At 39.7% G+C, this 57,671-nt stretch carries 39 protein-coding genes (2 of these 39 only partly in view); 15 read left to right on the top strand and 24 right to left on the bottom strand.

Going from position 1 to position 57,671, the window contains the following annotated elements:
- On the top strand, positions 1–534 hold the 3' portion of the coding sequence (locus tag DS737_RS04000; RefSeq protein ID WP_113996820.1) for a DOMON-like domain-containing protein. Its footprint begins 3 nt before the window's first position; only the last 534 of its 537 coding nucleotides appear in the window; the start codon falls outside the window, past its left edge; it ends in the stop codon at positions 532–534.
- Positions 535–581: 47 nt separating this feature from the next.
- Here DS737_RS04000 and DS737_RS03995 read toward each other — a convergent pair whose 3' ends face one another.
- Complete coding sequence (locus DS737_RS03995; RefSeq protein ID WP_004640291.1) at positions 582–1,124, bottom strand: hypothetical protein; 543 nt, start codon at positions 1,122–1,124, stop codon at positions 582–584.
- A gap of 360 nt (positions 1,125–1,484) precedes the next feature.
- Between DS737_RS03995 and carA the strand changes: the two genes are divergently transcribed.
- From carA to DS737_RS03965, 6 genes are all read left to right on the top strand, one after another.
- The gene (gene carA / locus DS737_RS03990) at positions 1,485–2,624 is read left to right on the top strand and encodes a glutamine-hydrolyzing carbamoyl-phosphate synthase small subunit (protein ID WP_113996819.1); all 1,140 of its coding nucleotides are present in this window, start codon (positions 1,485–1,487) and stop codon (positions 2,622–2,624) included.
- Between the two features lie 14 nt (positions 2,625–2,638).
- Entirely contained in the window at positions 2,639–5,872 is a 3,234-nt protein-coding gene (carB, locus tag DS737_RS03985; RefSeq protein WP_005084359.1) for a carbamoyl-phosphate synthase large subunit, read from the top strand.
- Positions 5,873–5,964: 92 nt separating this feature from the next.
- Entirely contained in the window at positions 5,965–6,441 is a 477-nt protein-coding gene (gene greA, locus DS737_RS03980; RefSeq protein WP_004640296.1) for a transcription elongation factor GreA, read from the top strand.
- Between the two features lie 100 nt (positions 6,442–6,541).
- The gene (locus DS737_RS03975) at positions 6,542–6,757 is read left to right on the top strand and encodes a hypothetical protein (protein ID WP_004640299.1); all 216 of its coding nucleotides are present in this window, start codon (positions 6,542–6,544) and stop codon (positions 6,755–6,757) included.
- Between the two features lie 62 nt (positions 6,758–6,819).
- Positions 6,820–7,446, top strand: coding sequence for a CatB-related O-acetyltransferase (locus tag DS737_RS03970; RefSeq protein ID WP_113996818.1), 627 nt, complete (start codon positions 6,820–6,822; stop codon positions 7,444–7,446).
- Positions 7,447–7,671: 225 nt separating this feature from the next.
- Positions 7,672–8,109 carry a universal stress protein gene (locus DS737_RS03965; protein ID WP_004640302.1) on the top strand — a complete coding sequence of 146 codons (438 nt, stop codon included), beginning with the start codon at positions 7,672–7,674 and terminating at the stop codon, positions 8,107–8,109.
- 179 nt (positions 8,110–8,288) lie between these two features.
- On the opposite strand, the gene DS737_RS03960 is transcribed toward DS737_RS03965, so the two are convergent.
- Positions 8,289–8,603 (bottom strand): MGMT family protein, encoded by a 315-nt coding sequence (locus DS737_RS03960; RefSeq protein WP_017394873.1) that lies wholly within the window; start codon positions 8,601–8,603, stop codon positions 8,289–8,291.
- Between the two features lie 82 nt (positions 8,604–8,685).
- Here DS737_RS03960 and DS737_RS03955 point away from each other — a divergent pair, with 82 nt between their 5' ends.
- The gene (locus tag DS737_RS03955) at positions 8,686–9,423 is read left to right on the top strand and encodes a metalloprotease (protein WP_017394872.1); all 738 of its coding nucleotides are present in this window, start codon (positions 8,686–8,688) and stop codon (positions 9,421–9,423) included.
- 15 nt (positions 9,424–9,438) lie between these two features.
- On the opposite strand, the gene DS737_RS03950 is transcribed toward DS737_RS03955, so the two are convergent.
- From DS737_RS03950 to DS737_RS03900, 11 genes are all read right to left on the bottom strand, one after another.
- Positions 9,439–10,143, bottom strand: a complete 705-nt coding sequence (locus DS737_RS03950) for a zinc-dependent metalloprotease (protein ID WP_228206841.1) — start codon at positions 10,141–10,143, stop codon at positions 9,439–9,441.
- Positions 10,144–10,232: 89 nt separating this feature from the next.
- The gene (locus DS737_RS03945; RefSeq protein WP_113996817.1) at positions 10,233–11,798 is read right to left on the bottom strand and encodes a hypothetical protein; all 1,566 of its coding nucleotides are present in this window, start codon (positions 11,796–11,798) and stop codon (positions 10,233–10,235) included.
- A gap of 4 nt (positions 11,799–11,802) precedes the next feature.
- Positions 11,803–12,513: a glycosyltransferase family protein gene (locus DS737_RS03940; protein ID WP_113996816.1), complete on the bottom strand. Its 711-nt coding sequence runs from the start codon at positions 12,511–12,513 to the stop codon at positions 11,803–11,805.
- The gene (locus tag DS737_RS03935) at positions 12,510–12,890 is read right to left on the bottom strand and encodes an HAD hydrolase family protein (RefSeq protein ID WP_113996815.1); all 381 of its coding nucleotides are present in this window, start codon (positions 12,888–12,890) and stop codon (positions 12,510–12,512) included. Before DS737_RS03935 ends, DS737_RS03940 begins: the two co-directional genes overlap by 4 nt.
- Complete coding sequence (locus DS737_RS03930; RefSeq protein ID WP_113996814.1) at positions 12,871–14,664, bottom strand: WavE lipopolysaccharide synthesis family protein; 1,794 nt, start codon at positions 14,662–14,664, stop codon at positions 12,871–12,873. Before DS737_RS03930 ends, DS737_RS03935 begins: the two co-directional genes overlap by 20 nt.
- A gap of 37 nt (positions 14,665–14,701) precedes the next feature.
- Positions 14,702–17,887, bottom strand: a complete 3,186-nt coding sequence (locus DS737_RS03925) for a CapA family protein (protein ID WP_113996813.1) — start codon at positions 17,885–17,887, stop codon at positions 14,702–14,704.
- Positions 17,877–19,559: a glycoside hydrolase family protein gene (locus DS737_RS03920; RefSeq protein ID WP_171287575.1), complete on the bottom strand. Its 1,683-nt coding sequence runs from the start codon at positions 19,557–19,559 to the stop codon at positions 17,877–17,879. The genes DS737_RS03925 and DS737_RS03920 overlap by 11 nt, the downstream gene beginning before the upstream one ends.
- 133 nt (positions 19,560–19,692) lie before the next feature.
- Positions 19,693–32,088 (bottom strand): BapA/Bap/LapF family large adhesin, encoded by a 12,396-nt coding sequence (locus tag DS737_RS16205; RefSeq protein ID WP_113996811.1) that lies wholly within the window; start codon positions 32,086–32,088, stop codon positions 19,693–19,695.
- Positions 32,089–32,464: 376 nt separating this feature from the next.
- Entirely contained in the window at positions 32,465–33,964 is a 1,500-nt protein-coding gene (locus DS737_RS03910; RefSeq protein ID WP_113996810.1) for a cation:proton antiporter, read from the bottom strand.
- Positions 33,965–34,092: 128 nt separating this feature from the next.
- The gene (gene ypfJ / locus DS737_RS03905) at positions 34,093–34,983 is read right to left on the bottom strand and encodes a KPN_02809 family neutral zinc metallopeptidase (protein WP_004640318.1); all 891 of its coding nucleotides are present in this window, start codon (positions 34,981–34,983) and stop codon (positions 34,093–34,095) included.
- A 43-nt stretch (positions 34,984–35,026) separates the two neighbouring features.
- The gene (locus tag DS737_RS03900) at positions 35,027–35,944 is read right to left on the bottom strand and encodes a DUF808 domain-containing protein (protein ID WP_004640320.1); all 918 of its coding nucleotides are present in this window, start codon (positions 35,942–35,944) and stop codon (positions 35,027–35,029) included.
- A 168-nt stretch (positions 35,945–36,112) separates the two neighbouring features.
- Here DS737_RS03900 and trpS point away from each other — a divergent pair, with 168 nt between their 5' ends.
- The 3 genes from trpS (at position 36,113) to DS737_RS03885 (ending at position 39,932) form a co-directional block, all read left to right on the top strand.
- On the top strand, positions 36,113–37,126 hold the full coding sequence (gene trpS, locus DS737_RS03895) for a tryptophan--tRNA ligase (protein WP_004640323.1): 1,014 nt from the start codon (positions 36,113–36,115) through the stop codon (positions 37,124–37,126).
- Positions 37,127–37,540: 414 nt separating this feature from the next.
- The gene (locus DS737_RS03890; RefSeq protein ID WP_004640325.1) at positions 37,541–38,185 is read left to right on the top strand and encodes a YqiJ family protein; all 645 of its coding nucleotides are present in this window, start codon (positions 37,541–37,543) and stop codon (positions 38,183–38,185) included.
- A 34-nt stretch (positions 38,186–38,219) separates the two neighbouring features.
- The gene (locus tag DS737_RS03885; RefSeq protein ID WP_004640327.1) at positions 38,220–39,932 is read left to right on the top strand and encodes a flotillin family protein; all 1,713 of its coding nucleotides are present in this window, start codon (positions 38,220–38,222) and stop codon (positions 39,930–39,932) included.
- 66 nt (positions 39,933–39,998) lie between these two features.
- Here DS737_RS03885 and sucD read toward each other — a convergent pair whose 3' ends face one another.
- The 9 genes from sucD to sdhC all read right to left on the bottom strand — a co-directional run bounded on the left by sucD (position 39,999) and on the right by sdhC (position 51,830).
- Positions 39,999–40,889 carry a succinate--CoA ligase subunit alpha gene (gene sucD / locus DS737_RS03880; protein ID WP_004640347.1) on the bottom strand — a complete coding sequence of 297 codons (891 nt, stop codon included), beginning with the start codon at positions 40,887–40,889 and terminating at the stop codon, positions 39,999–40,001.
- A gap of 12 nt (positions 40,890–40,901) precedes the next feature.
- Positions 40,902–42,068, bottom strand: a complete 1,167-nt coding sequence (gene sucC, locus DS737_RS03875; protein WP_004640348.1) for an ADP-forming succinate--CoA ligase subunit beta — start codon at positions 42,066–42,068, stop codon at positions 40,902–40,904.
- 136 nt (positions 42,069–42,204) lie between these two features.
- On the bottom strand, positions 42,205–43,638 hold the full coding sequence (gene lpdA / locus DS737_RS03870; RefSeq protein WP_113996809.1) for a dihydrolipoyl dehydrogenase: 1,434 nt from the start codon (positions 43,636–43,638) through the stop codon (positions 42,205–42,207).
- 59 nt (positions 43,639–43,697) lie between these two features.
- Positions 43,698–44,885: a 2-oxoglutarate dehydrogenase complex dihydrolipoyllysine-residue succinyltransferase gene (gene odhB, locus DS737_RS03865; protein ID WP_113996808.1), complete on the bottom strand. Its 1,188-nt coding sequence runs from the start codon at positions 44,883–44,885 to the stop codon at positions 43,698–43,700.
- On the bottom strand, positions 44,885–47,725 hold the full coding sequence (locus DS737_RS03860) for a 2-oxoglutarate dehydrogenase E1 component (RefSeq protein WP_005082998.1): 2,841 nt from the start codon (positions 47,723–47,725) through the stop codon (positions 44,885–44,887). The genes odhB and DS737_RS03860 overlap by 1 nt, the downstream gene beginning before the upstream one ends.
- A gap of 708 nt (positions 47,726–48,433) precedes the next feature.
- Entirely contained in the window at positions 48,434–49,144 is a 711-nt protein-coding gene (locus tag DS737_RS03850; RefSeq protein ID WP_005083000.1) for a succinate dehydrogenase iron-sulfur subunit, read from the bottom strand.
- 14 nt (positions 49,145–49,158) lie between these two features.
- Positions 49,159–51,054 (bottom strand): succinate dehydrogenase flavoprotein subunit, encoded by a 1,896-nt coding sequence (gene sdhA / locus DS737_RS03845; protein WP_026056325.1) that lies wholly within the window; start codon positions 51,052–51,054, stop codon positions 49,159–49,161.
- A 9-nt stretch (positions 51,055–51,063) separates the two neighbouring features.
- Complete coding sequence (gene sdhD, locus DS737_RS03840) at positions 51,064–51,429, bottom strand: succinate dehydrogenase, hydrophobic membrane anchor protein (protein WP_005083003.1); 366 nt, start codon at positions 51,427–51,429, stop codon at positions 51,064–51,066.
- Positions 51,429–51,830, bottom strand: a complete 402-nt coding sequence (sdhC, locus tag DS737_RS03835) for a succinate dehydrogenase, cytochrome b556 subunit (RefSeq protein ID WP_004640364.1) — start codon at positions 51,828–51,830, stop codon at positions 51,429–51,431. Before sdhC ends, sdhD begins: the two co-directional genes overlap by 1 nt.
- 901 nt (positions 51,831–52,731) lie before the next feature.
- On the opposite strand from sdhC, the gene gltA reads away from it, so the two are divergent.
- Positions 52,732–54,006 (top strand): citrate synthase, encoded by a 1,275-nt coding sequence (gene gltA / locus DS737_RS03830; RefSeq protein ID WP_004640370.1) that lies wholly within the window; start codon positions 52,732–52,734, stop codon positions 54,004–54,006.
- Positions 54,007–54,071: 65 nt separating this feature from the next.
- On the opposite strand, the gene DS737_RS03825 is transcribed toward gltA, so the two are convergent.
- Entirely contained in the window at positions 54,072–54,560 is a 489-nt protein-coding gene (locus tag DS737_RS03825; protein ID WP_113996807.1) for a DUF1289 domain-containing protein, read from the bottom strand.
- A 110-nt stretch (positions 54,561–54,670) separates the two neighbouring features.
- On the opposite strand from DS737_RS03825, the gene trhO reads away from it, so the two are divergent.
- From trhO to tmpT, 3 genes are all read left to right on the top strand, one after another.
- Positions 54,671–55,603 (top strand): oxygen-dependent tRNA uridine(34) hydroxylase TrhO, encoded by a 933-nt coding sequence (gene trhO / locus DS737_RS03820; protein ID WP_075315025.1) that lies wholly within the window; start codon positions 54,671–54,673, stop codon positions 55,601–55,603.
- Positions 55,604–55,740: 137 nt separating this feature from the next.
- A complete protein-coding gene (locus tag DS737_RS03815) occupies positions 55,741–56,361 on the top strand; it encodes a DedA family protein (protein WP_075315023.1) in 621 nt (206 codons plus the stop codon).
- A 15-nt stretch (positions 56,362–56,376) separates the two neighbouring features.
- Positions 56,377–57,027 (top strand): thiopurine S-methyltransferase, encoded by a 651-nt coding sequence (tmpT, locus tag DS737_RS03810; RefSeq protein ID WP_113996806.1) that lies wholly within the window; start codon positions 56,377–56,379, stop codon positions 57,025–57,027.
- Positions 57,028–57,098: 71 nt separating this feature from the next.
- Here tmpT and DS737_RS03805 read toward each other — a convergent pair whose 3' ends face one another.
- A protein-coding gene (locus DS737_RS03805; RefSeq protein WP_113996805.1) for a LysR family transcriptional regulator crosses the window boundary here: on the bottom strand, positions 57,099–57,671 show its 3' portion. 303 nt of this gene lie beyond the right edge of the window; 573 of the gene's 876 nt are visible here — the last part of the coding sequence; the start codon falls outside the window, past its right edge; its stop codon occupies positions 57,099–57,101.

Genomic DNA, 57,671 nt, shown 5'->3' with positions numbered 1-57,671 from the left:
GCAAGTTATGAACTGTCAGCATTTGATCGCTTTAGTGCCATTACGGTGGTTGGAGCGATTGAGCAACAAACGCCAGCAACATTGAATGTTGGTTTTTGGGTTCGTGACCCAAATCAATTTTTAATTTACCCAGATCAAGTTACTGCGCACCCTCGCCATGACTTTTTGTGGGAAAAAACATGTTTTGAAATTTTTGTGGGTGTGAAAGATGAAGATTTCTATAGAGAAATTAATCTTTCCCCTTCTCAAGCTTGGCAAGTTTATCAATTTGAAGAATATCGCTTTCCAGAAGATATGCCACCTATCGCTGCCTATGATATTGAGCTAAATCATTTACAGCGCACACATTATGGTTTGAATGTCAGTCTAGATCTGTCTCAGTTTATGCGACAGCATAAACTCAAATGGTCTGATCTCTATATCGGTCTTACAGCGGTGCTCAATACCACTCAAGGTATGCATTATTTTGCAATGCAACATAGTAGCCCTAAAGCTGACTTTCATAACAAACGTGATTGGTTGCATCAATTTTAAATAAAAAAAGCGAGAAAAATTCTCGCTTTTTTTATCACTCTGCTCTATTAGCTAGCACGGACTTTATTCCAAGCTTCAACTGCTTGTTCTTTAGTGCGCTTCAAACTGCCCACTAGTGTTTCTTTATGTTTCACAGAAATCTGGCTAATGTCATCTTTCAATTCTTTACTTACTTTCGTTAAATCTTCAATTAAAGCATTTAACTCAGTTTTAAGCGCATTTTTCAACTCAAGTAAGTTACCTTGAGATGAGTTAAGTTGGGTTTTGATCACTTCAATGCGTTCTAGAAGATCTTGTTTAATTTGCGCAAGTTGGTTTTGAATATTTTGATTCAACTCTTTTGCTTCTGTCTCAATCTTTTCTTGAGTTTCTGCAATCACTTCTTTCACTTGCTCTTGAGTCTCTGCAATCACTTCTTTCGCTTGTTCCTGAGTTTCTGCAATCACTTCTTTCGCTTTGGTCGCTTTCACAGCAACAGCTTCTTTGACTTCTGCAGTTTTTTCAGTCACAGTTTCTTTTGCTTTAGCAGTTTTAGCAGCAACGGTTTCTTTAACTTCTTCAACAGTTGTCGCAGTTTGATTTTCAGCCATTTTGATTCCCCTCTATATTGATTGTTGATTTTTTGGCTAGATATAAGATAAATCGCTTTAAGTAAGAATCACCAAAAAATTGTTAGACAATTTGCATAATATCTCACCAGACCGTCATCAAAATGACAGATTTAGCAATAGACCTTTATCCGCTTACAACGTTATCGGAGAGCGAACATTTCTCTATTTAATAATTAAAACACATAGACTTCTGACTTACTCATGCGTATAATGCGCTGTTAAGTTACAAGCGAGCAGACTGGAAGGAGGGGCATGTTTTTGAAAGACAGCCTGCCTTTTTTTATGTCTACTCGCTTTTTTACAGCCCTATTTTTGTGGTCTTAGTTCAGGAGCTTTGGTTTGAGCACCCCCGCCATTTTAGCCCTCGCAGATGGAACGATCTTTAAAGGAACGTCTATCGGTGCATCGGGTAGTACGACTGGTGAAGTCGTTTTTAACACTGCCATGACTGGTTATCAAGAAATTTTGACTGACCCAAGTTACGCACAGCAGCTTGTGACGTTGACTTATCCTCATATTGGAAATACTGGCTGTAATAGTGAAGACGTTGAATCAGGTCGCATCCATAAAGTATGGGCGAATGGTCTGATTATCCGCGATCTTCCTTTATTGCATAGCAACTTCCGTTCTGAACAATCATTAAGTGAATATCTAGAGCAACACAATGTTGTTGCAATTGCAGATATTGACACACGTAAACTCACTCGAATTTTGCGTGACAAAGGCGCGCAAAATGGTTGTATCCTTGCTGGCGAAAATATTACAGAAGAAGAAGCTATTGCAAAAGCACGTGCATTCGGCGGTTTAAACGGTTTAGATCTTGCAAAAGAATGTTGTGATCCAGCAGGTTTTGAATGGACTGAAGGTTCTTGGACTCTAGGTCAAGGTTTCACCCAACCAGAACTTAAATATCATGTTGTTGCATACGATTATGGTGTCAAAACCAACATCTTACGTATGCTCGCAGACCGTGGTTGTAAACTCACTGTCGTTCCAGCACAAACACCAATTGAAAAAGTTTTGGCTTTAAATCCAGACGGCGTGTTCTTGTCAAATGGTCCTGGTGACCCAGCGGCTTGTGACTACGCAATTGAGGCTGTAAAAACACTTGTTGACACCACCAACTTACCAGTATTTGGTATTTGTTTAGGTCACCAAATTTTAGCGCTTGCTTCTGGCGCAAAGACGATGAAAATGAATCATGGTCATCATGGTGCCAACCATCCTGTACAAAATCTTGAGAATGGTACAGTGATGATTACTTCTCAAAACCATGGCTTTGCAGTTGATGAAAGCACCTTACCTTCAAACTTAAAAGTAACGCATCGTTCATTGTTTGATGGTACAAACCAAGGTATTCATCGTACTGACAAACCAGCATTCAGCTTCCAAGGTCACCCAGAAGCGAATCCTGGTCCACATGATTGCGCGCCATTGTTCGATCATTTTATCGAACTCATCGAAGCAGCTAAGAAGTAATTAAGGAGCGAATAATGCCTAAACGTACGGATATTAAAAGCATCTTAATTATTGGTGCTGGTCCTATTGTCATCGGTCAAGCCTGCGAGTTTGACTATTCAGGTGCACAAGCTTGTAAAGCATTACGCGAAGAAGGCTATCGCGTTATTTTGGTGAACTCTAACCCAGCAACCATTATGACTGATCCTTCAATGGCGGATGCAACCTATATTGAGCCAATTACTTGGCAAACTGTTGCACAAATCATTGAAAAAGAACGTCCAGATGCAGTTCTTCCAACGATGGGCGGACAAACTGCATTGAACTGTGCCCTTGCCTTAGATGAGCATGGCGTTCTTGAAAAATATAATGTTGAATTAATCGGTGCATCAAAAGAAGCAATTGAAAAAGCTGAAGACCGTAAACTGTTTGACATTGCAATGCGTAAAATCGGCTTAGAATGTCCACGTGCGGATGTTGCTGAAAGCATGGAACATGCATTAGAAATTCAGTCACGTTTTGGTTTCCCTGTCATCATTCGCCCATCGTTTACAATGGGTGGTTCTGGCGGCGGTATTGCGTATAACAAAGAAGAATTTATCGAAATCTGTGAGCGCGGTTTTGACCTTTCGCCGACCAAACAATTATTGATTGATGAATCATTAATTGGCTGGAAAGAATACGAAATGGAAGTTGTTCGTGACAAAAACGACAACTGTATTATCGTATGTGCAATTGAAAACTTTGATCCAATGGGCGTACATACAGGTGACTCAATCACTGTTGCTCCTGCTCAAACATTGACTGACAAAGAATATCAAATCATGCGTAATGCATCGGTTGCTGTTCTTCGTGAGATCGGTGTAGAAACAGGTGGTTCGAACGTTCAATTCGGTATTAACCCGAAAGACGGTCGTATGGTTGTGATCGAGATGAACCCTCGTGTTTCTCGTTCATCTGCACTTGCTTCTAAAGCAACAGGTTTCCCAATTGCAAAAATCGCTGCAAAACTTGCAGTGGGTTATACCCTTGATGAATTGAAAAATGACATCACGGGCGGTGTAACTCCAGCAAGCTTTGAGCCTGCAATTGACTATGTTGTTACTAAGATTCCACGTTTCAACTTCGAGAAATTCCCTCAAGCTGAGCCAGTATTAACCACTCAGATGAAATCTGTGGGTGAAGTCATGGCAATTGGCCGTAACTTCCAAGAATCAGTACAAAAAGCACTCCGTGGCCTAGAAGTAGGCGTAAGTGGTTTTGATGAGAAAGTCGAAGCAGGTACTGCCAACGCGAAAGACATCATCCTAAAAGAACTTAAAGTGCCTGGTCCAGAGCGTATCTGGTATGTTGCTGATGCATTCCGTCATGGGTTCTCACTTGATGAAGTTTTTGAAGCAACCAAGATCGATCGTTGGTTCTTGATCCAAATCGAAGACATCATCAAGACTGAAGCTCAAGTGAAAACTTTAGGCTTTGGTGATTTGAATGCTGACAATATCCGTTCATTCAAACGTAAAGGTTTATCTGACCTACGTATTGCCAACTTGATGGGTATTTCACAGAAACAATTCCGTAAACAACGTTGGAACTTGGGTGTTTATCCAGTTTACAAACGTGTTGATACCTGTGCTGCCGAATTCGAATCTGGCACAGCATACATGTATTCAACTTACGACGAAGAATGCGAAGCAAATCCATCAAATCGTGACAAAATCATGGTGATTGGTGGTGGTCCAAACCGTATCGGTCAAGGAATCGAGTTTGACTACTGTTGCGTTCACGCTGCCCTCGCAATGCGTGAAGACGGTTACGAAACCATCATGGTAAACTGTAACCCTGAAACAGTTTCTACAGATTATGATACATCTGACCGTTTATACTTCGAACCAGTAACACTTGAAGATGTACTGGAAATCGTTCGTACCGAAAAACCGAAAGGCGTAATCGTACAGTACGGTGGTCAAACTCCTTTGAAATTGGCACGTGCTTTAGAAGAAGCAGGTACGCCAATCATCGGTACATCTCCTGATGCGATTGACCGTGCAGAAGACCGTGAACGTTTCCAACAAATGATTCAACGTCTACAGCTTCGTCAACCAAACAACAGCATTGTAAAATCTGCTGAAGAAGGTATCTCAGAAGCTGCTAAAGTTGGTTATCCACTTGTTGTTCGTCCATCTTATGTATTAGGTGGTCGCGCGATGGAAATCGTATATAACGAAGAAGAATTAAAACGTTATCTTCGTGAAGCAGTACAAGCGTCTAATGAAGCGCCTGTTCTTCTTGACCGTTTCCTCGACGATGCAACTGAAGTTGATGTAGACTGCGTATCTGACGGTAAAGATGTTGTGATTGGCGGTATCATGCAACACATTGAACAAGCTGGTATTCACTCAGGTGACTCAGCATGTTCAATTCCTCCTTACTCTCTTTCACAAGAAGTTCAGGATGAAATGCGTCGTCAAACTGTTGCGATGGCGAAAGAACTTGGCGTTGTTGGTTTGATGAACGTTCAGTTTGCAGTGAAAGGTAACGACATTTATGTACTTGAAGTGAATCCACGTGCATCACGTACGGTTCCTTTCGTATCTAAGTGTATCGGTGAATCTTTAGCGAAAGTAGCTGCTCGTTGTATGGCTGGTCAATCTTTGGAATCTCAAGGATTCACTAAAGAGATCATCCCGACTCACTTTGCGGTAAAAGAAGCGGTATTCCCGTTTGCTAAATTCCAAGGTGTTGACCCAATGCTTGGACCTGAGATGAAATCTACAGGCGAAGTCATGGGTGTAGGTGAAACTTTTGGCGAAGCATTCTACAAAGCTGTGCTTGGTTCAAATGAACGCTTACCAGGTTTGCCAACTGAGGGCGAAGTGAAATATGCATTCTTATCTGTTCGTGAGTCAGATAAGAAATATATTGCGAACATCGCTCAGCAGCTAATTGCTTATGGTTTCAAGCTTGTAGCAACTAATGGTACCTACCAAGTTCTGCAAGAAGCTGGTTTGGAATGCGAAGCTGTGAACAAAGTCACAGAAGGTCGTCCACATATTGTTGACCGCTTGAAAAATGGTGAAATTCATCTTATTGTCAACACAACTGAAGGCAAACAAGCTCAATATGACTCTGCTATGATTCGTCGTGCTGCTCTCCAAGGCAAAGTGTATTACACCACGACCATCAACGGTGCAGAAGCAGTTTGCCAAGCATTTGCTGTGAAATTGCCAATGGATGTATACCGCTTGCAAGATTTACAAACTGTAGGTTAATTCTCTACCGATAAAGTCCCGTCACCTTATCGGTGGCGGGCTTTTTCTTTTTTTAATCCTGTATTTTCCCAACCAATTTAGAGGGGACCAGAATGCAACGTTATCCTATGACTCCCGAAGGCAAGGTTGCCTTAGAGAAAGAATTACAACAGCTAAAAACAGTCGATCGCCCACGTATTACGCAGGCTATTGCTGAGGCACGTGAGCATGGTGACCTCAAAGAAAATGCTGAATATCATGCAGCTCGTGAGCAACAAGGTTTTTGCGAAGGCCGTATTCAAGATATCGAAGGCAAACTCGGTGCTTGCCAAGTAATCGATGTTAAAGATCTTGAGAAAAATGGTCGTGTTGTATTCGGCGTCACGGTAACAATTGAAAATCTTGATACCGAAGAGCGTAAAACCTATAAAATCGTCGGTGATGACGAAGCAGATTTTAAAATCAATAAAATCTCAGTGAACTCACCAATCGCTCGCGGTTTATTAGGGAAAAGCGAAGGCGATGAAGCCAAAATTCAAACACCACAAGGTGAGGTTGAATATGAAATCGTGAGCGTGGAATATCTCTAATCCAGCGATAGATTCATTCACAAAAGAACTCTTCATTGGTTGAAGAGTTCTTTTGTTTCAGGCATCTTGTTTATAAATAGAATAAAAATGAGAGATAGCAATGCAAGATCGGCTGATAAGTGCATTGATCTACACCTTTGCAGGAGTTATTCTTGGTATTGGTGTTGCCATCACATGGGCATTTCATGTTAATCCCGCTACCAGTTCTATACTTATTATTGTAAATACAGCCTTGCTCTGTGCTGTTCTCGGTTTTGTATTTCCCAATCAAATTCAACGTCTGTTTAGTTGGCTATGGAAATTTTTCTCCAATTAGCATTCTCTCCTACTTTAAAAGCTATAATGATCCAAGCTTTCATTTAATATTTTATCTCAGTCATGGATCCATTAATCAACTCTCCTGTTAAACACTGGTGTGAGTTCGAGTTTATTTCTAAAACAGTGAAAAACCCCAATATCCATATCAAAGGCAACTACTCCTATTATTCTGCTTTTTGGGATCAGGGTTTTGAACGATGTGTGGTGCGTTATCTTCATGATAAAGCTTCAACAGCAGAGAAACCGATTGATCAACTTTATATTGGTAATTTTGTCTGCTTTGGTGCTGAGTGCGTGATCATGATGGGTGGTAATCAACTGCACCGTTCTGATTGGATATCGACTTTTCCCTTTGATACGCGTAGCTTTCTTCCAGCAGGAGATACAATCATTGGCGATGGTTGTTGGATCGGCAGTCGTGCCATGATTATGCAAGGTGTCACACTCGGTGAAGGTGCTATAGTTGCAACAGGTGCCATTGTCACTCAAAACGTCCCTCCCTACACCATTGTCGGTGGTGTTCCAGCCAAAGTAATCAAATCTCGTTTCACAGAAACTGAAATTGAAAAACTCCTTTCACTTAAACTCTATGAGCGAGATGAAAAACAAATTTTAAAAATGCGTGAGCAATTGCAAACCAATAATATTGATTCACTGTTAGATTTTTTTGAAAAAAAATCATTTTAACTTATGTAAGTCACTGATAAACAAAACTCTATTTTTTGAAGAAAATTCATTTATTTTTAGTCGTAAAGATTATTTTGCCTATAACTCGAAATAAACACTATCCCTATAAATTTACTAGGTTTTATTTCATAAAAAATAAGTTTAATATGGAAATAAGATAATATTTTAAACAAAATTTTTATAAGCCAATTCAATAGAACATCGTAAAAACAAGGAGTAACAAATATGAGCTATCAAAAAATCTTAGTCGCTATCGATGACTCAGAAACTGCGGATAAAGTCATTCGTGAAGCAGCTCAACTAGCAAAAGCTTTAGACAGTCAAATCACGGTAGTTGGGGTGGTCACTCTAGATCCTTACTTAGCTGATACTTATATCCGCTTTGGACAAAGCAATGAACTTATTGAGCGTGTGAAAGGCTATGTACAGGACAATCTAGACAAAGCAGAACAAAAGTTTGAAAATTTAGGTTTGAGTGTTGCATCTCAAACACTTGAGGGCCTTTCAGTACACCAAGAAATCATTAAAGCTGCACAAAATCTTGGAAGTGATTTAATTATTATGGGCTCTCATGGTCGTACAGGATTTAAACAATTTGTTCTAGGAAGCGTTGCACAGAAAGTTTTGGCAGAAAGCCAACTCCCCGTGCTTATAGTTCGTTAATTACTTTTTAAGTTTAGCGATTAATAATTAAAAAGCATGGTAGTTACCATGCTTTTTAATCCAATAAAACAACTTAATTCATTTGAAATCCAAAACTTATGCGTAACGTTATGTATAAGCATTGCAAATAAATAGTAAATTCCCTTCAATCTATTCAATATACATTGAGACTATTTTTATCAAATGGTCCAACCAAAAATTTTAAAATCAACCTTTCCATTCTCGAAGTAAACGCCCTCTGCTTCTAATAAACACTGCTGAATATTTTCCCCTTTATCATTGATTCTATTAACACTGATTCGTCCTTGTGCATTTATGACACGATACCAAGGCACTTTACTTTCTTGATCCAAATGTTTTAGCACAAATCCAACTAGCCGTGCATGTTTAGGTAAACCTGCTAATTTTGCAATCTGACCATAACTTGTCACTTTTCCATAAGGAATGAGATCAATAACCTCAAGGATTTGGCGATGTAACTCTTGTTCATTCAACGTGATAAAACCTCAAAAAATTGCTATTATGAGCAAAAAATCACACAAACCAATTCAATATTAAAATATTAGAGATCTGGAAATGGCATATAAGAAAATTACGACACTATTCATGATCAGCGTAGTCTGTGTAGCATGCAGTACTAAAGAAAAAAGTTATGTTGAGTTAGAAAAACATCCGATCAAATTACACAAAGAAGAAGAAAGTACCCTACCAGTCGTTTATGTAAGTTTTGTTTATACAACCAATACACCTAAAGCACGCGAGTACGACAACCGAAATCAAATGCTGAAAGAGATTAATATCCTAAACCAATACTTTGTGGATGAAAATAATCAAAAAATCTTTCGGTTCAAGCCTTACCGTTATTTTTCTTATGAAAACTTTAACAAACGTAACTGTGATTTAGCTTATCAGCTTAATCAACCTCGAAAAATAATTACTGAAAATATTCCTGCTGCTGTAAAACGTTGCTTTCCAGAGCGTAGATCGAAAGAAGTTTTCTTCATTATATACGACTCATATAGTGACAGATTAAAATTTAGGGATGTCACCAGTTGGGGATTCCGTAACACAGGCCAACCATTTATTTTAATTGACTGGCAGAGATTAAATTATAATATTCAAGCAGCAACGCCACATGAAATGGGTCATGCTTTTGGCTTAAAGCATGTCTGTGCACCAGGTGCAAAATTAAAAGATTCAACCAATATCATGACCAGCGCTGATTGTAAGCTCGGCAGTGGTGGACAACGTAATATCGGATTTAATCGTGAACAACTCTCCACAATAATGGATTATTATCATCGAGCGAAGTGAGTCTCAAATGATTTTTCAATAGCCATTTGAGGAAAGTTTAGCTTTTATTAATGGTACGTAATGCATAATTTGTTTTACTTGTGCCTCGTTAAAACCTATATCTCTTTTCCCTGTCGAGCCTCCAACACATGAAGATGACATAATATTTGTTGAAGAGTTAGGTGTAGCACCTAAAGAACATACGTGGCTTAAACCAAAAGCATGGCCCATTTCATGCTCTTCTGGAGCTTGTACATTATGATTTAGCCGCTCCCAATCTAAAAGCAAAAAAGGTCGATTTCCATTTCTTTTCCCATGTCCATCACGGTTTTTAAAACCTTGTTTTAGAGTAAAACTATCAAAAACATAAAAATTAATAGCTTTAGGATCCCTCACCTTAGGGTCATTACATTGATTAAAATGTTTTGCCCAAATCTCTGAATTATAGATTCGCTGGCCTTGATGTAAAGCAACAAATGTACAATGTGATTCTTTTATCTCTTCATAAAATGACGCACTTTTGAAATTAAATTTTATGATCGGAGATCGGTCTTCTTTGACAAAATAAGTATTTAAAATATCAACTTCTTTTTTTAATTGTTCTAATTTTACAGTAGAGTGAGCTAAAGGGTTTGGTGTAATGACTACAAAATGTATATCGAAAGTCTCATATTTTCTGTTAGTAGCTACACATGAAATATTAGCAATACTTAAGAGTAATATACAAAAGAATTTCATCATTAAAACCCCTAATTCGTTACTGATCCATGTATTTCGAATTTCCTAGACTAAGTTTACACGCTAATATTGTTAAAATTTTACCTGAAACATTAAACCATATATTCATAATACAACCTTAAGGCGTTATAAAACATTGCTTTTTGCCTATCTGGCCTATCAGAATGTAAAGGTAGCATTGATAAAAAAAGTAAAACTACTAGAGGCATTACCTCAGAAACTGTCATTCCCTTGAATTTAAAATCACTAACAAACTGCTTTGTTATTAACTCAGTACGTTCGTCTATATCAAATATGATTTGTATAGATCCATTTGCACTTTCCTCCAACTTATAATAACCAGAAATAATAAAATCATATAATCCAACTATAGAGTGTACTAATTTTGCAAAATCATATTTTATATCACCGTACAGTGTAAAATCATTATCAAAATTCAACCCTCTAGGATCAATAACTTTTATTCTATCACCACGGGAATCAAACAAAATATTGCTAAAACAAAGGTCACCATGCATAACACCATAAAATATATCTATATCTATCACACGTTTGATACAATCATCCAATAACAAAGAAAGCTTTGGTAACATCGTATCTTTATAAATTATCACTGAGTCTTCAGATATTTCTTTGCTATTTAGGTAATCACTAAATCTAGATTTTGATTTTTCAACATACAAATTGATCACATTTTTTTTAATGAGCTCTAAGTCAATGTTTTCATCTAAAACGAGTATTGAAACATTCATATAATCATGGATTTTTTTAATTATCATATTCCATTGTAACAATTCATTTTTCCCATGAACAAACAACTCATTTAATGGAATATATGGCAAATACTCTAAACAATAACAACTATTATTCTCCTCCTTTTTAAAATCAATAAGAACTGGCAGATACTTTTTTAATCTTACAGGTGCATTAAGATACCATAGGGCTTCAGCCTCGATTTTTATATTAGGTACACCACTCTTTTTCACAATACCATCAGAAATATCTAAATTATTAAATGCTCTCTCTGTAGTAATATTAGCTCTTGAATAAAAATAGGTATTAGCATGACCAAAATCGAACCAACTATCAACCTCCTGCTCTTTCAAATGATAGGTATCACTGTAAAATTTAACAGCATTAACAAAATCATTCTTTTGAAGAGTTAAAGACTTCAATAAATAACTTATCGATGAAAAAGAGAAAAAACCACACCAAACTAATGCATGTTGGCTTGTACTTCGAACAACCTCCCAATTATAGCTATCAAAAGATTTAGCAACTGCCAAAATATCAGGTTGATTTAACTTAATAAAGTCTGAAAAAAGTGTATCTCCATGCAATAAATATAGTACTTCATTTTTATTTATATATTCATGTGTATTTAAAACATACAAAATAGACTCTGTAAGTTTAAAATCATCTGGAATAAAAATTAAATTAACACCCAAGCTTTTAAAAACTTTAGATTCAGCATTAGATAACTTATAGCTTTCTGGTAAAGTTACGAAAACTTCCTCATCACCAAAAAAACTCTTTAGTTTTGAAATTTGTAATTCAATTAATTTTTTATTTCCAACAGGTAATAAACACGGTGGTATTCGTCCCAATTCAACCTGAAACTCAGAAGAAACATAGGCACCAGAAGCAATTAAAATCATATTCTTAAGCTCTAATTTTATTCAAAGTTATCAAATACTCTTGTGGAGTTCCACAAAATTCAATATCAGAACACTTAACAGTTTTATACAATATATTCATCCCATTTTTAATATAGTTATTATAGATAGGTGCTATATATAGTTCTTGATTTGATTCTTCAATAAAATTTATATTAAAATATTTTTCATAAATCTTGGATGACTTAAAATAGTATAAGCCATTACTACACAAATTTGATATTCTATGCTTTTCTGTAGTTTTCAATACTCTATTATTCTCTCCAGGTAAGACAAAAGACCAGTGCTCTCCTTCACCTTCAAAAACCTCTAGATAGCCATCTATTTGCGATGTATCTTTAATTTTTTCAAATTTATTCAATCTTGAGTCAATATTAAATATATACATTTCTTCATCTGAAGATTTATTCTTTATACCTTGATATACAGTATCAGCTTGACCTAGTGTTCTTTCAGGAAGAATAGTAATTTCATAATTTCTTATTCCCATTTTCTTAACACAATCTTCTACAAAATCAAAAGTACCAAATTGATCAAAAATAATAAAAAGAAAATCATCACTGTTATAGTAATCTTTAAAAGATGAAACAGACCATTCGAATACACTCTGACCACCTAAATCGAGCATATATTTTGGTACTGTATAGCCAGCATTAAAAAAACGAGAGCTAAGACCTGCCATAGGAATTACAATCATGAATTTCCCTCATTATTTGTTATCAGTTCACATATTTCCTCATATGAAAGATTTACAAACTCAGTAGGGCGAATAGCTTTATCATCTATATAAAAACCCTCAAAGCCACACCAAGGCTTTCCTGTAATTATTTCATCATAAGGAACCGAGTATTTATTTAACCATTCAATTATAATAGGTAAAGTGTGTGCATTAATTTTTCCAATATTGTTCTGAAATGTTCTAACGTTTCGGCTAGTATAAAAGCATATTTCAAAACCTTGCTTATGGTACTCTTTGATTTTATCAATCACTGGTAGATTAGGAGTCGCATTTTTATAATCACCATTCTTAGTATTACAAATAGTATCATCTATATCAAAGATTAGTCGTTTCATTTTCCATACTCATTTTCATGACTGAACACTTTTTCTTTGCAATCACCAACTCATCACCTTTCAAACCTTCAATAACATGTTGACTTAACTCTTTATTCATTAAGACAGCACAAAAAAGCTCTCTTAAACTCACATCTTTAACTGTTTTTTCAATTTGATCAGCGATAAATTTTATAACATCTTCCCCATCGATTGAGATAATATAGTCTATAGCCTCCTCACTCATAATTTTTGACAATACTATTACAACAATATCTTCAAACCTTTTTAATTCAATTTTACCTAAAAAATGCAATTTAACTAGGACCAAAACAATAGATATTGTAATATTAGTTATGTTATTATTCCCCAAGCGAGTATTCAAATAAAATAAAGAAATTCTCACCACCTCATTATAATTAATATCTTGGATAAAATTATTATATAACATATCAATTAAGATAAATATTGCACACTCATTACCAGTTCTAGCAATAGGTAATAACATTTTCTCTGAAGCTTGAAAAGTTACATCACTCTTATTTTTCCAAATTTTAAATAAATCACGTTCAATTAAATCTGTATAAGTTAATTTTTCCCACTCTTCATTACTTATAGAAAGACAATTTAAATCAACCTCACAATCAGCTTCAGAATAATGATTCAATTTTTTTATATTTAATGGATGTCGGTTAATTTTCTTTAGCCAGACCATGTTGCTCTCGCATTCAAAATTATTTCCATTATAAAAATCAACAACCTGCCTATATTCCTCATGATTCATTTCAAAGATGTCATCATCTTCATCGTTATGCATTGCACGTTCAACATAATCCATAAACTTATCATAAGATGGCGTTTTTAATAAATTACCAGTAATTGCCATCTTAATAAGATCTCTATCTAAAATGATAGTCCCTAGACTTTGGTATTTAAGACCTTTACTCTTACTGCTACTAAAGAAGTGATGGAAGCCTACCTCATTTCTGTTATTTTGATTTATTTTTTCTGGACTAATAATATAAAAATGTGTGTATAGGGTAAGTAAATAGACTGCATAAACTTTATAATATATTTCTGGAAAAACAGAATCCTCTTGTTTCTTGTCTACATAGTCTCTTAAGACAGGAACCATTTGCGTATATCGCGTAAAACGCAAATAGTCTCTTAAAACAGGAAATTCTTTAAGAAATGGATAAGCGAACCATTGGATATTTGCAACTACAGGTTTTTGAATATGAAGATCATAAAAATCAAAATTTATCAATTTATATAAATCTTTATTTTGACCAAGAAGTACAAAGTCTGTCATTTGAAATAAGCGAACCGTTCTCGGACGAAATACTATTATTTGATAATTCAAAAGTTTTGGAAAATTACCAAAAGTTTTAACTTTATGCTTATAATTAGAAAATATATCTTGTTTATCCATATAGTTAATATAGTTTAAACTTCGATCTGTTCTTAGACGCAATACAAAATCAGTTTTAGGTATAATATCAAGCGCACTTAGCAGCTGTCTTGCTTGTCTCCAATAATTCACTGAGTTGCTGGGTGTTGACTCTATCTCCTTTGTCATCGCTTCGCCCTCTAAAACATAGATTTTTAGAGATTTTAACTGCTCTCTCAAGCCATTATATTTATCTATTTCACCATTCCATGTTGAAAATACGATGTGATCAACTTTTAATTCACTCCGGAGTTTAACTATTCTAGTCAATGTAAGTTTAAACTCTAATTCATCCCGGATATTTCCACAGATTACAGCCCATAAACTATTTTTTTTCTTTTCCATTATTATTCTCCAATTATCTAATAAAATTAAATTTTGATTAGAATGAAATACTAAAAAAATAACCTAGCTTATCTTCTTCATCATTAGATACTTCAATTTCATTTTTCAGGATTTTTGCTTTTATTTCTAAAAATTGATCTTTATTTACCTGTTGAGGCTGCCAAAATGTTTTCAAATTATTAGTAAAAATTGGATAAAGCTTTAACATTTGTTCTTCCATATCCAATCGGACAATACAGCCATAAGGTAATGCTCCGTGTTTATCATATTCACCATTACTATTGAACACACCATTCCCGATACTATAAATAATCGGCTTACCATCTATATATTCGATAGGTTGAATAGTATGAGGGCCGTGCCCAATCACCATATCAGCACCACATGAAACAAGTATTTTTGCAATCCGTTTTTGTTCATCCTGAATTGGTTTAAAGTCCACACCCCAATGACTTATCACCATAATCTTATGGTGTGGATAATTTTTTTTATATGTTTTGACCTGCTCAAGAAGAATACCATTAGTACAAGCTACGCCATCACGATGTCCTAATGCATAGAAATCAAATTTGTTGTAAGCGGTATCCCTATGCCAATAACCATTAAAAATCGCAAGTTTGTTACCTTTCCAATCAATTTCAAAATACTCATGTGCTTGATTTTGATTACGACCAGCACCTATATACGCGATCGACTTCTTGTCAAATTGGTCTAAAGTAAACTCTAGACTTTCACTTCCATAATCTTTTAAATGATTATTTGCGAGTACGACATGATTGATGTTTCTATGTAAAAACTCATTTAAAGTTTTGTCTGCATCAGCACCCAAAATGAAAGGTTTAATTTTTTCTAAAGGCGACTGCTGACTATCATTAGCAATAAAAACAGCTTCAAAATTTGCAATATTGATATCATCCTTACCAAAGAAAGGTGCTATTTTCTCAAAAGAATGCGTATAGCCATATTTTTGTAATGCATCAATCACGCCTCTCCTCTTCCTAATTTTTGTATAAGATTCACCAAAATAAGTATCTCCTAAAATGTTTATATATTGGCTTTTAGCATGTATTTTTTTAGGGATTGGAAGCGCATTAAAAGTTTGATGATATGGCAAAACATGCTCAATCTTAGCGGCCTCACCATCGGTGTAATGAATACTTATTTTTTTCTTTTGTTGTTGACTAAAACCAATATAGACTCGCCGATTTCGATCGCCAACGAACAAAAAACCATCTAAACCGACATTAGATGCTACCGATGTAATCGGTCTTAAGATAGCGCCTTTAAAATAGGTAATATCAACAAAAAATTGCTTTCTAAAATAAGCAGGTAACTCAAATATTTTTTTACTCACTTTAAAAATTTCTAAAAAATTTTTTTCTTGAGTCTTATCTCTTACATTTCTACCTGTAATATTCAAAATCTGACTTTGATCTATACCAAGAAGTTCAGCTTCTTTCTTTATTTCTTTTAATGCTTCTGCAGTTGTCCGATATAGCAGTTCAGCTAGAGCTAAAATACAATCAGGCTTTTGAGTCAAAATTACGTATTGTAGAATCTGAGTGAAATAATAACTTTCCCCTAGGAATAAACCTAAAGCATTGTTCCTTTTTGCTTCTCGATCTACATTCTCAGTCACTCTATAAACAGTGTTTAACTGTACTTCTTCTAACGCATATTTTTTTAAAGCTAAATAAATTAGGATTAATGGGCCAATTCCATATTCAGTCTTCGTTTGCCATATCTGTTCATTGAAATTGACGTGAGATAAATGTGCAGTAACATATTTATCTATACTTTTGTCTATGTGACTATTCTCTGGTAAAGCGATCAAATTAGGGATCGTCGCAATCGTCGAATTTCGTCTCGATCCCTTAACCAGAACTACATCATCTTTATGTAGAATATTTCTGATTTTTAGAGCACATTGCTTTGCATCGGTAAAATGCCCCAAATTTCGATCACTTGGCAAAAGTTGATTTAAATAAATCGTATCTTTACCAAAAGTAGCGATCTGTTCAAATTCATTTTCAAGTATTGGGCTGAGTAAACTCTCATGAACCTCTCGGGACTTATCTGCTAAATTAATAATGTCTCCAACTATCAATATTTTTCTATTATCTTTATATTTACCTTGACAAAACTTAAATGCATTAATCATTGAAAGATATTCAGCATTATAAGTATCATCAATTAAAAAGACACCTTTATCTTCTACATAAGATACCGCTAATGTTGACTCTTTATTATTTATTTTGTTATATAGTTGAAATACATCTGTTAACTCAAGACCCAATGCATATAACGTAGCTAATGAAGCCGTCATATTACTTAACGTACCATCATCTACATAAGTATCTAAATGAATATGATGTTTTTCTTCTTTTAATTGAACAGTAAAACCATCTTCAACTCGTTCGAAACGAATATCAGCATCAAAATGTTGACCATAACTTAGAATATTCTTGCTATAACGATGAACATACTTAACTAAATGGGCATAGTTCTTTATATCTCGATTTATAATAACTAAACCGTTTTCACTTAAACCATCAGCAATTCGACTTTTAAAATCAGCAGTTTTATTTTCATCACAGCCTTGTTGTCCAACACCTACTTCTGTAATAATTGCAATATCTGGACGTGACAAACGACTAATACTACCTGTTTTTAACCATAATGCAGCCATAGCAGTTTCTATAATAAGATAGTCTGGATTAGACATGGCATTCGCAAGTGTAATCTTTACACCTGTTTTAGAATTATGATTTCTAACTGTTGCATAGGTTGAACCAAATTCTTTTAATAAAATATTTAAATAATCTTTGGTACTAGTCTTACCAACGGTCCCTGTAATTGCAATAATCTTACTATCAATATTACAGCGTGTGTATTCACTATACTTATTTATAAAATCAAATGGATTTTCTGAAATATATTGAGGAATGTGTTCTGGTAAATTTGGTATTGGTCTTTGAGCAATAATTCCATGAACTTTATCTGAGAAACTGTGTACAAGTTCATGTGTGTCCTCCCATTTTGAATAAATACCAGTATTCCCCGTACCTTTTAGCCAAGTCTCTTTATCCATTGCGATAAAGAGAGTTTCACCTTTTTTGCAGTTTAATTTATTTTCTGAAATGTGACTTACAAACCAATTCTCATCAGGCTCCCTATACCACGTCCCTAGGGTTGTTTTTTCTATTATATCTTTAGTTATCATCACACAACTCACCTTTTTCAAAGTAATTTACATAGGCGACATATCCAGATAAGTTATGCTCTTGGTCATCTATACGTGTTCTAAAACGGTCATGACGTACATAAAAAGCATTTAAGATTTTATCTGGTCTCGCCATATACATTGCAACTTCAGGATAGAAGAAACCACTTCTTTGAAACTCACTTCTGATTTCAATCAATTCTTTTAATTTGTCAAATTCAGCTTTGGCATAAAGATCATCATAACCTTGTTCTTTTAATCGATTTACCATTTTATATGCAGACATTAACATTTCTAAAAATGTTGCATATGCTGTCTTTCTATTTTTAATAAAGTTCATATGTTTTAAATAGTTGTTTAAGCCGAACTGAAAATATTGTTCTTCAGGACAAATTTTCGTGAGTTCATTGGTACAATAACTTAACCAATGATCATGATATTTTTCATATTTTTTCTCAATAAAATGCTCAAACATACGTTTTACTGTTATTAGGAGCTTTTCATCATGATTAATTTGATAAAGTCTTAGCAATGCTAATGCTGCTTCTCCATCATAGTACACGATGCGGAATTTTTCTTTGACGTCTAAACTAGGATAATGCAAGACATGTGTTGTTTCCCCCTTGTCATCAACCATTTCCATAATCCCATTTGCAATCGCTTCAGCATATTTTAAATAGCGGTCATCTTGGGTAAGTTCTTGATATTTTGTAAGCATGAGAATAGCCGCAGCGTTTGATCCTAGCTTAATTTCTGGGTCTTTTTCTCCATCGATCATAAATGCAATATTACTTTGTTTTTCTTTATAAAAAGTATCAATAGCATACTGTATTGCACTATAAACCTTTGGCCAATAGGCTTGTTTTTCTTTAACTTCAAAACTTTCGATTAATGCATATACCGATGTGCAATGGCGAACCGTATTGTAGCTTTTTAATTCACGGTCAAATGCTGGAAAATAACCATAAATGAATCGCCCATCTTCTTGGATTTGTTGCGCTAAAAACTCCGCATTTTTTTCAATCAAATGCTCTAAATGTTCTTTTTTATCGTCTATAAGTTTCCTAACACCATTTTGACAACCACCACTTTGCAATTCGATAAATTGATTACCTTCATATATTGCGCCATGTGTTTCGAAAGTCCATACAAACTGAAGCTGATCTAAAATTATATTTTTTTGAATATTAGGATATTTTTTCTTAATCGCATTATTTAAATTTTGCTCATCAAAAAAGTTAGGCTGATCATATCGCAAGCCTCTTATTATTGCTCGTCCATAAATTTCTTGCTCAAGAAATGCAATATTAAAATTTTCATCTAAACTAATACCTTTGCGGTAATGATTATTATGTTCTTGATTCATAACTTGATAAACAACACTTGGCCATGCCTGTTGTTCAATTTGATAAGCAATATCTATTTTTATAAAGTTAAGCTGAGTTTTATTTTTTTCAAAAATTTTATCAACAAAGCTAAATAACCTTTTCTTAATCAAATGTACATTTTTATCAGCATTATTCCATACATTGCATCTCTGATCTTTTGTTCCATAAGATAAAAAAATGCAAAACACGTTTTCATTTATTTTTTTTTCTTCAATTTCTTTATCTATCCAACTCTCTAATTTATTTTTAAAGTCTAATAATTCATTATAAATTTGAACGCCCATATCTTCCACTTTATTGATTATAAACATTATCCTGTCTCAAAATATAGCATAGAACTTTTGTTTGAATATATGAATTTACTTATTTAAATAAAAAAAAGAGAGCTCGAAAGCCCTCTTTTTTTATCAATCTAGATTAGAACAACAATTGGTTGTTTTGTAATAGCTCTTCTAAAGAAGTATCTACATTTTTCAGTGTAAGAAGTTCTGTAGAACTATGTACTCCAGCACCACCATCACGATCAATGCTAATAATTGTATCTGTACCATCAAAGTCTACGCTTACATAAGCACTCAGAGAAGCAGCACTACCATCTCCTGCGTAGCCAACTAACAGATCACTAATGTCGATCTTATCGGCTTCGCTATCTATAGCTGTATCTCCGACATGGAAGTTGAACCATGTGTCATGGCCATTTCCACCAGTACCATTTGCAGCATTTAACAGATCAAAGATTAGGGTATCTGAGCCACCATTTGCAGTATTGATCGTATCATTACCTGCACCAGCATAGATCAGATCATCTCCAGCACTGTCAGTAATAATATCATTACCTGTACTGCCTTGGATCGTGTAGCCGACATTGATATTCAAGGTCGCAGTTATAGTATCACCATTCAAATGAGTTACTGTATAAGTGAAGCTCTCACTACCGCCTCCAGTCGTCGATGACGGTGTATAACTGTAGTCACCATTTGCACTAATCACCAGATTACCATGTAGGCCTTGGATGATCGTGCCGTATGAGACATCAATTACATTACCATTTGCATCTGTTACTTGAAGTTGAGTGAATGTAGAGCCAGTTGCATCATTACCGAAGATATTACCTTCTGCTTCAATAGTATTCGATACCACATATTGATCAAGATAAGTAACATTTACATCTGTATTGATACCAACTAACGCCGCCAATCCACCTAATAATGGTTGTTGTAAGGTTGTTTGGATACGGTATGTTCCAGCCGCTAGATCTAAAGTAGATAGGTCTAGTGATGCCAATGTACCAAGCAACGAGATAATTCCTGAGTAACTATCATTCGCTACTGTTGTCCAAACCCCGCCTACATTCATTTGTAGATTTAAATTAAGGTTTACTGTTCCAGCTGTTGCCAAAGAGTTAACCGTAATCAATCCATAGGCATCCATATTGGAACCTAATGTGAATGTGCCTGAAGTGTAAGTTTGAGTCGTTGCTAAAATACCTAGCAATGACGCTGAGGCATTGAAGTAATCCTCATCCACCTCATTCACCATCACCAATGATGATGTATCAACATCATCTGTTGCGACAAATGTGAATGTTGCAGGCTCTGATGGATCAGCAGGATTCCATGTCATATCTACAACGCTACTGTCAAGATGGAAGTACAACGTCGCTGTAGCAGCATTTGGACCACCGATAGGATCAGACAAGGTATAAGTGAACTGATCCACTTGACCTAAACCTGTTACATCACTATATGGTGTGTATGTATAACTACCATTTGGATGAATTACTAAAGTACCATAGGTACCTTCTATGGTCGTTCCACCAGCAACAACTGCTTCGCCATTGACACTACTTACTGTTGTAAATATTGTCGCTGTATCCGCACTACCATCGATACCAGCATCAGTAATGACGTTACCAGACGCTGCTACAACCTCATAACCTCCAACTTGTGACAAGTCATAAAGATCCATGGTTGCAGATAAAGTGCCAACCAACCCAATACCGAATAAGCCGTCAAAGGCCATAAAGGCACGGTATTGTCCAGCTTCCAAACCATCTACAGTAATTGTGGTTCCACCGAACAATGACAAGCTTAATAGATCAGCTTGACCTGGACCCGAAATCGCTGTCCATTGTCCTGTTGCTTCATCAAATTTCTGAATGCACAGTACGTAGTCTGCTAATGCATCACCACTGATCAATGCACTGTAGTTAAATGTCATATCTCCAGTATGACCATCGTCGATATTGAAGTTGATACCTGCTGAACCTACTTGTAAATCTAGACCAGCTAGAGAAGTAAGTAACAAGTATGTATGACTACCAGCATCGAGATCATCACCAACAAGCAAGGCTTGTGGATTGATTTCTGCAACATTCAGATCATCTGTTGCAACAATATCTACTGTTGCAGGTTGAGATGGATCCGCTGGGTTCCATGTCATATCCACAGCACTACTGTCAAGATGGAAGTACAACGTCGCTGTAGCAGCATTTGGACCACCGATAGGATCAGACAAGGTATAAGTGAACTGATCCACTTGACCTAAACCTGTTACATCACTATATGGTGTGTATGTATAACTACCATTTGGATGAATTACTAAAGTACCATAGGTACCTTCTATGGTCGTTCCACCAGCAACAACTGCTTCGCCATTGACACTACTTACTGTTGTAAATATTGTCGCTGTATCCGCACTACCATCGATACCAGCATCAGTAATGACGTTACCAGACGCTGCTACAACCTCATAACCTCCAACTTGTGACAAGTCATAAAGATCCATGGTTGCAGATAAAGTGCCAACCAACCCAATACCGAATAAGCCGTCAAAGGCCATAAAGGCACGGTATTGTCCAGCTTCCAAACCATCTACAGTAATTGTGGTTCCACCGAACAATGACAAGCTTAATAGATCAGCTTGACCTGGACCCGAAATCGCTGTCCATTGTCCTGTTGCTTCATCAAATTTCTGAATGCACAGTACGTAGTCTGCTAATGCATCACCACTGATCAATGCACTGTAGTTAAATGTCATATCTCCAGTATGACCATCGTCGATATTGAAGTTGATACCTGCTGAACCTACTTGTAAATCTAGACCAGCTAGAGAAGTAAGTAACAAGTATGTATGACTACCAGCATCGAGATCATCACCAACAAGCAAGGCTTGTGGATTGATTTCTGCAACATTCAGATCATCTGTTGCAACAATATCTACTGTTGCAGGTTGAGATGGATCCGCTGGGTTCCATGTCATATCAACATCATAACTATCAATATGTAAATACAGGATCGCATTTGCTGTGTTGCCCGTTGCTGTATCAAGCAAGGTATACGCAAATTGATCTACTTGACCTAGACCTGCATCACCAGCGAATGGTGTGTAGGTGTAACTACCATCAGGATGGATCACCAAAGTACCATATGTACCCACTATAGTTGTTCCACCATCAACGACAGCCTCACCATTCACCATACTAACAACCGTAGTATCAGTGATAATGTCTGTTTCACCATTAATACCTTCATCGGTAATCACATTACCTTCAGCAGCTACGACTTCATATCCACCGATTTGTGAAGGATCATAAAGGTCCATACTGCCCGATAAGGTACCTAGCAATCCAGCGCCAAGTAATCCATCGAAGGCCATGAAGGCACGATATTGCCCTTCTTCAAGCCCATCCACAGTTATTGTAGTTCCACCAAATAGTGCCAAGCTCAACAAATCAGCTTGACCTGGGCCAGTAACTGCCGTCCATTGACCTGTTGCCTCATCAAATTTCTGAAGAACAAGTACATAGTCAGCCAAGGCATCTGCACTAATCAACGCACTGTAGTTGAATGTCATATCACCTGTATGACCTTCATCGATAGTGAAACCAATACCTGGTGATCCAAGTTGTAGGTTAAGACCGGCTAATGAAGCTAATAGCAAGTATGTATGACTACCAACATTAATATCATCACCCACTTGTAAAGGCAGAGCATTCACAAAAGCATCATCAACATTATCGAATGCAACAATCTGAGCTGATGTATCTATATTCAGATTTGCTTGCGCTGTACCTGTATTACCAGCTGCATCTGTTGCTGTGACGCTAATGGTGTAGTCGCCATCTGCTAAATCTGGCAACACGCCTGCTGGTAACGTCCAAGTACCATCACCATTGTTGACTGCTTCGTAATCCACACCATCAACTGTCACAGTTACTGTTGCTGAAGGATCATCGATCGTTCCAGTGAGCTCTGGTGATGCCACATTACTGTCTACATCATCTAAGCCAACAACTGGCGCTACCGTGTCAATGGTAATCGTTCCTGTCGTACTGCCAACGTTGCCTGCTGGGTCTGTTGCAGTGACCGTCACTTCGTGATCGCCATCTGCAAGTTCTGCCACAACATCATCCGCAAGTGTCCAAGTGCCATCGCCATTGTTGACCGCTTCGTAATCCTCACCATCAATGGTCACAACCACTGTCGCTTCTGGATCATCCACTGTACCTGTCAATGCCGGTGTATTGTCATTGGTCACCACTTCATCCAGTGTCACCACTGGTGCTGTGCCATCCACAATCGCTGTGGTTGGATCAGAGCTGTTGCCTGCTTCGTCTGTTGCAACCGCAGTTACTTCATCGCCATCTTCTAGGCCTGGGTTTGGAACGCTCCAGTTGCCATCTTCGTCAACAACCGCTTCTGCTGTGCTGCCGTCTGGGAAGGTCACTGTCACTGTCGTGCCTGGTTCTGCTGTACCGGTGATCGGATCAGTGCCATTCACTGGGTCAATCACTGGTGCATCTGGCGCTACCGTGTCAATGGTAATCGTTCCTGTCGTACTGCCAACGTTGCCTGCTGGGTCTGTTGCAGTGACCGTCACTTCGTGATCGCCATCTGCAAGTTCTGCCACAACATCATCCGCAAGTGTCCAAGTGCCATCGCCATTGTTGACCGCTTCGTAATCCTCACCATCAATGGTCACAACCACTGTCGCTTCTGGATCATCCACTGTACCTGTCAATGCCGGTGTATTGTCATTGGTCACCACTTCATCCAGTGTCACCACTGGTGCTGTGCCATCCACAATCGCTGTGGTTGGATCAGAGCTGTTGCCTGCTTCGTCTGTTGCAACCGCAGTTACTTCATCGCCATCTTCTAGGCCTGGGTTTGGAACGCTCCAGTTGCCATCTTCGTCAACAACCGCTTCTGCTGTGCTGCCGTCTGGGAAGGTCACTGTCACTGTTGTGCCTGGTTCTGCTGTACCGGTGATCGGATCAGTGCCATTCACTGGGTCAATCACTGGTGCGTCTGGCGCTACCGTGTCAATGGTAATCGTTCCTGTCGTACTGCCAACGTTGCCTGCTGGGTCTGTTGCAGTGACCGTCACTTCGTGATCGCCATCTGCAAGTTCTGCCACAACATCATCCGCAAGTGTCCAAGTGCCATCGCCATTGTTGACCGCTTCGTAATCCTCACCATCAATGGTCACAACCACTGTCGCTTCTGGATCATCCACTGTACCTGTCAATGCCGGTGTATTGTCATTGGTCACCACTTCATCCAGTGTCACCACTGGTGCTGTGCCATCCACAATCGCTGTGGTTGGATCAGAGCTGTTGCCTGCTTCGTCTGTTGCAACCGCAGTTACTTCATCGCCATCTTCTAGGCCTGGGTTTGGAACACTCCAGTTGCCATCTTCGTCAACAACCGCTTCTGCTGTGCTGCCGTCTGGGAAGGTCACTGTCACTGTCGTGCCTGGTTCTGCTGTACCGGTGATCGGATCAGTGCCATTCACTGGGTCAATCACTGGTGCATCTGGCGCTACCGTGTCAATGGTAATCGTTCCTGTCGTACTGCCAACGTTGCCTGCTGGGTCTGTTGCAGTGACCGTCACTTCGTGATCGCCATCTGCAAGTTCTGCCACAACATCATCTGCAAGTGTCCAAGTGCCATCGCCATTGTTGACCGCTTCGTAATCCTCACCATCAATGGTCACAACCACTGTCGCTTCTGGATCATCCACTGTACCTGTCAATGCCGGTGTATTGTCATTGGTCACCACTTCATCCAGTGTCACCACTGGTGCTGTGCCATCCACAATCGCTGTGGTTGGATCAGAGCTGTTGCCTGCTTCGTCTGTTGCAACCGCAGTTACTTCATCGCCATCTTCTAGGCCTGGGTTTGGAACGCTCCAGTTGCCATCTTCGTCAACAACCGCTTCTGCTGTGCTGCCGTCTGGGAAGGTCACTGTCACTGTCGTGCCTGGTTCTGCTGTACCGGTGATCGGATCAGTGCCATTCACTGGGTCAATCACTGGTGCATCTGGCGCTACCGTGTCAATGGTAATCGTTCCTGTCGTACTGCCAACGTTGCCTGCTGGGTCTGTTGCAGTGACCGTCACTTCGTGATCGCCATCTGCAAGTTCTGCCACAACATCATCCGCAAGTGTCCAAGTGCCATCGCCATTGTTGACCGCTTCGTAATCCTCACCATCAATGGTCACAACCACTGTCGCTTCTGGATCATCCACTGTACCTGTCAATGCCGGTGTATTGTCATTGGTCACCACTTCATCCAGTGTCACCACTGGTGCTGTGCCATCCACAATCGCTGTGGTTGGATCAGAGCTGTTGCCTGCTTCGTCTGTTGCAACCGCAGTTACTTCATCGCCATCTTCTAGGCCTGGGTTTGGAACGCTCCAGTTGCCATCTTCGTCAACAACCGCTTCTGCTGTGCTGCCGTCTGGGAAGGTCACTGTCACTGTTGTGCCTGGTTCTGCTGTACCGGTGATCGGATCAGTGCCATTCACTGGGTCAATCACTGGTGCGTCTGGCGCTACCGTGTCAATGGTAATCGTTCCTGTCGTACTGCCAACGTTGCCTGCTGGGTCTGTTGCAGTGACCGTCACTTCGTGATCGCCATCTGCAAGTTCTGCCACAACATCATCCGCAAGTGTCCAAGTGCCATCGCCATTGTTGACCGCTTCGTAATCCTCACCATCAATGGTCACAACCACTGTCGCTTCTGGATCATCCACTGTACCTGTCAATGCCGGTGTATTGTCATTGGTCACTACTTCATCCAGTGTCACCACTGGTGCTGTGCCATCCACAATCGCTGTGGTTGGATCAGAGCTGTTGCCTGCTTCGTCTGTTGCAACCGCAGTTACTTCATCGCCATCTTCTAGGCCTGGGTTTGGAACGCTCCAGTTGCCATCTTCGTCAACAACCGCTTCTGCTGTGCTGCCGTCTGGGAAGGTCACTGTCACTGTCGTGCCTGGTTCTGCTGTACCGGTGATCGGATCAGTGCCATTCACTGGGTCAATCACTGGTGCGTCTGGCGCTACCGTGTCAATGGTAATCGTTCCTGTCGTACTGCCAACGTTGCCTGCTGGGTCTGTTGCAGTGACCGTCACTTCGTGATCGCCATCTGCAAGTTCTGCCACAACATCATCCGCAAGTGTCCAAGTGCCATCGCCATTGTTGACCGCTTCGTAATCCTCACCATCAATGGTCACAACCACTGTCGCTTCTGGATCATCCACTGTACCTGTCAATGCCGGTGTATTGTCATTGGTCACCACTTCATCCAGTGTCACCACTGGTGCTGTGCCATCCACAATCGCTGTGGTTGGATCAGAGCTGTTGCCTGCTTCGTCTGTTGCAACCGCAGTTACTTCATCGCCATCTTCTAGGCCTGGGTTTGGAACGCTCCAGTTGCCATCTTCGTCAACAACCGCTTCTGCTGTGCTGCCGTCTGGGAAGGTCACTGTCACTGTTGTGCCTGGTTCTGCTGTACCGGTGATCGGATCAGTGCCATTCACTGGGTCAATCACTGGTGCGTCTGGCGCTACCGTGTCAATGGTAATCGTTCCTGTCGTACTGCCAACGTTGCCTGCTGGGTCTGTTGCAGTGACCGTCACTTCGTGATCGCCATCTGCAAGTTCTGCCACAACATCATCCGCAAGTGTCCAAGTGCCATCGCCATTGTTGACCGCTTCGTAATCCTCACCATCAATGGTCACAACCACTGTCGCTTCTGGATCATCCACTGTACCTGTCAATGCCGGTGTATTGTCATTGGTCACCACTTCATCCAGTGTCACCACTGGTGCTGTGCCATCCACAATCGCTGTGGTTGGATCAGAGCTGTTGCCTGCTTCGTCTGTTGCAACCGCAGTTACTTCATCGCCATCTTCTAGGCCTGGGTTTGGAACGCTCCAGTTGCCATCTTCGTCAACAACCGCTTCTGCTGTGCTGCCGTCTGGGAAGGTCACTGTCACTGTCGTGCCTGGTTCTGCTGTACCGGTGATCGGATCAGTGCCATTCACTGGGTCAATCACTGGTGCGTCTGGCGCTACCGTGTCAATGGTAATCGTTCCTGTCGTACTGCCAACGTTGCCTGCTGGGTCTGTTGCAGTGACCGTCACTTCGTGATCGCCATCTGCAAGTTCTGCCACAACATCATCCGCAAGTGTCCAAGTGCCATCGCCATTGTTGACCGCTTCGTAATCCTCACCATCAATGGTCACAACCACTGTCGCTTCTGGATCATCCACTGTACCTGTCAATGCCGGTGTATTGTCATTGGTCACTACTTCATCCAGTGTCACCACTGGTGCTGTGCCATCCACAATCGCTGTGGTTGGATCAGAGCTGTTGCCTGCTTCGTCTGTTGCAACCGCAGTTACTTCATCGCCATCTTCTAGGCCTGGGTTTGGAACGCTCCAGTTGCCATCTTCGTCAACAACCGCTTCTGCTGTGCTGCCGTCTGGGAAGGTCACTGTCACTGTCGTGCCTGGTTCTGCTGTACCGGTGATCGGATCAGTGCCATTCACTGGGTCAATCACTGGTGCGTCTGGCGCTACCGTGTCAATGGTAATCGTTCCTGTCGTACTGCCAACGTTGCCTGCTGGGTCTGTTGCAGTGACCGTCACTTCGTGATCGCCATCTGCAAGTTCTGCCACAACATCATCCGCAAGTGTCCAAGTGCCATCGCCATTGTTGACCGCTTCGTAATCCTCACCATCAATGGTCACAACCACTGTCGCTTCTGGATCATCCACTGTACCTGTCAATGCCGGTGTATTGTCATTGGTCACTACTTCATCCAGTGTCACCACTGGTGCTGTGCCATCCACAATCGCTGTGGTTGGATCAGAGCTGTTGCCTGCTTCGTCTGTTGCAACCGCAGTTACTTCATCGCCATCTTCTAGGCCTGGGTTTGGAACGCTCCAGTTGCCATCTTCGTCAACAACCGCTTCTGCTGTGCTGCCGTCTGGGAAGGTCACTGTCACTGTTGTGCCTGGTTCTGCTGTACCGGTGATCGGATCAGTGCCATTCACTGGGTCAATCACTGGTGCGTCTGGCGCTACCGTATCAATGGTAATCGTTCCTGTCGTACTGCCAACGTTGCCTGCTGGGTCTGTTGCAGTGACCGTCACTTCGTGATCGCCATCTGCAAGTTCTGCCACAACATCATCCGCAAGTGTCCAAGTGCCATCGCCATTGTTGACCGCTTCGTAATCCTCACCATCAATGGTCACAACCACTGTCGCTTCTGGATCATCCACTGTACCTGTCAATGCCGGTGTATTGTCATTGGTCACCACTTCATCCAGTGTCACCACTGGTGCTGTGCCATCCACAATCGCTGTGGTTGGATCAGAGCTGTTGCCTGCTTCGTCTGTTGCAACCGCAGTTACTTCATCGCCATCTTCTAGGCCTGGGTTTGGAACGCTCCAGTTGCCATCTTCGTCAGCAACCGCTTCTGCTTCGCTGCCATCTGGGAAGGTCACTGTCACTGTCGTGCCTGGTTCTGCTGTACCGGTGATCGGATCAGTGCCATTCACTGGGTCAATCACTGGTGCATCTGGCGCTACCGTGTCAACAGTTATACTAATATTAGCCGAATCAGTATCACCCCAAACATCTGATGCTTCCGCTGTAATATTTACTAAACCATCAACACCTGCAATTGTGGCAACGATATAACCATTATCGAGGTCAGCTTGTGTAACAACATAGTCACTACCATTTACGCTAACCACCAACCCTTCATAAGCACCGTCACCTAAACCTACATGAACAGTAAAGTTACCATCTATATCTAACTCATCAGCAGTAATGAAACCATTACCATCAACATCACCTATAACTTCAATCTCAGTAATCAAGTCTTGAGGTGCAATCGTAATAACAAGAGAGCTCGTATCCGTAACACCATCGTTATTAGTCGCTGTTGCTTCAATATTAATTACACCACTACCAGTTGTGGTAATTGTCGTAGCAATATAACCATTTGCAATATCATCAGCAGTGACGATATGAGTAGAAAGTTCTCCATCTACATTAAGCTCAACTTCCATTCCCTCATAAGCATCAGCACCAAGTCCAATATGAACTTCAAGGTCAGCACTACCATTTAACTCACTACCCGTGATGACGTTGTCACCATCAACGTCTGCAACAATCGTGATATCAACTAGTAAATTGACATCTGAGTCACTGTCTGAGTCAGAGTCGCTATCTGAATCCGAGTCACTGTCTGAATCTGAGTCACTATCGGAATCAGAGTCGCTATCAGAATCTGAATCACTGTCTGAATCGGAATCGCTGTCTGAGTCAGAGTCGCTGTCTGAGTCGGAATCACTGTCAGAATCCGAGTCACTGTCTGAATCCGAGTCACTATCAGAGTCAGAGTCGCTGTCAGAATCCGAATCACTGTCAGAATCGGAATCACTGTCTGAATCCGAATCGCTGTCTGAGTCAGAATCGCTATCGCTGTCTGAATCGCTATCTGAGTCACTGTCGCTGTCAGAATCGCTATCGCTGTCTGAATCCGAATCACTGTCTGAGTCAGAATCGCTATCGCTGTCTGAATCCGAGTCACTGTCTGAATCTGAGTCACTATCGGAGTCAGAGTCGCTATCAGAATCTGAATCACTGTCTGAATCGGAATCGCTATCTGAGTCAGAGTCGCTGTCTGAGTCAGAGTCGCTGTCTGAGTCGGAATCACTGTCTGAGTCGGAATCACTGTCTGAGTCGGAATCACTGTCTGAGTCGGAATCACTGTCAGAATCCGAGTCACTGTCTGAGTCAGAGTCACTATCAGAGTCAGAGTCGCTGTCGCTGTCAGAATCCGAGTCAGAGTCGCTGTCAGAATCCGAATCACTGTCTGAATCCGAGTCGCTGTCTGAGTCAGAGTCACTATCGCTGTCTGAGTCAGAGTCGGAATCGCTGTCTGAGTCACTATCGCTGTCTGAATCCGAATCGCTGTCTGAGTCAGAGTCACTATCGCTGTCTGAATCGGAGTCACTGTCTGAATCTGAGTCACTATCGGAGTCAGAGTCGCTATCAGAATCTGAATCACTGTCTGAATCGGAATCGCTGTCTGAGTCAGAGTCGCTGTCTGAGTCGGAATCACTGTCTGAGTCGGAATCACTGTCAGAATCCGAATCACTGTCTGAATCCGAGTCACTGTCAGAATCCGAATCACTGTCAGAATCTGAGTCACTGTCTGAGTCAGAATCGCTATCGCTATCTGAGTCTGAATCACTGTCTGAGTCAGAGTCGCTGTCTGAATCCGAATCACTGTCTGAGTCAGAGTCACTATCGCTGTCTGAATCCGAGTCGCTGTCTGAATCCGAATCACTGTCTGAATCCGAATCACTGTCTGAATCTGAGTCACTATCGGAGTCAGAGTCGCTGTCTGAATCCGAATCACTGTCTGAATCCGAATCACTGTCTGAATCTGAGTCACTATCGGAGTCAGAGTCGCTGTCAGAATCTGAATCGCTGTCTGAGTCAGAATCTGAATCACTGTCGGAATCAGAGTCGCTGTCGCTATCTGAGTCGGAATCACTGTCAGAATCCGAATCGCTGTCTGAGTCAGAGTCGCTGTCAGAATCCGAATCACTGTCTGAATCTGAGTCACTATCGGAGTCAGAGTCGCTGTCAGAATCTGAGTCACTATCGCTGTCTGAGTCTGAGTCACTGTCAGAATCCGAGTCACTGTCTGAGTCAGAATCCGAGTCAGAGTCGCTGTCTGAATCCGAATCGCTGTCTGAGTCTGAATCACTGTCAGAATCCGAGTCACTGTCAGAATCCGAGTCACTGTCAGAATCCGAATCACTGTCGCTGTCTGAATCTGAGTCACTATCTGAGTCAGAGTCGCTGTCGGAATCCGAATCGCTGTCTGAGTCAGAGTCGGAGTCGGAATCGCTATCAGCATCCGAGTCACTCTCATCATTACGGTTTTTACTACCACCGCCACTCGCAGCAGCAATAATTCCACCCGCTACAAGTGGAACACCCCATAACCAAGGGCTTATGCCACCATCGTGATATAATAATGGTGTTATAGAATCGATAGGTTGGAAAATGGCATCCGAAACAGGTGCCTGAACTACAGGAGGGATTGCAACAGGAGTTTCTTCTAAATAAACAGCTGCTTCCATATCGGGTTCAATGTCAGCATCGGCATCAGCATCTGAATCAGCGTCCGCATCTGAATCACTTTCAGAATCTTTAAATCTTGCCCAGATCAGCTTTCCGTCCTGTCCTTGGAAAACTAAACTATTGTCGAGGTTTTGGTTATTATCATTCGCAAAGAAGTTCTGAATGACAATTTGCTCTCCATTTTTTAGAAAAACAACCGCATTAGTTCCATCTCTTTTAACTTGTGCGACATCCTCAATAGGCACTTTTATGAGCACAACGGCTGGTTGAGAAGAGGATAATGCTGTAGTGCTATCCGTGGTATTTAAAAGCGTTTTATGGCTTTCCTTGGAAATTATTTGTATTTCAGACATGACCTTGTTCCTCAATTATAATTCGTTAGTTTTCAACTGTTTATTAATTAAAGTAGTAAGCTTTCGCGTATTATTTCTGTTTTGATTAGGTACAGTTATCAGCTCTACTCTAAACCAATTGAGATAAATGTTAAATAGCCCACAAAAAATTCTATTAATGCATGATAGAACAAAATAAATATAAATTTCCAAGCATTTATTTTTTAATATTTTTTTATTTTAGGGTTTATTTTTAGTTACATTTATGCATCAATCCATATTAAAAGTGTTTTAAATTTTATTTAATAATTTAACATTCAAGTGATTTTTTCATTCTTATTTTTAACAAGTGGTCAATAATATTTTTTGACCACTTGTTAAATAAAAACAAAATCTATTAAAAATTATCTGGGTTTTCTAAACGCCTTACCTCTTCTCTCTTGTTTGGATGATGCATTGTTGCTACACCATCATCCATTTTCTGATCTAATAAAACCTCTGGATTATAAATCGTTATTGTTTCACGCCCTAAACTATCTTCACCAACAATATATTTAAAACCTCTTCGATTCATTTTGTTGCATATACGCTGATACAAACCTTTTAGTCCATTTGTTGCTTCATTCGGATTATAATAAAAAGCATTCATGACCGCTGGTAATCCTAAACCACAAATCACACCAGATAATAAGACGCTGATAAAAGTATATCCAATCAATATACTGCTATAGGCACTCAATGCAGGTATATTGGCAACTGCTAAAATCAGTGCAAGCGAAATCCCACCTCTCACACCGCCCCAAGATAAGATTGTTAAACTACCGTTATAGCTTTTGTTTCTAAAAGAAGGGAAAAGTGAGAAAGCAAGAAAGTTCGCAGCAAAGCGAGATAAATGAAGAATAATGAAAGCAATAATGCCACCAATAATAAGATTAGCACTTAAATCTAAAATAAATAACTCTAAACCAATTAACGTAAATAAAAACGAGTTGATAATTCCCTCGACAGTATGCCAAAAATGATTTACTTCACGTATTTCACGCTGCTCACGAATCTCTTGCCATTTATTACCAACGATTAATCCACCGATAACGCAAGCGATTGGTGCTGACGCGTGTGCAAACAAAGCAACCAGATAGGAACCACTCGCCAGCAAAGCAGTCGTCAAAATTAAGGATTCCATCTCATGCTTGCCACGTAATAAACGTAATATTCCAAAACCAAACGCAAAGCCAATAATTACAGCAACAAAGATTTCATATAATAATGTTTCTAATGTTGATATTAATGAAAAATGCTCACCTTGAATTACACTAAGTAATGTCATAAATAATGCAATACACATTGCATCATTAAATAATGATTCACCTTCTAGTTTAACCATTAAATGATGTGGTGCACGAATAGAACTCAATACTGCTTTAATTCCAATTGGATCTGTAGCGCCAAGTGCGGCACCCAGTAATAACAATACTGTGATTGGAACAGGATATCCAACGACCCATTGAAATATATATAGCAATCCAGCATAGAAACCGGCACAAAGGACTAAAGCAATGGTTGCTAAAATGCCAATGGGTTTCCAATAGTTCTTTAAGTCTGAGATTTTAAATTTTAATGCAGACGAAGTCAGGATAAAGCAAATTACGCCATTAATTAGAAAATCATAAAAATCAATATCACGCACTGCCGATTCAATATTTTGAATATTAATCGTAATGAACTGATTACCATGCAGTAAGCTTGCTCCCCACTGCAAGATAAAGACTAAAACTGCAGATACTATTGGCACACCAATCGCTTGTGGGAAACCCAATATTCGCTTATTGAAAATCGTGGTTGCAATGGATAATGCAAAAATGACCGTTAATGCTTGTAAAAGAAAGTAGTTACCCATACAACCTCTTTATTTTTTGAGTATAAAAAACATAGTGCTTCAGCTAAAAAATGAAATATAAAAAAATATTGTGTTTCCTTTAAAATCCCTCACTCTATTTATTGGAATAATCAACCAACTATTTTAACCTATGCGAAGGTATTACATTGATTAATATCACCTGATTTTAATCCCACTTGAAACCAATGCATACGCTGTTCGCTGGTACCATGAGTAAAACTGTCTGGTACAACTTGCCCTGTTGCTCGACGCTGTAAATAATCATCACCGATTTTTTTAGCAGCATCCATGGCCTCTTCAATATCACCTTGTTCTAAAAATTGGGTACGTTGATGATTTTTATTCGCCCATATTCCCGCAAAGCAGTCAGCTTGCAACTCTAAACGAACAGAAAGTTGATTGCCCTGTGTTTGGCCAGCTTGCGCACGTGCTTGCTGCACTTGTCCAGAAATACCCAGTAAATTCTGTATATGATGCCCCACCTCATGTGCAATCACATAAGCTTGAGCAAAGTCGCCAGCTTGATCTTTGCGAGAAAGCTCAGTTTGATTTTGTTCACCAGAAATACCCATCTGCTGGCGCATATCTCTAAAGAAAGAAGTATCGATATATACTTTTTGATCTGCTGGGCAATAAAATGGTCCCATTGCAGCTTGAGCAGTTCCACAGCCAGATCTCACCACACCACTAAATAGCACCAGTCGTGGTGGCTGATATGTCATTCCAAGTTGCTGAAAAATAGGTGCCCACGTATCTTCTGTATCTGCGAGTATAGTTCCAACAAAATCACTCGCCTCTTTCTGATCCGCAGTTAAATTTTGTGGTGCTGAAGTCTGTTGAGAAGATTGTGAATTCGTTACAGCTTGAGTTGCTTGATAAGCTTGTTGAGGATCAACCCCAAAAAACTTCCACGCAACGAAAGCTACAATTAATCCCAATATACTAATGCCACCTGCCTTTGCTCCGCCACCACGACGATCCTCAAGATTGGTACTAACACGACGACCTTTCCAACGCATAACGACCTCACAATTTATAATGATGACGGCTTAAACTTCAGGCTTATGCTTTTGAACGTAATTTTTGAATAAGGTTTATAATGATCAATACAATAGCTCCGGCAAGCAAACCCACACCTAGATTAATTAAGGTTGGTGTTAAAGCCCCTATAATCGAACCAAAACTCGGTATAAGCTCCAAATGATCAACTGTTTCTTCAGTAAAATGATGTAATAGTGGTATTGTATGCGTGATAATACCGCCACCAACCAAAAACATCGCAACCGTCCCAACTATTGAAAGTGTTTTCATCAGAATGGGAGCAAAACCAAGCAAACCACGACCAATTTTATTTTTTAATTCGGAAGTTTGTTGAGTCAAATATAAACCAAGATCATCAATTTTAACGATCATTGCAACTAAGCCATACACGCCAACCGTCATAACAAGAGCAATCAGGCTTAATACTGTAACTTTAGTCATAAATGCCGCTGTTGCAACAGTACCTAACGAAATCACCACAATTTCAGCGGATAAAATAAAGTCTGTACGTATTGCCCCTTTTATTTTTTCTTTTTCAAACTTAACTAAATCCACCTCTATTTCTTTCAGATTTTCAGCTGCTGCTTCAGGTGTTTGAGCTTTTTTATGATGCAGCAAATGGACAACTTTTTCGACACCTTCATAACAAAGGAATAAACCACCCACCATGAGTAAAGGGTTAATTAACCAAGGTGCAATAACACTAATCAAAAGTGCTAATGGAACGAGAATTAATTTATTAACAAATGACCCTTTGGCAACACTCCAAACTACGGGCAACTCTCGCTCCGAACGTACACCACTGACTTGCTGCGCATTCAAAGCTAAATCATCGCCTAACACACCTGCCGTTTTTTTCGCTGCCATTTTACTCATTACTGCCACATCATCTAATACAGTAGCAATGTCATCGAGCAACATTAACAAACCACTTGCCATATTCTTGTCCTAATTTGTATTTATCTATCGTATTGTAGAATTGCTTTAATGATTCACAAGAATATTTTTGAGAAAAAAAGTTAAAGCAATCGCTGACGAAAATTTTTTATTTCCCGTACAATAATGCCAATCTTATATTGATGAAATCACTAAATCTTGGAACATAACATGAGTAATGCTGATCATCGCCCAATTATTTTGACAGGCGACCGCCCTACTGGCCAACTTCACCTCGGACATTTTGTCGGTTCATTGCGCTCTCGTGTAGGTTTACAAGACAGTCATCACCAACACCTTCTATTGGCTGATGCTCAAGCGCTTACAGATAATGCCGACAATCCAGACAAGGTTCGCAATAATATTTTGCAAGTCGCCCTAGACTATTTAGCAGTTGGGATCGACCCAACCAAAACCACTATTTGTGTACAATCATGCTTGCCAGCGCTCAATGAGCTGACCATGATCTATCTTAACTATGTCACAGTGGCACGTTTAGAGCGCAATCCAACTGTAAAAGCTGAAATCCAATTACGTAATTTTGAACGAGATATCCCAGCAGGTTTCTTGTGTTACCCAATCGCACAGGCTGCAGACATTACTGCATTTAAGGCAACTGTTGTTCCAGTTGGCGAAGATCAACTGCCGATGATTGAACAAACCAATGAGGTCGTACGCCGTATTAATCGTCAAATTGGTCATGACTTATTACCTGAGTGTAAAGCGCTCCTGTCAAACATGGCACGTTTACCAGGTTTTGATGGCAAAGCGAAAATGTCGAAATCATTGGGTAATACCATTGTATTAAATGCTTCCGATAAAGACATTAAGAAAGCTGTAAATGCAATGTATACGGATCCGAATCATTTACGTATTGAAGATCCAGGTCAAGTAGAAGGTAATATTGTATTTACCTACCTTGATGCTTTTGATCCAAATAAAGAAGAAGTTGAAGAATTAAAAGCACACTATCGTCGTGGTGGTTTAGGCGATGGAGCAGTGAAAAAACGCTTAGAAGGTATTTTACAAGAATTGATCGCGCCAATTCGTGAACGTCGTGCTGAACTTGAAAAAGATCCAGATTACATCATGGATATTCTTAAGCAAGGTACGGAAAAATGTCGTGATATCACTCAGCAAACTTTAGATGAAGTTAAATCTGGACTAGGATTATTCAAGTTTTGATTTAGTCTAAAATATATCGAGAAAGCCCATTTTTTGGGCTTTTTTATTGCAAATAATTGATTTAAGTCTAATTTAAGAACTTCAATAAAAAATTCAAAACTAGCAATTTTTGTCACTTATTAACATCTATTAACATCTATTAACACGAATATGCATGAACTAGATCAAAGTTTTAAATATTATAGCGATGTAGATTAGCAAACACTAATCTCATGACATTTCTCCTTTTCAACCGAAACTGTTTTATGCAGATTCGTTGTTCAACGCAATGATCACCCCAATCATTGCGTTTTTTTTGCTTATAATATTGTGATTAATATCAGTTGAAATTAGGCTGACTTAGATTTATCTTATAACTGTTTTATTTATATAAAAATCTATTAAATATTTCAAAAAGAAATAAGAGTAATTTCGATGATTTTAGATCTCCTAACACACCCTTCAAATTTTATTTTTACTATTGCACTACTACTATGTTTATTTATTGGTGTTCTTGAAATTTTCCTACTCTTGCTCGGCGGTAGCTCTAGTTTTTTCGAGCAATTTTTACCAGACAGCTTATCCGATGTAAATCAAGCAGATGTTTCGCTTGAACACTCAAACAATGTGTTTATTCAATTTCTTGAATGGCTCTATTTAGGCAAAGTTCCATTACTCATTTGGCTGATTATTTTCTTAGCGGCTTATGGATTAACAGGGTTAATCATTCAAGATATTTTCTACCACCTGACTGAACATTATTTTTCAGCATGGTTAATTGCACCAGCCAGCTTATTTTTGTGTATGCCAATCGTTCGATTTAGTGCAAAATTCATCGCAAGAATTATTCCTAAAGATGAAACTACAGCCATTCATAGTGATGATTTAATTGGCCTCACTGCACATATTGTTTTAGGTGATGCAAAACCTAATTCCCCTGCTCAAGCCAAAGTCAAAGATCAATTTGGTCAGACACATTATGTCTTAGTCGAACCAGAACTTGATACTATCTTTTATCAAGGCCAAGACGTTATTTTAACGCAAAAAACCAAAATCGGCTTTCAAGCCATTGCTACATAATCTTTATTAAAGTGTTTACATAGAGGGTTTTTAGATGCTTACTTCAGCATTGACTGAAATTTTAATTATTACCGGTATTATTTTCGCTGTACTGATCTTTATTGGGGTGGTGATTGCTCGATTATATACACGCTCTAGCAAAGAAGTCTCTTTTGTTCGTACAGGTTGGGGCGGAGAAAAAGTGATTTTAAATGGCGGTGCAATTGTACTTCCTGTTTTACACGAAATTATTCCAGTAAATATGAATACCTTACGCCTAGAAGTGAAACGTGCAGCAGATCAAGCACTTATTACCCGTGATCGTATGCGTGTTGATGTGATGGCTGAGTTCTATGTTCGTGTTAAGCCAATTGCTGAATCGATTGCGACTGCAGCACAGACTTTAGGTCGCAAAACCATGTCCCCACCTGAGCTGAAAGATTTGGTTGAGGGGAAATTTGTCGACTCACTTCGTGCTGTTGCGGCTGAAATGGCAATGGAAGAGTTACACGAGAAACGTGTCGATTTTGTACAAAAAGTCCAACAAGTGGTTTCTGAGGACCTATCGAAAAATGGTTTAGAGCTTGAAACCGTATCATTAACAGGTTTAGATCAAACTAGCTTTAAATTTTTCAACCCACAAAATGCCTTCGATGCTGAGGGTTTAACCAAACTTACAGAAACCATCGAAGATCGTCGTAAGAAGCGTAATGACATCGAACAAGATACTGATCTTGCCATTCGTGCGAAAGACTTAGAAGCTGAACGTAGAAGATTAGAAATTTCTCGCGAAGAAGAATACGCAAAACTGCAACAAGAACGTGAGATTTCGATTCGTAGAGCTGAACAACTTGCTGAGATCGCGTCACAAGAAGCTGGTAAAAAACGTGAAGCAGAAGAAGCTCGTATTGCTGCAGAACGTGAAGTTGAGTTGAAAAGAATTGCTGCTGCCCGTGATGTCGAGAATGAAAACATTCAAAAATCACAATTGATTGAAAAAGCACAAGTTGAACAAAAGAAAACCATTGAGCTTGCGGAACAAGATCGTGCTATTGCGATTGCAGAAAAGTCACGTGCTGAATCTGAAGCAAAAGCGCAAGCAGATAAAGCACGTGCTGAAGCAGTAAAAGCTGAAGAAGAAGTTGTGACTGTACGTGAAACCCAACGCGCGGAACGTCAAAAAGCTGTCGAGTTGGTTGCAGCAAAACAAACAGCAGAAAAAGATGCGATTGCGATTACGGTAGCGGCCGATGCGGGTAAAAAGGCAGCAGCAGATGAAGCTGAAGCTGTACGTATTGCTGCTGAAGCTGATGCTGAAAAGATTCGCTTAAAAGCTAAAGGTGAAGCCGATGCTAAAATATTGCTTGCTCAAGCTTTAGAGAAACAGTATCAAGTTGACGCGGAAGGTGCTCGTGCAGTCAATGAAGCTGCCAATACTCTTTCTGCTGAGCAAGTGGAAATGCAAGTGCGCTTAGCATTGCTCAAACATCTACCAGATATTATTCGTGAAAGTGTTAAACCAATGGAAAATATTGATGATATCAAGATTTTACAGGTTAATGGTTTAAATGGTTTTGCTGGTGGTTCTGCTGTGTCAGGTGATAATGCAGAACACGGCACAACAGCTTCATTATCCGATCAGGTGGTGAATAGTGCCCTACGCTATCGCTCACAAGCACCATTGATTGATAGCTTAATGAGTGAACTTGGCTTACAAGGTGGCGATATCAATGGTTTAACCCAAGGGTTGAAACCAAAAGCTGAGTAAGCATTTTGATCCATTAAAAAAACCCCAATGTCTCCATTGGGGTTTTCTCAGATTAAATCTAACGAATTACGCTAAACCTTTCTCTTTTAAAACTTGCATCATTGTTGAACCAAGCTCAGCTGGGCTACGAGTGTAAGCCATTCCCGCACGTTCAAATGCAGCGAATTTCTCTTCAGCAGTACCTTGACCACCAGAAATGATCGCACCAGCGTGACCCATACGCTTACCTTTAGGCGCAGTTACACCAGCGATGTAACCCACTACAGGCTTAGTCACGTTAGATTTGATGAATTCAGCAGCTTCTTCTTCCGCTGTACCACCGATCTCACCGATCATGATGATTGCATCAGTATCTGGATCGTCTTGGAACAATTGAAGCGCTTCGATCTGGTTCATACCTGGGATTGGGTCACCACCAATACCGATACAAGTAGATTGACCTAAACCAAGCTTAGTTGTTTGAGCAACAGCTTCATAAGTCAATGTACCTGAACGTGAGATGATACCAATACGACCTGGTTGGTGGATGTGACCCGGCATAATACCGATCTTACATTCACCTGGAGTGATCACGCCTGGGCAGTTAGGACCAACTAAACGAGTACCGTTACCGTTAGTTTCTAAGTAGCGTTTAGCTTTAAGCATGTCGATTGTTGGAACACCTTCAGTGATCACAACGATCAAGCCAACACCTGAATCAACCGCTTCAACGATTGAATCTAAAACGAATGGAGCTGGTACATAGATAACAGAAGCATCAGCTTGAGTTTCACGAACCGCTTCTTTCATTGTGTTGAATACAGGTAGGTCAAGGTGAGTTGTTCCACCTTTACCTGGAGTAACTCCACCAACAACTTTTGTACCGTAGTCTAAAGCTTGTGCAGAGTGGAAAGTACCGTTTTTACCAGTAAAACCTTGTACCAATACTTTAGTGTCTTTATTAATTAATACGCTCATGATTGATACTCCTTAGGCTTTAACTGCAGCTACAACTTTTTCTGCGGCATCAGATAAACCGTTCGCAGAAATTAATTTCAAACCAGATTCATCAAGTAATTTCGCACCTAACTCAGCGTTGTTACCTTCTAAACGAACAACAACTGGAACAGTTACGTTTACTTCTTGAACCGCTGCAATAATTGCTTCAGCAATCATGTCACAACGTACGATACCACCGAAGATGTTGATTAAAACACCTTGTACAGAAGTATCAGCAAGGATGATTTTGAACGCTTCGATTACGCGCTCTTTAGTTGCGCCGCCACCAACGTCAAGGAAGTTTGCAGGCTGACCACCATAAAGTTTAATGATGTCCATAGTTGCCATTGCAAGACCAGCACCGTTCACCATACAACCGATGTTACCTTCTAAAGCAACATAGTTAAGATCAAATTCAGATGCTTTTAATTCACGCTCATTCTCTTGAGATTTGTCACGTAAAGCAGCGACTTTAGGTAAACGGTAAAGCGCGTTAGAGTCGATACCTACTTTCGCGTCTACACATAAAATATCGCCATTTTCACGAACTGAAAGTGGGTTAATTTCAAATAATGCAAAGTCATTTTCTACAAATGCTTGGTAAGCTGCGCCCATAATTTTTACAAATTGGCTCACTTGTTTGTCTTTCAAACCTAAAGCAAACGCAACTTCACGCGCTTGGAATGGTTGTAAGCCAACTAATGGATCAACTTCAACTTTGATAATTTTTTCAGGAGTTTCTTCTGCAACTTTCTCGATTTCTACACCACCTTCGGTAGAAGCCATGAAAGTAATACGACGGCTAGAACGGTCTACAACCGCGCCTAAGTAAAGTTCACGCTCAACTGGGTAAACGTCTTCAGCAACGATAATGCTGTTAACAGGTTGACCATTTGCATCTGTTTGATACGTTACAAGACGAGTACCAATGATGTTGTTCGCGAATTCGATAACATCTTCTTTAGATTTTGCAACTTTAACGCCGCCAGCCTTACCACGACCGCCCGCATGAACTTGCGCTTTCATTACAGCGAATTTACCACCAAGCTGTTCAAATGCAGCAACTGCTTCGTCTGCATTGGTTGCCAAGATACCTTCTTGTACTGGCATTCCGTATTCTTTCAATAACGCTTTAGCTTGATACTCATGTAAGTTCATTTAGTTACCTACTATGTTGTTTGGTGTGATACAGCCCAGTTGTTTTTAGAGCTGGGCTGCTACATATTGAGTAAATGAAAGTCTAAATAAGACCATCATCATCATTTAAAAAAGTGTGGCAAGCCACACTTTTTGTTTATTTACGCTTGCGTTGAATTGCGTGGATTGCACGACCATCAACAGAAAGCGCCGCTTCATGTACAACTTCAGAGAATGTTGGGTGACCAAAAGTCATCAATTGCAAATCTTCAACTGAAGATACAAATTCGAGTGCGATCATACCTTGGTGTACGATGTCAGACGCATTTGGACCAACAACGTGCATACCTAATAGACGATCAGTTTTTGCATCAGCAACAAACTTAACAAAACCGGCAGTATCACCTGCAGCCAATGCACGTCCGTTCACCGCAAATGGGAATTGACCTGCTTTAACTTCGTGACCTTTTTCTTTTGCTTGTTCTTCGGTTAAACCAACCCAAGCTGCTTCTGGATGCGTATAAATAACGCTGATGATTGTGTCATAGTTCACTTGAGCAGCATGACCGTGAATACGCTCAACAGCCATTACTCCCTCTTCCATTGCTTTATGTGCAAGCATTGGACCACGAACTAAATCACCAATTGCATAAACACCTTCAACAGATGTTTGGCACTGATCATTCACATCAACTAAACCGCGTTCAGTGAGTTTAATGCCACAATCTTCTGCCAATAAACCTTCTGCATATGCTTTACGGCCTACACATACGATTAACTTGTCAAAAACTTGTTCTTTGTCTTCACCAGCTTGGTTATATTTAACCGTTACTTCGCGACCATTGGTTTCAGCACCAGAAACTTTTGCACCGATACGAATATCTAAACCTTGTTTTTTCAAGATTTTTTGATATTCCTTCGCCAATGCTTTATCAGCCATTGGTAAGAATGCATCTAATGCTTCAAACACAACAACTTCAGAACCAAGACGACGCCATACAGAACCAAGCTCAAGACCGATAACACCTGCACCGATGACACCAAGACGCTTAGGAACTTCTGGGAATTTCAATGCGCCAGTAGAATCAACAATTAAATCTTCATCTACAGGAGCAACAGGAATGTTTACAGGTACAGAACCCGTCGCAAGAATGACGTATTTCGGTTCTAAAACTTGTACATCACCTTCAAATGGTGTGAATTCTACTTTTTTACCTGCAAGTAATTTACCTGTACCTTGTAACCACTCGATACCATTACCTTTAAGTAACTGAGCAACACCACCAGTTAATTGTTCAACGACTTTGTCTTTACGCGCTAACAAAGTATCTAAATCAAATTTAACTTCACCAGTCGTAATACCGTGTTCAGCAAGTTCGTGAACAGTAGCTTCATAACGATGAGAAGAGTCAAGTAATGCTTTAGAAGGGATACAACCCACGTTTAAGCAGGTACCACCTAAAGATGGCTTACCGTTGTGAATACGTTTTTCAATACAAGCGACTTTGAAGCCAAGTTGAGCTGCACGAATCGCCGCTTCATAACCACCAGGTCCACCGCCAATAACAACAAGATCAAACTGTTGAGACATTTTTATCTCCAAAACCCCATATAAAGGATCACTTTATATGGGAGGCAATATTTGTAGTATTAAAGATCAAGAATGAGTTTAGCTGGCTCTTCTAACAATTCTTTGATTGTTACCAAGAAACCAACAGCTTCTTTACCATCGATTAAACGGTGGTCATAAGAAAGCGCTAAGTACATCATTGGCAAGATTTCAACTTGACCATTCACTGCCATTGGACGTTCTTGGATTTTATGCATACCCAAAATCGCAGTTTGTGGCTGGTTTAAAATCGGTGTTGAAAGCAATGAACCGAACGTACCACCATTAGTAATTGTGAACGTACCACCCGTCATTTCTTCAATCGATAATTTACCTTCACGTGCTTTGCCAGCATAAGCAGCGATACCGCTTTCAACTTCAGCATAGTTCATGCGATCAGTATCACGAAGGATAGGTACAACTAGACCACGGTCACTTGATACTGCAACACCGATGTCATAGAAACCGTGATAAACGATATCATCACCATCAATAGATGCATTTACAGCTGGGTAACGCTTTAACGCTTCAGTTGCTGCTTTAACAAAGAAAGACATAAAGCCTAAACGAGCACCATGACGTTTTTCGAAAGCATCTTTGTATTGCTTACGCATTTCCATGATTGGCTTCATGTTAACTTCGTTGAACGTGGTTAACATTGCAGTTTGTTGTGTAGCAGCCAATAAACGTTCAGCAACACGCTTACGTAAACGAGTCATTGGAACACGTTTCTCGATGCGCTCGCCTACAGCAACGCTTAATGGTTGAACTGATGCAGCTGGTTTGTGGTTTGCAACATCTTCTTTAGTGATGCGACCACCACGGCCAGTACCTTGTACATCAGCAGCATTGATACCTGTTTCAGATAACGCTTTACGAACTGCAGGCGCTTGGTTTTGATCAACTGCTTGAGTTGACGCAGCAGCAGGTGCAGATGCAGCAGGTGCCGCTTCTGCTGGTGCAGCAGCTTCAGGAGCAGCTGCAGAAACAGCACCAGCTTCGAATTGAGCGATAACTTCGTCAGAAAGAACGGTATCACCTTCATCTTTAACGATTGCAACTAAGCTACCATCAGCTGGAGCAACCACTTCTAAAACAACTTTATCGGTTTCAATGTCACAGATCACTTCATCACGTGATACAGGTTCACCTACTTTCTTGTGCCAAGTTGCGATCGTACCGTCAGCAACTGACTCTGGAAATACCGGTGCTTTAATTTCGGTTGCCATTATTTAGAATCTCCTGATTGTTCAACTTCAATCGCAAGTGCGTCGTTGATAAGCTGAGCTTGTTGTTTTGCATGCAGGTAAGGCGAGCCACAAGCAGGTGCGGCAGATGCTTCACGACCAGCATAGCTAATACGAATTTGTTTACCAGATTTAAGAACGTCTTCATACAAACGAGGAACGATGAATAACCAAGCGCCTTGGTTCTTCGGTTCTTCTTGTGCCCAAACAAGTTCTTCGATGTTTGGATACTGAGCCATCACTTCAGCTAAGCGCTGTTCTGGATAAGGATACAATTGCTCGATACGAACAAGCGCAATATGGTTTAAACCAAGCTCACGACGCTTTTCGAGTAAATCGTAATAAACCTTACCGCCACAAAGCACTAAACGAGTGACATCAGCTTTGTTGATTTGATCCACTTCATCGATCACAGTTTGGAATGAACCATTTGCTAATTCATCTAAAGATGAAACAGCAAGTTTGTGACGTAATAAAGATTTCGGTGACATCACGATCATCGGCTTACGGATTGGACGAACAGCCTGACGACGTAACGCATGGAAAATTTGTGCTGGCGTTGTTGGTGTAATCACTTGCATATTGTCTTCTGCACAAAGCTGCAAGAAACGCTCTAAACGTGCAGATGAATGCTCTGGACCTTGACCTTCATAACCATGTGGTAACAACATCGTTAAACCACATACACGCTCCCACTTGGTTTCACCAGAAGCGATGAATTGGTCAATTACAACTTGTGCACAGTTTGCGAAGTCACCAAATTGCGCTTCCCAAACAATTAAACTTTTTGGCAAAGTTGTGGCATAGCCATATTCAAAAGCAAGTACAGCTTCTTCTGACAATAAAGAGTCATAAACCGCAACACGTGGTTGATTTTCTTTAATGTGACACAGTGGAATATAAACAGATCCATCCACTTGGTTATGTAACTTAGCGTGACGGTGAGAGAATGTACCACGACCAACGTCTTCACCTGTAATACGAACCAAGAAACCATCATCAAGTAAAGTTGCATAAGCTAAAGTTTCAGCCGCACCCCAGTTGAGTGGCATTTCACCAGTTTGCATTTTAACGCGATCATCAATCACTTTCTGAACTTGACGCTGTAACACAAAGCCTTCAGGCAATGTATTCATCGTTTTACCAAGCTCTTTCAAACGATCAATGTTGAATGTTGTATCCCAAACATCGGTATATTCGTGACCCAAATAAGGTGTCCAATCAACAAACATATGTTTGTTTGGTTGGCGAACCAATGCATTTGCAACATGATTACCTGCTTCTAGATCAGAGCGATAATCTTCAATCATTTGATCCGCACTTGCGCGATCAAGAATTTTTTCTTGTACCAATTGGTCTGCGTATAAAGTACGTGTAGTCGCTTTTTTATTGATGACTTGATACATCAATGGCTGAGTCGCAGATGGCTCATCGGCTTCATTATGACCACGACGACGATAACAGAACAAATCTAAAATCACATCTTTGCGGAACTCATGACGGAAATCATGTGCAAGTTGAGTCGCGAAAATGACGGCTTCAGGATCATCACCATTCACGTGGAAAATCGGAGCCTGAATCATTTTAGCAACGTCAGTACAATACTCCGTCGAACGTGTATCACGTGGATCAGATGTCGTAAAACCAACTTGGTTGTTGATCACGATATGAACCGTACCACCGACTGTATAGCCACGTGTCTGTGACATTTGGAAGGTTTCTTGGTTAACACCTTGACCTGCGAATGCCGCATCACCGTGAACAATCACAGGAAGTACATCATCACCACCAATGTCTTTACGACGTACTTGACGCGCACGTACAGAACCTTCAACCACTGGACCAACGATTTCCAAGTGTGATGGGTTAAATGCAAGTGCTAAGTGAACTTCACCACCCGGTGTCATAACATTCGAAGAGAAACCTTGGTGATACTTCACATCACCAGAACCTTTTTTATGCAGGCTCTTCCCTTCAAACTCACCAAATAAGTCAGCCGGGTTTTTACCCATGATGTTAACAAGAAGGTTGAGACGACCACGGTGTGGCATACCAATCACAACTTCTTTACAACCAACACTACCCGCGCGTTGAATGATTTCGTTCATCATTGGAATAAAAGACTCACCGCCCTCTACGCCAAAACGCTTCGCACCAACGAATTTGTTACCAAGATACTTTTCTAGACCTTCCGCAGCAGTTAAACGCTCTAAGAAGCCTTTTTTCTGATCATTGGTAAAATTAAATTTACCGCGCACGCTTTCTAAACGTTGTTGAATCCAACGCTTTTCTTTCGTGTCAACGATATGCATATATTCTGCACCAATTGAACTGCAGTAAATCGCTTCCATTGCCTCAATCATTTCAGACAATGTTGCTTCTGCTTTGCCAATTGCGAGATTACCAGTATTGAATACTGTATCTAGGTCTGATTTGGTTAAACCGTGAGCTGATAAATCGAGGTCAGGAACATTTTCACGTTTCGCAAGACCTAATGGATCGAGTTTAGCTTTTTGATGACCACGGTTACGATACGCAGCGATGAGTTGTAAAACACCAATTTGACGACGCTCATGCTCAGTACTCACGGTACTTTGTACCATTGGTTGTACCCGATTCGCATTGCGTCCTAACAAAAGGAACTGTTCGCGTACATTACCGTGTGGTTGATCACCTTTAGGGTATTTGTCGAAGTATTCACGCCAGTCCTCAGAAACTAAGGTTGGCGATGATAGGTACAGCTCGTAAAGATCTTCAATATAAGCTGCACTATCAGCAGAAAGTTCAGTGTCAAGACGCAGCGCGTCAGCAACTTCTTGCATTTTTGGACCCATTTCCTATTGCAAAAAATAATTCGGGCTGCCTTTTAAGCATACCCATGATTCATAATGTCAAATTGGTAACAAGACACTACCGCCCAAGGTCTTTCGACCTCAGGTCATCATTACTACACATCAGGAGTAATCCTTTGATGTAATAAATGAGCTATGCACCTCTGAACGCAAGGCACATAACTCATTCTTATACTCGATAGAATCGAGCAATTTTTTGCAAATCATTTTAGAAAAATTAAATAATTTTTTAACTTTTCTAAAATAACTTTTCAGCTGCAAAATTTTAATATTTAAATGATGCAATTTCTCCTATAACAAGGATACGCTCATTTTGGGTTTTTAGCTGTGGCAGAAATGCTAACATGTTATCAAGCTCGGATTGATTTTTTTGACACATACCATCTATAAAGCAGCGAAATACATACAACAAATTATGCTCTAATATACCGCCCTTTTTATGAAAGTTGCGCTTTTATCGACCAAAGTTTAACAATCGCTACAATTCTTGCACAAACTTCACGCACAGCGATCAAAAATACAGCAACAACAAACTTATTCATTTAATCAATTTGATTTAACAGCAAAACCAATAATTGATATTTTCACTCTCAAACAACAATAGCTCTTACCAAAAGTGTCTTTAAATAGAAAAAGGAGGCCAATACAAAGCCTCCTTTTTTTTGTTGGAAAAACGAATTATCCCGCTTGATCCAACAACATATTACGAATGTGACCAATTGCCTTTGTCGGGTTCAGACCTTTAGGACATACAGATACACAGTTCATGATTCCCTTACAACGGAACAAAGAGAATGGATCATCTAAACGAGCCAAACGTTCTTGCGTTGCTGTATCACGAGAATCAATAATAAAGCGATATGCATTTAACAACGCTGATGGTCCAAGGAACTTATCAGGGTTCCACCAGAATGATGGACAAGACGTTGAACAACATGCACAAAGAATACATTCATACAAACCATCTAAGTGCTCACGCTCTTCTTGAGACTGTAGACGCTCTTTTGGCGGAGCTGGCTGGTTGTTAATCAAGAATGGCTGAATTTTGTTATATTGATCGTAGAACTGGTTCATATCTACAACCAAGTCTTTTACCACTGGTAAACCAGGCAAAGGACGAATCACAATTTTCTCAGGTAGGTCGTTTAAATTCCATAAACAAGCCAAACCATTTTTACCATTGATGTTTACACCATCCGAACCACAAATACCTTCACGGCATGAACGACGGAACGTTAATGTTTCATCTTGAACTTTCAACGCAAGTAACGCATCAAGCAACATACGATGCTTATCCGTTAACTCAAGTTTAAAAGTTTGCATGTACGGCGCTTTGTCCTTATCAGGATCATAGCGGTAGATTTCGAATGTACGAGTGCCTCTACTCATCTTTGTTCTCCCGATTAGAATGTACGTGGTTTTGGTTCAATTGCTTCAACCGTTAATGGGCTGAAACGTACTGGCTTATATTCAAGACGGTTGTCTGATGAGTACCATAATGTATGCTTCATCCACTCATCATCACGACGACCGTAAGAATAAGTTGGGTGATCAGGTGCTAACTCATAGTCAACAACCGTATGCGCACCACGACACTCTTTACGAGCAGCAGCAGAAATCAAGGTTGCTTTAGCAACTTCATACAAGTTTTCAACTTCTAATGCTTCTACACGCGCAGTGTTAAATACCTTAGATTTGTCTTTCAAGTGAATATTGCGAACACGTGGCTCAATCGCAAGGATCTCTTTCACACCCTTGTCAAGTAATGCCTGTGTACGGAATACACCAGCATGATCTTGTACGATATCACGAATCGCATCAGCAACTTCTTGTGCATTTTCACCAGATGTAGATTCATCTAATTTACGCACACGCGCCAATGTATTTTCTAGTACATCATTTGGTAATGGTGCATAGTCATCACCGTGATGCTTAGTTACATAATCAATGATATGTTCACCAGCAGCTTTACCAAATACCACAAGGTCAAGCAACGAGTTCGTACCTAAACGGTTTGCACCATGTACAGATACACAAGAACACTCACCAATTGCATAGAAACCTTTTACAGGCTTCACATAATCACGTGTACCTTTATAGGTATATTCTTTCGTGTCTTTATCATAATGCGCAGAGAATTCACCCTCTTCAACACCATGTGGCACAACCACTTGACCATGAATATTGGTTGGAATACCACCCATTTGATAATGGATTGTTGGTACAACTGGGATTGGTTCTTTAGTACAGTCAACGTTTGCGAATTTTTTACCAATCTCAAATACAGATGGAAGACGCTTCATAATCGTTTCAGCACCCAAATGCGTCATATCTAATAAGATATAATCTGCTTTTGGACCACAACCACGACCTTCTTTAATCTCTTGGTCCATTGAACGTGATACGAAATCACGAGGAGCCAAGTCTTTTAAAGTTGGTGCATAACGCTCCATGAATGGTTCGCCGTCTTTGTTACGAAGGATACCACCTTCACCACGACAACCTTCTGTCAACAATACACCTGCGCCCGCAACACCTGTTGGGTGGAACTGCCAGAATTCCATATCTTGCAATGGAATACCTGCACGCGCAGCCATACCAAGACCGTCACCAGTATTGATATAAGCATTGGTTGATGCACGATACACACGACCCGCACCACCTGTAGCAAATAATGTAGCTTTCGCTTGGAATACTGCAATATTACCTGTTTCTTGATCGTATGCAGTTACACCAAGTACATCACCTTCTTCATTACGGATTAAATCTAATGCAATCCATTCAACGAAGAACTGAGTACCCATTTTCACGTTGCTTTGATAAAGCGTATGAAGCAATGCATGCCCAGTACGGTCAGCAGCAGCACAAGCACGTGGAACCGCTTTTTCACCATAGTTTGCAGAGTGACCGCCAAATGGACGTTGATAAATCGTACCATCTTCGTTACGGTCAAACGGCATACCCAAGTGTTCAAGCTCATATACAACTTTTGGCGCTTCACGCGTCATGAACTCGATAGCGTCCTGATCACCTAACCAGTCAGAACCTTTTACCGTGTCATAGAAGTGATAGTGCCAGTTATCTTCTTGCATGTTACCTAACGACGCACCGATACCACCTTGAGCAGCAACTGTATGCGAACGTGTTGGGAATACTTTGGTTAATACTGCAACCTTCAAACCCGCTTGAGCAAGTTGGTAAGCTGCACGCATACCAGAACCACCACCACCAACGATAACTGCATCGAATGATAAGGTCTGGATGTTTGAATAATTTTCATTAGGGGTAGTTGCCATGATCTCTTCCTATCAATTTGCCCAGAAAATCTGGATACCCCAGATTGCGTACACGAACACTGAAATAATGACAGCAGAAGTCAACACAAGGCGTAAGCCTGAAGCCGAAGGCCCCATTTGACGAGTCGTTACATAGTCAGTAAAGACTTGCCACATTCCAATCCATGCGTGAGCAACAAGTGATAGAACAGCTAATAAAGAAAAAATCTTCATTGGCAAAGTCAGCATAAAGCCAGCCCATTGTTCATAACCGAAGCCACTGTTACAAAGGATCCAACCCAAAATAACAACGGTATATGCTGCTAAAACCACAGCACTGACACGTTGGATATACCAATCGCGAGAACCCGAACCTGTTAAACCTGTAGCACTTTTCATTAGAACATAATCCATACAAAAGCTGCGACAATACTGATCACAGATAAGATCAACGAAACTGTAGCCGCAATACGACCACTTTGTAGCTCCTCGGCAAAACCTAGGTCTGCAAGAAGATGTTTAATCCCTGCAATAAAGTGGAAAAGTAAACCTGCTACAAATACCCATACGATGAAACGTACAAAGATATTTCCGAATACGACATTTTTAACGTAGTCAAATCCTTCTGGTGAAGATAAAGATTTATCCAAAATCCATAAAAGAACAGCGACTAATAAGAAAACGATTACACCTGATAGACGGTGTAGAATTGATGCAATAGCCACGGGTGAGCGTAAATTTACCGCTAACACCTGACCCATGGACAAATTGACAGGTCTGTTGCTTTTCACAGCGGGCATCCTGTAGGTAGAAACTCCAACTGGAGTTTGTTTGAATTAATTCAAAGGAAAGCTGGCATTGTCAGGCAAGCACAGCACATGCCTAACCTATATAACGACACCGAATTATAAGACGTGAAATATCAAAATACAAACAATCAACTTTCGCTTTAGTCTAAAAAAGCTATAAATAAGAATCATTCACGCAAATAATTATATCACCAACATACAAATACCAGCAAAAAACAAACCATCCAATTGTTTTATAAATAATTTTTAAAAAACGTGTAATTTTATCATTTACCACCTATTTGCTAGCGTTTTTCTATTTTATTTCATCAAATATTCATAGTTTTCAGCTTAAGATTGAACTGAATCTATCAATTTCAAATATTGTTAAAAATAATACCCCTCATTTTGATATTAAATATAAATAAGCAATAATCTATTTTTTCAAATTGATTAAAAAAAAGAATAAGTCATTTTTTATACAAACAAATGCACCATAATGAATCGATTATGCAATCCAAAATATGTTTTAAAGATAATTTTTGAACCATTATTTAATGCTAATGCTTGAGTTATATAAGCATTATGATTCACATAAGTATTTATTTTATAAGCACCAAAACATTGCCTCAATAAAAATTTACTTACAATTGTACTGATGCTTCATTTTTTTTATGCACCTAAAACTTGATTTGACATATTATACTCGACCGGTGCTGTGATTTTACTCAGTTTTTTCTTCGATAAAGAATGACTCATTGGCTGTAGCAACGTCATTTTTATCCCTAAGTATAATTGACAAAATTTTAGTAGCCACTACTCTTATAGCAAATTTTGACACCGTCTGATTCGCACATGACAAGATTAGGATTTCGAGTCAGATAATCATTCACCAGGACAGGAGATCTATTGAATGTCTGCAGCAACTGGCAAAAAAGCCGTATTAAAGCTTGATGGCAAAGAAATTGAATTACCAATTTACAGCGGCACATTGGGCCCAGATGTAATTGACGTTAAAGATGTATTAGCATCAGGTCACTTTACTTTCGATCCTGGTTTTATGGCGACAGCTGCTTGCGAATCTAAGATCACATTCATTGATGGTGACAAAGGTGTTTTATTACACCGTGGCTATCCAATTGATCAATTAGCAACTCAAGCGGACTACTTAGAAACTTGTTATTTACTTTTAAATGGCGAGCTTCCGACTGCTGAACAAAAAGCAGAATTTGACGCAAAAGTACGTAACCACACCATGGTTCACGATCAAGTCAGCCGTTTCTTCAATGGTTTCCGTCGTGATGCTCATCCTATGGCGATCATGGTTGGTGTTGTTGGTGCTTTATCTGCGTTCTATCACAATGCACTTGACATTGAAGATGTTAACCATCGTGAAATTACTGCGATTCGTTTAATCGCTAAAATCCCAACACTTGCTGCGTGGAGCTACAAATATACTGTAGGTCAACCATTCATTTACCCACGTAATGATTTAGGTTATGCAGAAAACTTCTTACACATGATGTTTGCAACACCTGCTGACCGTGATTACAAAGTAAATCCTGTTCTTGCTAAAGCAATGGATCGCATCTTCACGCTTCATGCAGACCATGAGCAAAATGCATCTACATCGACAGTACGTCTAGCTGGCTCTACCGGTGCTAACCCTTACGCATGTATCTCTTCAGGGATTTCTGCACTTTGGGGACCTGCTCACGGCGGCGCAAACGAAGCTGTACTTCGTATGTTAGATGAAATCGGTAGCGTAGAAAATGTTGCTGAATTCATGGAAAAAGTAAAACGCAAAGAAGTTAAACTCATGGGCTTCGGTCACCGTGTGTATAAAAACTTCGACCCACGTGCGAAAGTTATGAAACAAACATGTGACGAAGTACTTGAAGCGTTAGGTATCAACGATCCACAACTTGCACTTGCAATGGAACTTGAGCGTATTGCACTTAGCGACCCATACTTCGTTGAACGTAAGCTTTATCCAAACGTAGACTTCTACTCAGGTATCATCTTAAAAGCGATCGGTATCCCAACAGAAATGTTTACAGTAATCTTTGCACTTGCACGTACTGTTGGTTGGATCAGCCACTGGTTAGAAATGCACAGCGCACCTTACAAAATCGGTCGCCCTCGTCAGCTTTATACTGGCGAAACTCAACGCGATATCAAACGTTAATTTTCCAAAATTAATGTTAGAAAAGCTGCCTACTGGCAGCTTTTCTGTTTTGGTTTCATTTTAAATCATTCATCATCTTCGAGCATACGCATTAAATTGTGACTAATGCCATCAGCACGCAACCACGCCAACTCATAACTAGCCTTTGCCAATGCCAATACACGACGCTCAAATTCATCCCAAATCGGTTTGACTTGTGTATCTACAATACCCAACCCACTTTCTTGAGCCAAATGCTTATTCTTCTCACAAATTTTCAAAGCGTGATAAAGCTTTCGCCCTCGACTCGCCGATTCTAAAACTCGAACTCTTTTATGCTGAATAAACCCTTCAACATGTTGAAGATTAGCGCTTGGCAATAACGGAACTAAAATCTGATCCAGCTGCGTATCCAAACGACTCCATACCGCTAAACGCTGCTCTGGTGTATATGTATTCCACTGAATGACCTCGTGGTTAAAACGTCGACATCCTCGACAGACCAGATCACCAAATACCGTTGAGCAACGCCCTGCACATGGCGTCAATGATGGAATTCGACGATCATTACTCAAAATCAACTCCTATAAAACCATATTTATTTTATGGTTTTCTCGCTTATTTTAAAATTTCGCGCTAAAATATGCGCCTTTATTTTCCTATCTTAATACATTTGGAGTTATCCATGAACGCTACTGTAGAACAGCTTGCACCTGTAGAACAGCAAGCGACCAATAATTGGGTTGTTGCGGCACTATATCAATTTAAAGAAGTTTCGGATGCAGCCGATCTGCAAAAACGTCTTTTAGACTTAGTGAATAGCATCAATTTATGTGGAACTCTGATTGTTGCCCCTGAAGGAATTAACGGTACGGTTGCAGGAGATCGCGCCGCGATCGATGCAGTCCACCAATTTTTACTCAACGAAGGTTTTACCGAAATGGAATATAAGGAGTCATTCAGCTCTGATAAACCATTCCGTAAAATGAAGATTAAACTAAAAAAAGAGATCGTAACCTTAGGCGTTGAAGTAAAGCCACGCGATCTGGTTGGACATTATCTTGATCCCAAAGAATGGAATGAGCTGATCAGCCGTGATGATGTCATCCTGATTGATACACGTAATGATTATGAATATAAAGCAGGCACATTTAAGGGCGCAATTGATCCTAAAACTGAGTCTTTCCGAGAGTTTCCTGAATACGTAAAACAAAACCTTGAACAACATAAAGATAAAAAAATTGCGATGTTCTGTACAGGTGGTATTCGTTGTGAGAAATCAACCTCCCTCCTCTTACAAGAAGGGTTCAATGAGGTTTATCACCTTAAAGGTGGTATTCTTAAATATCTCGAAGAAACGCCTGCTGAAGAAAGCATGTGGGAAGGCGAATGTTTCGTCTTTGATGGTCGAACAGCAGTGACTCACGGTGTTGAAGAAGGCGAGAATATCAAATGTCACGCGTGCGGTTGGCCTTTAACCCAAGAAGAGGCAGCATTACCAAGTTATGAACATGGTGTCTCTTGTGTTTTCTGTATTGATAAAACAACAGAGAAGCAAAAAGAAGGATTCCGTATGCGCCAGTCGCAAATTGCTGCGGCAAAACGTAAACGTTTATAATTTCTGACATTTCAAAAGCCTTAGTTGATACTAAGGCTTTTTTTTATTTGGTTAAAATTATTAACTAATCATTTATTGAGCACTCATTAAATAGCAACTATTCTTGATTACCACGCAATAGATAGATTTAAAGAGCTATGGGATTAGAAGATTGGGTCTTATCCATCATGGAGAAACTTGGTTATCTTGGCATCGCATTTTTAATGTTTCTCGACAATATTTTCCCACCTATTCCATCAGAAGTAATTATGCCCTCAGCAGGTTACACTGCTTCCAAGGGAGATTTAACTTTAATCGGTGTGATCATTGCAGGGAGTGCAGGCTCTCTATTCGCAGCCATGCTGCTATATTGGATTGGTCGAAAAATTCCACAACATTATTTATTTCGCTTTGTAGAGCGCTATGGAAAATATTTAAGAATAAGTACAACTGACCTAGAAAAGTCTTTAAGTTGGTTTGAAAAGCACGGACATCGTGTGGTTTTTTTTGGTCGAATGATTCCAGCTGTACGTTCACTGATTAGCATTCCAGCAGGAATGAGCAGGATGCCCTTTCACAAATTCATGAGTTATAGTGCTGCAGGAACAGTAATCTGGACCAGTTTTCTTGCCTATACGGGTTATTACTTTAGTGAAAATCAGGCTTTGATGACTGCTGTTACACAACGCATCGGTTATATTGTTTTAAGTGCAGCTATCCTCTATCTCTTGTGGCGAGGTGTGAAGAAGTTTAATGCATCAAAAGATAAATTTAATTAAAAGAGAGGTCTAAGAATGCAACACGATTTTTGGCATAACAAGTGGCAAACCAACAATATCGGTTTTCATCTCGATCAGCCTCACAGCTTATTGACACAATATCTAAGCTCACTCAATCTGGCTAAAAATGCTCGAATCTTTGTTCCACTTTGTGGTAAAAGCTTGGATTTAGCTTGGTTGCTTGATCAAGGTTATCATGTGATTGGTATTGATTTGAGCCCTGTTGCAATACAAGATTTAATGAGCAACTTAGGACTCAATTTTAAAGAAACTCAAATAGGTGGATTGACTTACTATCAGCATGCGCAGATCGAACTATTTACGGGTAACTTTTTTGAGTTAACAGCCGACCATCTTGGCAAAATAGATGCAATCTATGATCGAGCAGCACTCATCGCACTACCAGAGCAAATGCGATCAGCATATGCACAGCATTTACTTCAAATTAGCAACCAAGCACCTCAACTTCTGATTAGCTTAGAATACGATCAATCCCTATTAGCAGGACCACCCTTTTCAGTTCCCGAATATGAATTAACAGCCCATTATGCAAATCATTACGAGATTAAATTACTGGCTTCCAATACAGAAAATTTGAAAGGTAAACTGATTGCCTATGAACATGCTTGGCATTTAAGCAAACTTTCAATTGGCGACAACGCTTAATTTAAAAATAAGACATATGCCTGTTGCGGAATGGATCAATATATTTGGTTGATTCAGAACAAGTCTATTGTTTAGCTCAAACCAAACTCTAACTGACTGGTTTGCATCTGTCCTCTTAGCCAATCACAAAATAATACTTTACGTACATCTTCCTCAAAAGGCTCCGCAGACAATAGAAAGTAGGCAGATTCATCCTGATATATGGAACTGATTGGTTGTAATAACTGATGTTTGATCTCGCGTTCAACCATGTAGGTCGAAACCAAAGTCGCGCCTAAACCAGCCAAACAAGCCTCGATACACAAATAAAAGTGCTCTAGTTCTGTTTTAGAATAACCTTTGAATTGCTCTGAATGTTTATACTGAAATTGCTGCCACAATTTACTCCGTGATGTTGAAATAAATATCTGATTGGTTTGCCGAGTTATCTTACTCGCTGTAACACATAGCATTTGCTCATCCGCAATTTTCTCACTATAGATTGATTTACCCCAATCAAAATCATTTCGTCTCAAAGCTAAATCAATATTTTGCTGTTTAAAATCAACCCTCCCTCCTCCTGTTAAAAGAGTAACCTCGAAGTCAGGATAGAGCTGCTTAAAATGAATTAGACGTGGTATCAGCCACTTCATCGCTAAAGTAGG

Source organism: Acinetobacter haemolyticus (assembly GCF_003323815.1).
Classification (GTDB): domain Bacteria; phylum Pseudomonadota; class Gammaproteobacteria; order Pseudomonadales; family Moraxellaceae; genus Acinetobacter; species Acinetobacter haemolyticus.
The sequence above is the reverse complement of the archived record's forward strand: the minus strand, read 5'-3'. Positions and strand labels throughout refer to the sequence as shown.

What these genes read in the sequence shown, in the direction of transcription:
- DS737_RS03995 (WP_004640291.1), bottom strand. Translation starts at nt 1,124, where the DNA reads ATGGCTGAAAATCAAACTGCGACAACTGTTGAAGAAGTTAAAGAAACC.
- carB (WP_005084359.1), top strand. Translation starts at nt 2,639, where the DNA reads ATGCCTAAACGTACGGATATTAAAAGCATCTTAATTATTGGTGCTGGT.
- greA (WP_004640296.1), top strand. Translation starts at nt 5,965, where the DNA reads ATGCAACGTTATCCTATGACTCCCGAAGGCAAGGTTGCCTTAGAGAAA.
- DS737_RS03975 (WP_004640299.1), top strand. Translation starts at nt 6,542, where the DNA reads ATGCAAGATCGGCTGATAAGTGCATTGATCTACACCTTTGCAGGAGTT.
- DS737_RS03970 (WP_113996818.1), top strand. Translation starts at nt 6,820, where the DNA reads ATGGATCCATTAATCAACTCTCCTGTTAAACACTGGTGTGAGTTCGAG.
- DS737_RS03965 (WP_004640302.1), top strand. Translation starts at nt 7,672, where the DNA reads ATGAGCTATCAAAAAATCTTAGTCGCTATCGATGACTCAGAAACTGCG.
- DS737_RS03955 (WP_017394872.1), top strand. Translation starts at nt 8,686, where the DNA reads ATGGCATATAAGAAAATTACGACACTATTCATGATCAGCGTAGTCTGT.
- DS737_RS03950 (WP_228206841.1), bottom strand. Translation starts at nt 10,143, where the DNA reads ATGATGAAATTCTTTTGTATATTACTCTTAAGTATTGCTAATATTTCA.
- DS737_RS03945 (WP_113996817.1), bottom strand. Translation starts at nt 11,798, where the DNA reads ATGATTTTAATTGCTTCTGGTGCCTATGTTTCTTCTGAGTTTCAGGTT.
- DS737_RS03940 (WP_113996816.1), bottom strand. Translation starts at nt 12,513, where the DNA reads ATGATTGTAATTCCTATGGCAGGTCTTAGCTCTCGTTTTTTTAATGCT.
- DS737_RS03935 (WP_113996815.1), bottom strand. Translation starts at nt 12,890, where the DNA reads ATGAAACGACTAATCTTTGATATAGATGATACTATTTGTAATACTAAG.
- DS737_RS03930 (WP_113996814.1), bottom strand. Translation starts at nt 14,664, where the DNA reads ATGGAAAAGAAAAAAAATAGTTTATGGGCTGTAATCTGTGGAAATATC.
- DS737_RS03925 (WP_113996813.1), bottom strand. Translation starts at nt 17,887, where the DNA reads ATGATAACTAAAGATATAATAGAAAAAACAACCCTAGGGACGTGGTAT.
- DS737_RS03920 (WP_171287575.1), bottom strand. Translation starts at nt 19,559, where the DNA reads ATGGGCGTTCAAATTTATAATGAATTATTAGACTTTAAAAATAAATTA.
- DS737_RS16205 (WP_113996811.1), bottom strand. Translation starts at nt 32,088, where the DNA reads ATGTCTGAAATACAAATAATTTCCAAGGAAAGCCATAAAACGCTTTTA.
- DS737_RS03910 (WP_113996810.1), bottom strand. Translation starts at nt 33,964, where the DNA reads ATGGGTAACTACTTTCTTTTACAAGCATTAACGGTCATTTTTGCATTA.
- ypfJ (WP_004640318.1), bottom strand. Translation starts at nt 34,983, where the DNA reads ATGCGTTGGAAAGGTCGTCGTGTTAGTACCAATCTTGAGGATCGTCGT.
- DS737_RS03900 (WP_004640320.1), bottom strand. Translation starts at nt 35,944, where the DNA reads ATGGCAAGTGGTTTGTTAATGTTGCTCGATGACATTGCTACTGTATTA.
- trpS (WP_004640323.1), top strand. Translation starts at nt 36,113, where the DNA reads ATGAGTAATGCTGATCATCGCCCAATTATTTTGACAGGCGACCGCCCT.
- DS737_RS03890 (WP_004640325.1), top strand. Translation starts at nt 37,541, where the DNA reads ATGATTTTAGATCTCCTAACACACCCTTCAAATTTTATTTTTACTATT.
- DS737_RS03885 (WP_004640327.1), top strand. Translation starts at nt 38,220, where the DNA reads ATGCTTACTTCAGCATTGACTGAAATTTTAATTATTACCGGTATTATT.
- sucD (WP_004640347.1), bottom strand. Translation starts at nt 40,889, where the DNA reads ATGAGCGTATTAATTAATAAAGACACTAAAGTATTGGTACAAGGTTTT.
- sucC (WP_004640348.1), bottom strand. Translation starts at nt 42,068, where the DNA reads ATGAACTTACATGAGTATCAAGCTAAAGCGTTATTGAAAGAATACGGA.
- lpdA (WP_113996809.1), bottom strand. Translation starts at nt 43,638, where the DNA reads ATGTCTCAACAGTTTGATCTTGTTGTTATTGGCGGTGGACCTGGTGGT.
- odhB (WP_113996808.1), bottom strand. Translation starts at nt 44,885, where the DNA reads ATGGCAACCGAAATTAAAGCACCGGTATTTCCAGAGTCAGTTGCTGAC.
- DS737_RS03860 (WP_005082998.1), bottom strand. Translation starts at nt 47,725, where the DNA reads ATGCAAGAAGTTGCTGACGCGCTGCGTCTTGACACTGAACTTTCTGCT.
- DS737_RS03850 (WP_005083000.1), bottom strand. Translation starts at nt 49,144, where the DNA reads ATGAGTAGAGGCACTCGTACATTCGAAATCTACCGCTATGATCCTGAT.
- sdhD (WP_005083003.1), bottom strand. Translation starts at nt 51,429, where the DNA reads ATGAAAAGTGCTACAGGTTTAACAGGTTCGGGTTCTCGCGATTGGTAT.
- sdhC (WP_004640364.1), bottom strand. Translation starts at nt 51,830, where the DNA reads ATGCCCGCTGTGAAAAGCAACAGACCTGTCAATTTGTCCATGGGTCAG.
- gltA (WP_004640370.1), top strand. Translation starts at nt 52,732, where the DNA reads ATGTCTGCAGCAACTGGCAAAAAAGCCGTATTAAAGCTTGATGGCAAA.
- trhO (WP_075315025.1), top strand. Translation starts at nt 54,671, where the DNA reads ATGAACGCTACTGTAGAACAGCTTGCACCTGTAGAACAGCAAGCGACC.
- DS737_RS03815 (WP_075315023.1), top strand. Translation starts at nt 55,741, where the DNA reads ATGGGATTAGAAGATTGGGTCTTATCCATCATGGAGAAACTTGGTTAT.
- tmpT (WP_113996806.1), top strand. Translation starts at nt 56,377, where the DNA reads ATGCAACACGATTTTTGGCATAACAAGTGGCAAACCAACAATATCGGT.